Annotated in this window: 41 protein-coding genes, 1 tRNA gene and 2 pseudogenes; 13 read left to right on the top strand and 31 right to left on the bottom strand. The window is 73.8% G+C overall.

Annotation, left to right across the window (positions count from 1 at the left end; genetic code table 11):
• The first annotated feature begins 169 nt into the window (after positions 1 to 169).
• Together AB0H28_RS27605 and AB0H28_RS27600 are read left to right on the top strand one after the other, a co-directional pair.
• Positions 170 to 991, top strand: a pseudogene (locus tag AB0H28_RS27605) (helix-turn-helix domain-containing protein).
• Positions 992 to 1,225: 234 nt separating this feature from the next.
• Positions 1,226 to 3,673 (top strand): glycoside hydrolase family 3 N-terminal domain-containing protein, encoded by a 2,448-nt coding sequence (locus AB0H28_RS27600; RefSeq protein WP_358046189.1) that lies wholly within the window; start codon positions 1,226 to 1,228, stop codon positions 3,671 to 3,673.
• Positions 3,674 to 3,847: 174 nt separating this feature from the next.
• Here AB0H28_RS27600 and AB0H28_RS27595 read toward each other — a convergent pair whose 3' ends face one another.
• The gene (locus AB0H28_RS27595) at positions 3,848 to 4,147 is read right to left on the bottom strand and encodes an urease subunit gamma (RefSeq protein WP_358046186.1); all 300 of its coding nucleotides are present in this window, start codon (positions 4,145 to 4,147) and stop codon (positions 3,848 to 3,850) included.
• Positions 4,148 to 4,433: 286 nt separating this feature from the next.
• Entirely contained in the window at positions 4,434 to 4,940 is a 507-nt protein-coding gene (locus tag AB0H28_RS27590; RefSeq protein WP_358046183.1) for an acyl-CoA dehydrogenase family protein, read from the bottom strand.
• Between the two features lie 13 nt (positions 4,941 to 4,953).
• On the opposite strand from AB0H28_RS27590, the gene AB0H28_RS27585 reads away from it, so the two are divergent.
• Entirely contained in the window at positions 4,954 to 5,211 is a 258-nt protein-coding gene (locus AB0H28_RS27585; RefSeq protein ID WP_358046180.1) for a hypothetical protein, read from the top strand.
• 95 nt (positions 5,212 to 5,306) lie between these two features.
• Here AB0H28_RS27585 and AB0H28_RS27580 read toward each other — a convergent pair whose 3' ends face one another.
• Together AB0H28_RS27580 and AB0H28_RS27575 are read right to left on the bottom strand one after the other, a co-directional pair.
• Positions 5,307 to 6,170, bottom strand: coding sequence for a hypothetical protein (locus tag AB0H28_RS27580; protein WP_358046178.1), 864 nt, complete (start codon positions 6,168 to 6,170; stop codon positions 5,307 to 5,309).
• Positions 6,171 to 6,294: 124 nt separating this feature from the next.
• Positions 6,295 to 7,083: a GerMN domain-containing protein gene (locus AB0H28_RS27575; RefSeq protein WP_358046175.1), complete on the bottom strand. Its 789-nt coding sequence runs from the start codon at positions 7,081 to 7,083 to the stop codon at positions 6,295 to 6,297.
• A 176-nt stretch (positions 7,084 to 7,259) separates the two neighbouring features.
• Between AB0H28_RS27575 and AB0H28_RS27570 the strand changes: the two genes are divergently transcribed.
• On the top strand, positions 7,260 to 7,778 hold the full coding sequence (locus AB0H28_RS27570; protein WP_358046172.1) for a sigma-70 family RNA polymerase sigma factor: 519 nt from the start codon (positions 7,260 to 7,262) through the stop codon (positions 7,776 to 7,778).
• A gap of 109 nt (positions 7,779 to 7,887) precedes the next feature.
• Here the strand turns inward: AB0H28_RS27570 and AB0H28_RS27565 are convergent, their stop codons facing one another.
• Positions 7,888 to 9,108 carry a carbohydrate-binding protein gene (locus tag AB0H28_RS27565; RefSeq protein ID WP_358046169.1) on the bottom strand — a complete coding sequence of 407 codons (1,221 nt, stop codon included), beginning with the start codon at positions 9,106 to 9,108 and terminating at the stop codon, positions 7,888 to 7,890.
• 140 nt (positions 9,109 to 9,248) lie between these two features.
• Positions 9,249 to 9,620: a hypothetical protein gene (locus AB0H28_RS27560; protein ID WP_358046210.1), complete on the bottom strand. Its 372-nt coding sequence runs from the start codon at positions 9,618 to 9,620 to the stop codon at positions 9,249 to 9,251.
• A 209-nt stretch (positions 9,621 to 9,829) separates the two neighbouring features.
• On the opposite strand from AB0H28_RS27560, the gene AB0H28_RS27555 reads away from it, so the two are divergent.
• The 8 genes from AB0H28_RS27555 to AB0H28_RS27520 all read left to right on the top strand — a co-directional run bounded on the left by AB0H28_RS27555 (position 9,830) and on the right by AB0H28_RS27520 (position 17,884).
• The gene (locus AB0H28_RS27555) at positions 9,830 to 11,182 is read left to right on the top strand and encodes an HlyD family efflux transporter periplasmic adaptor subunit (protein ID WP_358046166.1); all 1,353 of its coding nucleotides are present in this window, start codon (positions 9,830 to 9,832) and stop codon (positions 11,180 to 11,182) included.
• Positions 11,183 to 11,240: 58 nt separating this feature from the next.
• Positions 11,241 to 11,969, top strand: a complete 729-nt coding sequence (locus tag AB0H28_RS27550; RefSeq protein ID WP_358046207.1) for a response regulator transcription factor — start codon at positions 11,241 to 11,243, stop codon at positions 11,967 to 11,969.
• Positions 11,962 to 13,530: a HAMP domain-containing sensor histidine kinase gene (locus AB0H28_RS27545; protein ID WP_358046163.1), complete on the top strand. Its 1,569-nt coding sequence runs from the start codon at positions 11,962 to 11,964 to the stop codon at positions 13,528 to 13,530. Before AB0H28_RS27550 ends, AB0H28_RS27545 begins: the two co-directional genes overlap by 8 nt.
• A 96-nt stretch (positions 13,531 to 13,626) precedes the next feature.
• Positions 13,627 to 14,130 carry a hypothetical protein gene (locus AB0H28_RS27540; RefSeq protein ID WP_358046160.1) on the top strand — a complete coding sequence of 168 codons (504 nt, stop codon included), beginning with the start codon at positions 13,627 to 13,629 and terminating at the stop codon, positions 14,128 to 14,130.
• Between the two features lie 139 nt (positions 14,131 to 14,269).
• Positions 14,270 to 15,436 carry an efflux RND transporter periplasmic adaptor subunit gene (locus AB0H28_RS27535; RefSeq protein WP_358046157.1) on the top strand — a complete coding sequence of 389 codons (1,167 nt, stop codon included), beginning with the start codon at positions 14,270 to 14,272 and terminating at the stop codon, positions 15,434 to 15,436.
• Positions 15,433 to 16,176, top strand: a complete 744-nt coding sequence (locus AB0H28_RS27530; RefSeq protein ID WP_358046154.1) for an ABC transporter ATP-binding protein — start codon at positions 15,433 to 15,435, stop codon at positions 16,174 to 16,176. Before AB0H28_RS27535 ends, AB0H28_RS27530 begins: the two co-directional genes overlap by 4 nt.
• Positions 16,173 to 17,408, top strand: coding sequence for an ABC transporter permease (locus AB0H28_RS27525; RefSeq protein WP_358046152.1), 1,236 nt, complete (start codon positions 16,173 to 16,175; stop codon positions 17,406 to 17,408). Before AB0H28_RS27530 ends, AB0H28_RS27525 begins: the two co-directional genes overlap by 4 nt.
• A gap of 11 nt (positions 17,409 to 17,419) precedes the next feature.
• Positions 17,420 to 17,884 carry a DUF5666 domain-containing protein gene (locus AB0H28_RS27520; RefSeq protein ID WP_358046149.1) on the top strand — a complete coding sequence of 155 codons (465 nt, stop codon included), beginning with the start codon at positions 17,420 to 17,422 and terminating at the stop codon, positions 17,882 to 17,884.
• A 450-nt stretch (positions 17,885 to 18,334) separates the two neighbouring features.
• Here AB0H28_RS27520 and AB0H28_RS27515 read toward each other — a convergent pair.
• From AB0H28_RS27515 to AB0H28_RS27410, 22 genes and pseudogenes are all read right to left on the bottom strand, one after another.
• Positions 18,335 to 18,408 (bottom strand) — tRNA-Pro (locus tag AB0H28_RS27515).
• Between the two features lie 169 nt (positions 18,409 to 18,577).
• Positions 18,578 to 19,960, bottom strand: coding sequence for a ribosome biogenesis GTPase Der (der, locus tag AB0H28_RS27510; protein WP_358046204.1), 1,383 nt, complete (start codon positions 19,958 to 19,960; stop codon positions 18,578 to 18,580).
• Between the two features lie 147 nt (positions 19,961 to 20,107).
• Positions 20,108 to 20,788, bottom strand: coding sequence for a (d)CMP kinase (gene cmk, locus AB0H28_RS27505; RefSeq protein WP_358046146.1), 681 nt, complete (start codon positions 20,786 to 20,788; stop codon positions 20,108 to 20,110).
• Between the two features lie 156 nt (positions 20,789 to 20,944).
• On the bottom strand, positions 20,945 to 21,715 hold the full coding sequence (locus AB0H28_RS27500; protein ID WP_358046143.1) for a pseudouridine synthase: 771 nt from the start codon (positions 21,713 to 21,715) through the stop codon (positions 20,945 to 20,947).
• A pseudogene (scpB, locus tag AB0H28_RS27495) lies at positions 21,702 to 22,316 on the bottom strand (SMC-Scp complex subunit ScpB); the annotation flags it as partial. The pseudogene scpB and the gene AB0H28_RS27500, both read right to left, overlap by 14 nt.
• Before the next feature lie 544 nt (positions 22,317 to 22,860).
• Positions 22,861 to 23,886, bottom strand: a complete 1,026-nt coding sequence (locus AB0H28_RS27490) for a ScpA family protein (protein WP_358046201.1) — start codon at positions 23,884 to 23,886, stop codon at positions 22,861 to 22,863.
• A gap of 92 nt (positions 23,887 to 23,978) precedes the next feature.
• Positions 23,979 to 24,902 (bottom strand): AAA family ATPase, encoded by a 924-nt coding sequence (locus AB0H28_RS27485; RefSeq protein ID WP_091657002.1) that lies wholly within the window; start codon positions 24,900 to 24,902, stop codon positions 23,979 to 23,981.
• 228 nt (positions 24,903 to 25,130) lie between these two features.
• Complete coding sequence (locus tag AB0H28_RS27480; protein ID WP_358046198.1) at positions 25,131 to 26,117, bottom strand: site-specific tyrosine recombinase XerD; 987 nt, start codon at positions 26,115 to 26,117, stop codon at positions 25,131 to 25,133.
• Positions 26,114 to 27,229: an alanine dehydrogenase gene (gene ald / locus AB0H28_RS27475; RefSeq protein ID WP_358046140.1), complete on the bottom strand. Its 1,116-nt coding sequence runs from the start codon at positions 27,227 to 27,229 to the stop codon at positions 26,114 to 26,116. The genes AB0H28_RS27480 and ald overlap by 4 nt, the downstream gene beginning before the upstream one ends.
• Before the next feature lie 230 nt (positions 27,230 to 27,459).
• The gene (locus AB0H28_RS27470; RefSeq protein WP_358046137.1) at positions 27,460 to 28,065 is read right to left on the bottom strand and encodes an NUDIX hydrolase; all 606 of its coding nucleotides are present in this window, start codon (positions 28,063 to 28,065) and stop codon (positions 27,460 to 27,462) included.
• On the bottom strand, positions 28,062 to 29,798 hold the full coding sequence (locus tag AB0H28_RS27465; protein WP_358046134.1) for a CTP synthase: 1,737 nt from the start codon (positions 29,796 to 29,798) through the stop codon (positions 28,062 to 28,064). Before AB0H28_RS27465 ends, AB0H28_RS27470 begins: the two co-directional genes overlap by 4 nt.
• The gene (locus AB0H28_RS27460; protein ID WP_358046131.1) at positions 29,731 to 32,157 is read right to left on the bottom strand and encodes a hypothetical protein; all 2,427 of its coding nucleotides are present in this window, start codon (positions 32,155 to 32,157) and stop codon (positions 29,731 to 29,733) included. The genes AB0H28_RS27465 and AB0H28_RS27460 overlap by 68 nt, the downstream gene beginning before the upstream one ends.
• The gene (locus tag AB0H28_RS27455; protein ID WP_358046128.1) at positions 32,157 to 33,290 is read right to left on the bottom strand and encodes a glycosyltransferase family 4 protein; all 1,134 of its coding nucleotides are present in this window, start codon (positions 33,288 to 33,290) and stop codon (positions 32,157 to 32,159) included. Before AB0H28_RS27455 ends, AB0H28_RS27460 begins: the two co-directional genes overlap by 1 nt.
• Positions 33,287 to 34,984 (bottom strand): lipid II flippase MurJ, encoded by a 1,698-nt coding sequence (locus AB0H28_RS27450; protein ID WP_358046125.1) that lies wholly within the window; start codon positions 34,982 to 34,984, stop codon positions 33,287 to 33,289. The genes AB0H28_RS27455 and AB0H28_RS27450 overlap by 4 nt, the downstream gene beginning before the upstream one ends.
• A gap of 1 nt (position 34,985) precedes the next feature.
• The gene (locus AB0H28_RS27445) at positions 34,986 to 35,849 is read right to left on the bottom strand and encodes a hypothetical protein (RefSeq protein ID WP_358046122.1); all 864 of its coding nucleotides are present in this window, start codon (positions 35,847 to 35,849) and stop codon (positions 34,986 to 34,988) included.
• A gap of 62 nt (positions 35,850 to 35,911) precedes the next feature.
• Positions 35,912 to 36,853, bottom strand: a complete 942-nt coding sequence (locus AB0H28_RS27440; protein ID WP_358046119.1) for a copper transporter — start codon at positions 36,851 to 36,853, stop codon at positions 35,912 to 35,914.
• Between the two features lie 28 nt (positions 36,854 to 36,881).
• Positions 36,882 to 38,060: a putative cytokinetic ring protein SteA gene (gene steA, locus AB0H28_RS27435; protein WP_358046116.1), complete on the bottom strand. Its 1,179-nt coding sequence runs from the start codon at positions 38,058 to 38,060 to the stop codon at positions 36,882 to 36,884.
• Positions 38,061 to 38,178: 118 nt separating this feature from the next.
• Complete coding sequence (gene recN / locus AB0H28_RS27430; RefSeq protein ID WP_358046113.1) at positions 38,179 to 39,936, bottom strand: DNA repair protein RecN; 1,758 nt, start codon at positions 39,934 to 39,936, stop codon at positions 38,179 to 38,181.
• A 493-nt stretch (positions 39,937 to 40,429) separates the two neighbouring features.
• Positions 40,430 to 41,314, bottom strand: a complete 885-nt coding sequence (locus tag AB0H28_RS27425; RefSeq protein ID WP_358046110.1) for an NAD kinase — start codon at positions 41,312 to 41,314, stop codon at positions 40,430 to 40,432.
• Positions 41,311 to 42,159: a TlyA family RNA methyltransferase gene (locus AB0H28_RS27420; protein WP_358046107.1), complete on the bottom strand. Its 849-nt coding sequence runs from the start codon at positions 42,157 to 42,159 to the stop codon at positions 41,311 to 41,313. Before AB0H28_RS27420 ends, AB0H28_RS27425 begins: the two co-directional genes overlap by 4 nt.
• A gap of 23 nt (positions 42,160 to 42,182) precedes the next feature.
• Positions 42,183 to 42,431 carry a hypothetical protein gene (locus AB0H28_RS27415; RefSeq protein WP_358046104.1) on the bottom strand — a complete coding sequence of 83 codons (249 nt, stop codon included), beginning with the start codon at positions 42,429 to 42,431 and terminating at the stop codon, positions 42,183 to 42,185.
• Positions 42,428 to 43,045: a hypothetical protein gene (locus AB0H28_RS27410; RefSeq protein ID WP_358046101.1), complete on the bottom strand. Its 618-nt coding sequence runs from the start codon at positions 43,043 to 43,045 to the stop codon at positions 42,428 to 42,430. Before AB0H28_RS27410 ends, AB0H28_RS27415 begins: the two co-directional genes overlap by 4 nt.
• A 111-nt stretch (positions 43,046 to 43,156) precedes the next feature.
• On the opposite strand from AB0H28_RS27410, the gene AB0H28_RS27405 reads away from it, so the two are divergent.
• On the top strand, positions 43,157 to 43,492 hold the full coding sequence (locus tag AB0H28_RS27405) for an SCP2 sterol-binding domain-containing protein (protein ID WP_358046099.1): 336 nt from the start codon (positions 43,157 to 43,159) through the stop codon (positions 43,490 to 43,492).
• A gap of 10 nt (positions 43,493 to 43,502) precedes the next feature.
• Here the strand turns inward: AB0H28_RS27405 and AB0H28_RS27400 are convergent, their stop codons facing one another.
• The 3 genes from AB0H28_RS27400 to AB0H28_RS27390 all read right to left on the bottom strand — a co-directional run bounded on the left by AB0H28_RS27400 (position 43,503) and on the right by AB0H28_RS27390 (position 46,740).
• Entirely contained in the window at positions 43,503 to 44,498 is a 996-nt protein-coding gene (locus AB0H28_RS27400) for an HAD-IIA family hydrolase (protein ID WP_358046195.1), read from the bottom strand.
• 62 nt (positions 44,499 to 44,560) lie between these two features.
• The gene (locus tag AB0H28_RS27395; protein ID WP_358046192.1) at positions 44,561 to 45,484 is read right to left on the bottom strand and encodes a Replicase polyprotein 1ab; all 924 of its coding nucleotides are present in this window, start codon (positions 45,482 to 45,484) and stop codon (positions 44,561 to 44,563) included.
• Positions 45,439 to 46,740 (bottom strand): hypothetical protein, encoded by a 1,302-nt coding sequence (locus tag AB0H28_RS27390; protein ID WP_358046096.1) that lies wholly within the window; start codon positions 46,738 to 46,740, stop codon positions 45,439 to 45,441. Before AB0H28_RS27390 ends, AB0H28_RS27395 begins: the two co-directional genes overlap by 46 nt.
• Between the last annotated feature and the right edge of the window lie 285 nt (positions 46,741 to 47,025).

Raw genomic sequence — 47,025 nt, 5'->3', positions numbered from 1 at the left:
TGGTCGACAGCTGTCCTACCTGGAGCCTCGCATCCATCGATCACCGGGCCTGCCGCACCCGTCCTGAGCTGCAAGATCAGCTTGGAAAAGGCTCAGTGATCAGGAAGGTCAGCAGCTGCTCAGAATCACCCGCCGGGGAACCGGCTCAGCGATCCGACTACGGCGGGCGATGGTCGCGCTCGCGTCTGCCGGCGGGAACACGGTGCCGGCGATCGCCCGCCTCGTTGCGACTGGGGACGGCCAGCCTGGACCCTCAGTGGGCGGGTGGCCGTCCCCGCCAGATCAGTAGCGACGAAGAGCAGTTCATCGTCGAAACGGCCAACACCCGCCCCGAGAGGCTGGGGCGGCCGTTCACCCGGTGGAGCATCCGTAAGCTCGCCGATCACCTGCGCGTTCACTCGACTCGACGGGTTCGGGTCGGGCGGGAGCGGCTGCGGCAGATCCTGCACCGGCATCGGATCACCTTCCAGCGGACCAAGACGTGGAAGGAGTCCACCGACCCTGACCGGGACGTCAAGCTCGCCCGGATCGAGCACGTGAGCAGCCGCTTCCCGCAGCGGGTGTTCGCGTTCGACGAGTTCGGGCCCCTGGTGATCCGCCCGCAGGCAGGGGCCGGGTGGGCGCCGGTGGGACGCCCGCACCGGCTGCCCGGACGGCGCGCCCATCTACGTCATCCTGGACAACCTGTCCGCAAAGGCGTCAAGATCTGCAAATGGGCGGCCCGGAACAAGGTCGAACTCTGCTTCACCCCGACCTACGCCTCCTGGGCCAACCCGATCGAGGCCCAATTCGGGCAGCTCCGCACCTTCGTCATCGCCGGCTCCAACCACCCCAACCACCCCGCGCTGACCCGGCGGCTGCAGGCCTACCTACGGTGGCGCAACGCCAACGCCCGCCACCCCGAGTCCTGGCCGCCCAACGCCGAGAACGCGCCCGCATCCGCAGCGAACGCCAACGACGATGGGGCCAACCCGCCACCCGAGCAGCCTGACCCCCACACCGTCTACGTTCGTGGTCACGGCACTACTAACCGGCCGGTGAGGCGTCGGCCGGTTGGTGCGGCCGTCCTCCGAGGAGGGCGCGGGGCGTGGCATCATGAAGCGGAGCCGAGGTCCGGGCAAGGGCAACCTCAGGAGCACCACCACGATTCCCGAAGGGAATGCTCATGCCCATCCGGCTCCGCAGGCCCACGCGCCCATCTCGTACCCGGACAGCCGTCGTCGGCGTGGCCACGGCGGTCGCGCTCGCCGCGACCGGCCTGACCCTGACCCCGGTCGCGGCGGCTCAGACGCTGCCCTATCAGGATCCGTCCCTGCCGGTGGCGCAGCGGGTGGCGGATCTGCTGTCGCGAATGTCGCTGGACGAGAAGATCGGCCAGATGACCCAGGCCGAGCGGGCCAAGGTCAGTCCGGCCGACGTGACCACCTACCGGCTCGGCTCCATCCTCTCCGGCGGCGGCTCGGCGCCGTCACCGAACACCCCGGCCGGCTGGGCCGACATGTACGACGCCTTCCAGCGGGGCGGGCTGGCCACGCCGCTCGGCATCCCGATGATCTACGGCTCGGACGCCGTGCACGGGCACAACAACGTGGTCGGCGCGACGATCTTCCCGCACAACATCGGTCTGGGCGCCACCCGCGACCCCGACCTGGCCGAGCGGATCGGCCGGGCGACCGCCGAGGAGGTCACCGGCACCGGCGTGGACTGGACGTTCTCGCCCTGCCTCTGCGTGGCCCGCAACGACCGCTGGGGCCGCACCTACGAGTCGTTCGGCGAGAAGCCCGAGTTGGCGACGCAGATGAGCGGCATCGTCACCGGCTACCAGGGCGCCACGCTCGGCGGGCCGGCCAGCGTGCTGGCCACCGCCAAGCACTACGTCGGTGACGGGGGGACCACGAACGGCACCGACCAGGGCGACGCCCAGCTCTCCGAGGCGGAGCTGCGCGCCGTGCACCTGCCGCCGTTCGTGGCGGCCATCGGCAGGGGCGTGGGCTCGATCATGATCTCGTACAGCAGTTGGAACGGGCAGAAGCTGCACGGCAACCGCTACCTGATCACCGACCTGCTGAAGAACGAGCTGGGCTTCACCGGCTTCGTGGTCTCCGACTGGAACGGCATCGACCAGATCGACGGCGCTCCCGGCTTCACCGGCGCCGAGGTGGCGCAGGCGGTCAACGCCGGCATCGACATGGTGATGGCGCCCGACGGCTGGCGGTCCTTCATCACGCTCCTGCGCGCCGAGGTGCAGGCCGGCCGGGTGCCCATGTCACGCATCGACGACGCCAACCGGCGGATCCTGACCAAGAAGTTCGAGCTGGGCCTCTTCGAGCGCCCCCTCGCGGACCGCTCGTACGCGGGCACCCTGGGCAGCGCGGCACACCGTGAGTTGGCCCGCGAGGCGGTGGCCGAGTCGCAGGTGCTGCTGAAGAACGGCGGCGCGCTGCCGCTGCGCACGAACAGCCGGATCTTCGTCGCCGGCAGGAGCGCCGACGACATCGGCAACCAGAGCGGCGGGTGGACCGTCAGCTGGCAGGGCGGCAGCGGCAACACCACCCCCGGCACGACGATCCTGCAGGGCATCCGGAACACCGTGGGTTCGGCCGGCACCGTGACCTACAGCCCCAACGGCAGCGGCGTCGACTCCTCCTACGACGTCGCGGTCGCGGTGGTCGGCGAGACGCCGTACGCCGAGGGCAAGGGGGACCGGCCCGCCGGCATGGGTCTGGACGCCACCGACCTGACCACCATCGACACGCTGCGCGCGGCCGGCGTGCCGGTGGTGGTCGTGCTGGTCTCCGGCCGCCCGCTGGACATCGCGGCCCAGGTGCCGAACTGGAACGCCCTGGTGGCCGCCTGGCTGCCCGGCACCGAGGGCCAAGGCGTGGCGGACGTGCTGTTCGCCGTGCGCCAGCCCACCGGCAAGCTGCCGGTGACCTGGATGCGGTCGGTCGGCCAGCAGCCGATCAACGACGGCGACGGCAAGACCCCGCTGTTCCCGTACGGCTACGGGCTGAGCTACGGCGACCCGGTGCCGGACACCACCGCGCCGACCGCGCCGACCGACCTGCGCGCCACGGTCAGCGGCACGTCCGCCACGCTGACCTGGTCACCGTCCACCGACGACGTGGGGGTCCGGGAGTACGTCGTGCACGAGACGGCCGGCACGTCCGACACGGTGTACGGCCGGACGGCCATCCCGTCCGTCACGGTCACCGGGCTGGTTCCCGGCGTTTCGCGGCAGTTCTTCGTGGTCGCCACCGACGCGGCCGGTAACACCTCGCCGGCCTCGCCACCGGTCGTGGTGCAGGCGGCGGTGGACCCCACGCCCTCGCCGACGCCGACGTCCGGCGGGGCCGCCTGCCAGGTCAGCTACGCGACGAACGACTGGGGCGGCGGTTTCAGCGCCACCGTCACCGTGCGCAACACCGGCACCGCCGCCCTGTCCGGGTGGACGCTGCGCTTCGCCTTCCCCGACGCCGGCCAGCGGGTCACCCAGGGCTGGTCGGCCACCTGGTCGCAGAGCGGCACCGCAGTGACGGCGAGCAACGCCGCGTGGAACGGCTCGCTGCCGGCCGGCGCGTCCACCGGGCTCGGCTTCAACGGCACCTACAGCGGCGCCAACCCCCGCCCGGCCGCGTTCACGCTCAACGGGGCGCCGTGCACCGCCGGATGACCGGATAGCCGAGGCAGATCCTTGCGCGCCCCCTGCGGTGTGCCGGTGTCGTCACCTGTCGACGCCCCGGCACACCGCCGGCGGTGGACCGTCGGCCCCCGGGAAGCGGCATGGTCACCGGCCGGCCCATGTGGATCTCGACCAGGCCGGCCGCCGGCAGGATCTTCCCGGGGATCACGGAATCAGGTGGTGCACCGTCACGAGCTTGGTGCCGTCCGGGAACGTCGCCTCCACCTGCACCTCCCTCAGCAGCTCGGGGATGCCGTCCTGGACGTCCTCGCGGCCGAGCACCGTCGGAGCGTCGGACATGAGGTCGACCACCGACCGCCCGTCGCGGACCCCTTCGATCAGGAAGACGGTGATGATCGCGACGGCTTCAGGATGGTCGAGTCGCAGGCCGCGCTCGCGGCGGCGAGCGACGTCGGCCGCGACGTGAACGAGCAGGCGGTCCTGCTCGTGCGGGCTGAGGAACACGGGATTCTCCGGTGGGGATCGGCGTGGCCCGCTCGCCGGCGGCTCCGCGCGGAGCCGCGCCGGGCGCAGCACCACCCGGAGGACGAGCTGGGATCACACGACCGCCGCGACGACCGTCGGCGGGGTGGCCCGGGACTCCACCATCCCGGCCCACGCGACGGACACCCGGCGGTGTCGGTCGGATGCGGACCGCACCGCCCACCGCTACCGCAGACCGTAGAGGATCGCCACCGGCGGGACCAACAGCATGCTCGGGATGAGGGATCGAGCCATGCCGGCGACCGACTCAGTACGCCAGCTCCACCGGGCGTCCCAGCAGCCGCGCCCCGTTGTTGCCCAGCCAACCCTCGGCCGCCGCCGCGTGCTGACCGAAGGTGTGGATGTCGCGGAACCGGCGCTGGATCGGCGACAAGTCTCGGGCCGCCCCGGCGCCCGCCAACCGGTAGCAGGTGTCCACCGCGGCGGTGGCCAGCTCGGTCACCCAGGGCAGGCTGGCCGAGATCGTCGGGTGCAGCGCGGCGACCGCCGCCGGGTTCTCGGCGCACGCCGTCCAGAGCTCGTCGGCGAGGCTGTGCACCAGCGCCCGCGCCGCGCGTACCTGCAGCTCGGCCCGGCCGAGCTGGATCCGGAAGGCGGGGGCGTCGGCCAGCGGCTGCCGCGCGTAGAGGCGCTGCCGGCCGTCTCCGACCAGCGCCGTCAGGTCGTCCAGGGCACCCTGCGCGACACCGACCGCCACCGCGCCGAGGTGCAGCACGAAATGCACCAGCGGCGCCACGAATCCCGGGCCGGGCACGCACGGCGTACCGGTGATCAACACCGCCCGCGGCGCGTGCGACGCCAACGTGACCATCCCGAAGAAGGGCCTGGGCGTCCACCTGAACGCCAAGTACGCCGGCATCACGCCCGACTTCTCCGACTCGATCACCTTCCTGGTGTTCCTGCGCGGCGGGATCGCCGACTACGACACCGACGGCAAGGGCGACGCCAACTTCGATAAGGCGTACGACCCGGTCTGTGCCCAGGCACCCGCGATCTTCGACGGCCTCCGCGCCGCTGCGGAGTAGACCTTCGCGGGCCGGGCCGGCCGGACGCACCGGCCCGGTCCGTCGACGAGCTGCATCCAGCCGCGGACAGACCGTCGGCCGGGCAGGGCCCGTCTCTACGTCAGCGTGTCGATGACGTCCTGAAGGCGGCCGGGACTGCGTGAGAAGGCCTTGTCGTTGCGCAGGCGCTGCGGCTGGTACTCCTTGCCGAGCCCGCCGAAGGTCTCGATGGCGCCGTTGTGTCCACGTTCGATTTCCTGACCGTTGGCGACCCGGTCGAGCATCATCGTGACGATGTCGGCCGAGATGCCACCGGCTGCGACGACCAACTTCCGGAGGTTCTCGCTCCAGTTGCGGCCGTACTCGTCGTCGATGTGCGCCTCGGCGGCGAAGAACGGGCGGTACAGCGTCGAGCCGAGGGCCATCGCCGTGTACATCTCGAAGTAGCTGATCGTGCCGTCGCCGGGCAGCAGGTCCCTGCCGCCGTCGTCGGTGGAGACCGTGGCCACGATGGAGCCGAGCTGGGCGCGGAGGGCGTCCTGCTGCTTGGCGCTGAGACCGGGATGGCCGTTGACGCCCGGCTCGGTGCCGGTGACGATCGCGAGGTACCGGTACGCGTGGTCGGCCTCGAACTGGGACAGCCCGGAGACCATGTACAGCCGCCCCTGGGCGGTGTTCTTACTGGTGACCGGCACCAGTGGGGTCGCGGGCGCCTTGGTCGTCGCGGCGGCAGAGGATTTGCTCGGCGCGTTGGAGGCCGAGGCGCTGCCGGTGCGCCGCGTTGCGCTCGGGACCGGGACGACCGGGGCCGGGGCCGACGTCGTCGGGATCGAGACGGTGACCGGCGGCGCCGTCGTCGGGGTCGCCGTCCCCCGGGTGCCGCCCGGCTCGCACCCGGCGCTCGCCCCGGCGAGGGCAGCGATCACCATCAGCGCGGCGATCTGCAGCCGTCGCCGGAAGGCCCGGGCAAGGCCGGTCATGCCGAGGGCGACGAGCGGCCGGTTCTGATTCTGGTGTGGAGGATTCATACCTGATGGCACTCCGCGTGCCGGTGCCAGGTTTCACCGCTCGACCTTCCGGTCCAACGCGGGAGGTCGCCGAGCGTCAGTTCGGAACGCGGTCGTGGAGCACGTCGACGTAGAAGGCGCGCTGGTCGCCACGGATGGAGAAACGCGCCTGCTTGATCCAGTCGAACTGTTCCAGGGTGCGGCGCATCGGCTCCAGCAGCTTGGTCTTCTCGCAGCTGTCGTCGGGGGCCAGGATGCCGTCGAGGTCGGTGAAGTCCGCCCGCGCGTTCGTCCCCTCCAGCTTGAGATAGCGGAAGCGGTGGGCGTCGCCGTCGAAGGTGCTGGTCAGGCCGGCCGCGCGGTCGGCCGTCGTGGGGCCGTCGAGCAGCGCCCGCAGAGCCTCCTTGGCGACACCGCGGGCCGGGACCTCCCGGGTCACCGTGACGACCTGTGGGCAGCGCTGGCCGGCCTGCTCACGCAGCAGGAACAGCTTCACGCGGCGGGTACCGGTGGTCGGCTCGGTCGCCGGTTGGACCGGGCCGCCGGTCTCCGTCGCCTGGGCGCTCGCCGTGGCGTTGGACGGGCTCTCGGACGGCCGGGGCGGCGGGGCCGACGACGCGGCGGGCGACCCGGTGGTGGAAGCCGTCGGCGCGGGTGCGGCGACCTGCGGCTCACCGGCTGGGGTCGCCACCACGGCCGTGACGACGGGAACGGCCACCATCGCCACGGCGACCAGGCCGGCTGCGCCTGCGGCGCGGACACGGCGACGGCGTGCCCGGTGGCGCAGGTCGCCGAGATCCGGCGGACGCGCGGTCTCGGCGGCGGTCCCGGCCATACGGCGCAGCGCGTCGCGCGTCGCCTCCGCGCCCGAAATTCCGTCAGTCACCGTCATCTCCCCTGGCGTAGCCGTCGCCACTCTACCGTTTGACGCTGCCGCATTAATCACATACGGTGCGATCGTTATTTAAGCGTATGAGTGCGACAGCGTCCAGGTCGGATGGTCGCCGCACGGTAAGCGCCGGAATCGGGATGCGCGCGTCGCGGCAGGTGTCGAGAGGTCCGATGTCGACAGATCGGGATTTCACCGAGTTCTACCTGGCGACGTACCGTCGGCTGGTGGGCCAGCTGTTCGTGCTGACCGGCAACCGTCACGACGCCGAGGAGCTTGCCCAGGAGGCGTTCTCCCGTGCGTTGCCCCGGTGGACGAAGATCAGCGGGTACGAGGCGCCGGAGGCGTGGGTCCGGCGGATCGCGTTCAACCTCGCCTTCTCCCGGCGGCGCAAGGCGCTGCGCGGCGCGGCCGCCCTGCTGCGCCTCGGCGGCGGTCAGGCACACGAGGCGGAGGACGGCAACGCTCTGCTGGTCACCGAGGCGCTGCGGGCGGTGCCGGTACGGCACCGCCAGGCACTGGTCCTGCATTACGTCGTCGACCTTCCGGTACGTGACGTGGCGGCCGAGTTGGGCGTACCCGAGAACACCGTCAAGACGTGGCTGCGGCGAGGCCGTCAGCAGCTGCACGCGGCGTTGTGCGCGGACGAGACGACGACAGCCGACGAACTCCTCTCCAACCTGCGGCCCTGAATGCCGTAATCGGGGGCACGCCCGGTAGGCGTACCCCCGACGACGGTCACCGCAGTGGCTGCCCGTGACACCCACCACCGGCGCGACCCGGTGGACCGTCCCTGGGCGGTCAGCTCACCGTGACGCTGTCCACGTCGAGGAGGAAGCCCGATCCGCCGGTGAAGACCAGGTGCAGCGGACCGGTTCCGGCGCCCGACAGTGATGCCGAGACAGTCCGGTAGGTCGTCCAGCCGCCGGTGGCGGGCACGTCGACCGAGCCGAGCAGCGCACCCGTGGGCGAGCCGGAACGCACCTCGATGGTGCCGCCCGACGTGCCGGAGGCGACCCGGGCGGAGAACTGCGTCCGGCCGGCCGTCGACACCTGGGCGTAGCCGGCCCAGTCACCGTCGTTCAGGTAACCCGCCGTGGCGCCGCCCTGCGCCGCGGCGTGGCCGGCCACCTGCACCCCCGAGCCCGACGTGAACGACTCGCCCTGCACGGTCTGCGGGGAAGCGCTGCCGCCGGGCGCGGTCAGGAAGGTACGAAGCTTGCCGGCGTTTCCGGAGTCGTCACCGGTGATCAGGTAGTATATCATCCCGGCGTCGGAGATGTCGCCCTTCTTGTTCATGATGTCGTTGACCACGTCGTGCACGTATCGCAGCCGCTGGTCGGAGTTGCCGGCCATCCAGGCCCACTTCTCCTCACCGCCACCGGTGCCCAGACCGGCGTTCTGGTCCGGAATCCTCTTGTACCTCACCTGCGGGAAGTCGCGGCGGATGTCGGCCAGGTTCCACTTGTTGTCGTCGTCGTCGTGGTTGTTGTTCCAGTCCGAGTGCGAGATCAGCGTGACGTGCTGACGCGCGGCGGTGTTCGAGCCCTGCAACGCCCGGTACACCACGCCCATCGGGCCGGCACCGACCAGGCACAGCCGGTTGGTGGCGGTGGAGGCGTCGACGGCCGACCGCAGGTGGGTCACGGCGGCGTTGAGATTCGTCTGGCTGTTGCGGAAGATGCTGGCCACGTCGTAGCCGAATTGCCCCGCGACGCCCTCGGTGGCGGTGACCATGTCCCGCTCCCAGCTCGTGGTCGAGCTGCCGAGGTGCGAGTTGTAGTCCCAGTGCACCAGCCGGGCCTGCTGGCCCCGCTCGGCGAGCAGCGCCAGGGCCATCGCCGACGCGCCGATGTCGTCGCGGTCGTGGTAGTTGCCGTCCGAACTCCAGGCGACTCGCTCGCACCCGAAGTCGAGAGCGGGCGGGGCGGCCTGCGCGGGCTGCCCGGTCAGTGCGACGGTGACGCCGAGCCCGAGGGCGCAGGCCCCGGCGGTGAGGCCGGGACGGGTGATCCTTGGCATGGAGATCCTTCCGGTACGAGGGGTGGTCGCCGCCCGGCCGGGTTCTGTCGGCCCGGTCGGGCGGCTCGAAGACAGACACTCCGCCCCGTCGTGGGAGGTTTCGCCGCCACGGCCCTCATCTGCCCGGCCCTGCGCTCGGGTCAGCCGTCGCCGCGCCGGCCGCCCTGCGGACGTGAGCCCTCGCACGCCTGCTGGGCACTCGCCCAGGTGGCGTCGTCGACATCGGCCGGACGGAGCGCATCCGCCCCGCCGCCCTGGCGGTTCCCGTCACCCGGCTGGCCAGAGGGCCGGGCGGTGGGCCTGGTCGTCGGCCGGGCGCTCTGGTCCGCCTGTCCGCTGCGGCCGGGCCGGGCCGAGGGCAGTTCCTCGGGTACGTCGATGCCCTGCTCACGTAGGCACGCCGCGTACGCGGCCAGCCCGCCGGACGGCGGCTGGGTCGGCTGCGACTGCTCGGCCGCCGGCTTGCCGCCGCAGCCGGCCGCGAGCGTGAGCAGGGTGGCGCCGACCGCCACGGTCAGGGCCGGTCGTCGATGGATGCGGGGCATCTGGCTCTCCTCGGGTCTCGGGTGCGGACCCATGCCCGCACGACGGGTCAGCAGAGACGACCAACCTCCGGCGCGGCTCCGGCGGGCCTGGGAGTCACCTCGGAACACCGGGCTGTGAGGTAACTCCGAGGTACGGCCGAGCCCACTGTCAGGAAGTGGGTCGACGATCGCCAGCCATGGGCATCCACCTGCACGTGTGGCGGGCGATCCGGCGCCGGCCGGTACCCGCCGCCGCCACCACCGCCGTACTGGTCGCGGTGACCGCCGCGGCGGGCGCGGCCGCGTTGTCCGGCGGGGCCGACCGGACCGCGGCCCCGGCGGGGACCGTACGGGTGGACCGGGGCGAGGTGACCTCAGCGGTCGCCGCGACCGGCTCGGTACGGCCCGCGGCCGGCCGTGGACTCGCGTTCACCGCGGCCGGCACCGTGACCGAGGTCCGGGTCCGTCCGGGGGCCGACGTCACCGTCGGTCAGGTGCTGGCGGTCCTCGACGACGGCGCGGCGCGCGCCGAGGTGGCGCGCACGGAGCAGGCCCTGGCCGACGCGCGGGCCGCGCTCGACGACCTCGAGGCCGAGGAGGAGCCGAACACCCCCGCCTGCGCCACGTCGCCCGTCGCGGCCGCGCGGGGCGGCGGCGCGGGAGGTGCGGCTGCCGCCGCCGCGGCGGGCGACACCGTCCGGACGGCGCCCCCGGGCGACACGGGATCACCCACCCCGGGAACCGGCTCCGAACAGCCCTCGCACTCCCCCGCACCGTCGGCCGACCCGGCTCCCACGGGATCGCCGGGCTCCCCCGCCGAGCCGTCGCCGGGCGGCACCAGGAACGGGCCGGTGGCTACCGCGACGGCCATGGCTCCGGCGGGCCCGCGAGGCTGCCCGACACAGCCCGGTGGTTCGAAGCCGGGCGGTACCGCCGCGGGTGCCGACCCGCTGCTGCGGGCACACCAGCAGGTGACCGCCGCGCAGCTGGCCCTCGCCGAGGCGAAGGACCGGCTGGCCGGTACGACGATCACGGCGCCGGTCGCCGGACGGGTGCTGTCGGTGGCCGGGCCGGTGGGAGCCCGGGTGTCGGCGGGTGCGCGCTTCGTCGAGCTGGCGGTCGTCGACGGGATGCAGGTCACGGCGACCTTTCCGGAGGCCGACGCCGGGCTGATCGCGGTGGGGCAGGCCGCCACGGTGACCCCGGCCGGACGGCCGGACACCGAACTGGACGCCGAGGTGGTCGAGGTGGACCCGGTGGGCACCAGCGACGGTCAGGTGGTCCGGTTTGGAATCCGGCTCGCGCTGGACGGTGCTCCGGACGATCTGCTGATCGGCCAGAGCGCCGCCGTGCGGATCCGGATCGCCACCGTGACCGACGTGCTGCGCGTACCGGCCGGCGCGGTCCGGGTACGGCCGGATGGATCGGCCGCCGTCCTGCTCACCGGGGCGGCCGAACCACGCGCCGTCGTGATCGGTGTCCGGGGGAATCAGTTCGTGGAGATCAGGTCCGGTCTCGCCGAGGGCGACCTGGTTCTCGCCGCCGGATGATCCCGCTCAGCTCGGGGACAGGTCGTTCCCAGCTCGCTCCGAGGTTTCCCCGATAGACCTGGCAATCGTGTCTGATCGCCGTACCCGTGTGCTCGTCGTCGACGACGAGGAGAACATCCGTGCCCTGTTGTCGGCGACGCTGCGACTGGTCGAGTTCGACGTCCGGGTGGCCGGCGGCGGCCATGAGGCGTTGACCATGGCCGAGGAGTTCGACCCGGACCTGGTGGTGCTCGACGTGATGCTGCCCGACCTCGACGGCTTCCAGGTCGCCCGGCGGCTGCGCGGTGCGGGCGCCGGGGTGCCGGTGCTGTTCCTCACCGCGCGGGGCACTGTGGAGGACCGCATCTCCGGGCTGACCGTCGGAGCGGACGACTACGTGACCAAGCCGTTCAGCCTGGAGGAGGTGGTGCTGCGGATCCGGGCGATCCTGCGCCGCAGCCGCGCCGACGACGCGCCGGCGCCGGACGGCGTGTTGCGCTACGCCGACCTGGAGCTGGACGAGGACGCCCACGAGGTGCGCCGGGCCGGCCGGGTGGTCGAGCTGTCGCCGACGGAGTTCAACCTGCTGCGGTACCTGATGGTCAACGCCGGCCGGGTGGTGAGCAAGGCGCAGATCCTCGACCGGGTGTGGAACTACGACTTCGGCGGCGACGGACGCATCGTCGAGTCGTACATCTACTACCTGCGCAGGAAGATCGACGTACAGGCGCCACCGCTGGTGCACACCGTGCGCGGCGTCGGCTACACGCTGCGGTTGCCGCGTCCGGGGCCGGGCGACAGTGGGTAGCCGCCGCGCCGCCCGGCGGCGGCGGTTGCGCCGGTGGGGACGCTGGACCCTGCGGTCCCGGCTGGTCGTGGTCGTGGCGGCGCTGACCGCGCTCGCGCTGGTCATGGCGAACGCGGCCGGGCTGGTGCTACTGCGCCGGACCCTCACCGACCGGATCGACGAGCAGCTCACCACGGTCAGCCGGCCGTTCACCCGGGACGCCGCCCCGTCCTACGACCCGCGCGCGCGCACCAGGGTGCTGCCGCGCGCCCGGCTCGGGCCGGAGCAGGTGGTGCTGCTGTACGGCCCGGACGGCAACCTGGAGGACGTCCGGCGCTCCGACGAGTCGGCCACCGTGCCGAAGGTGGAGCCGTACGACAGGCTGGTCGCCCGGGCCGCCGGCACCCGCCCGTACACCGTCGAGGCCGCCGACGGCGCGGCCGCCTGGCGGGTCCTGGTGGTCGAGCGCGGCGACGACCGGGGCATCGCGGTGCTGGCGGTGTCGCTACGCGAGGTCGAGGAGACCACCGACCTGCTGCTGCTGATCGACGCGGTCGTGATCGTGGTCGTCCTGCTGCTGCTGGCGTCGCTCGCCGCGGTGGTGGTCCGGCTCGGCCTCCGGCCGCTGACCCGGATGGAGCAGACCACGGCGCAGATCACCGGGGGAAACCTGTCCCGCCGGGTGCCCGACGCCGATCCGCACACCGAGCCCGGCCGGCTCGGCGGGGCGCTCAACCTGATGCTGGACCGGATCTCCACCGAGGTCGCCGCGCGCCGCGAGTCGGAGCGGCGGTTGCGGCAGTTCATTGCCGACGCCTCGCACGAACTGCGTACTCCGCTGACCTCCATCCGCGGTTTCGCCGAGCTCTACCGCCGGGGCGGAACACCACCGGGCCCGGAGTTGGACGGAACGATGGCCCGGATCGAGGCCGAGGCCGCCCGGATGGGTCTGCTCGTCGAGGACCTCCTGCTGCTCGCTCAGCTCGACCACGAACGGCCCCTGCGGGAACAGCCGGTCGATCTGCTGGGCGTCGCCGCCGACAGCGTTCGCGACGCGCAGGCCCGTGCGCCAGGGCGCCGGATCCGCCTGGCCGCACTCGACGAAGACGGGTTCGAACCGGTGATGGTCACCGGCGACGAGCACCGGCTGCGCCAGGTGGTCGCCAACCTGCTCAACAACGCCCTGCAGCACACACCGCCGCAGGCCCGCGTGACGGTCCGCACCGGGCTACTGCGCCGTGCACCGGCCGGACCGCCGCCCGTCGCGGCCGTGGGAGATCCGCTGCCCGCCGCCACGCCGGCCGCGGTGCTGGAGGTGACCGACGACGGGCCGGGCCTCGCAGCCGACCAGGCCGTACGGGTCTTCGAGCGGCTCTACCGTGCCGACCCGAGCCGGACCCGCGGCAGCGGCGGGTCCGGCCTCGGCCTGTCCATCGTGGCGGCCCTCGCACGGGGACACCAGGGCCGGGTCGAACTGCTCACCGCCCCCGGCCGGGGGGCCACCTTCCGGGTCCTGCTGCCCTCGGTGCCCGACGCCGATCGTGACGACCTGGTAGACCTGCTGCGCACCATGCACAGCTGACCCCATCGACGGCTGTTCGGGAACGTCCAGCGGGCGCGGAGCCCGCTCCGAGCCTGACCTCGTTCACTCCCGTACAGGAACCGAACGGGAGGCAGCATGCGCACGAGAGCACGGACCATCGCGGCGACGGCGGCAGCCCTGGCAGTTCTGACCGGGGCGCTCCTGGTGCCCCGATGGACCGGCGACACCCGCGACGACGAGCTGACGGTGACGGCGAGTGGCTACTTCTTCGTCGGTGGGCAGCAGGCCACCGACGACAGCGGTGACCGGACGTCGACCATCTGGACCGGGCAGGCGATGGTCCACCAACTCGTTCCCGCCGACGCAGACAAGCCGCCGGTGATCATGATGCCAGGGCTCGGGCTCAGCTCGTCGATCTTCCTGACCACGCCGGACGGGCGCGTGGGTTGGGCACAGCAGGCGGCCCGCGCCGGCCACCCCGCGCCGACGATCGCGGTCTACGGCGACCGGATCGCCGAACGGCGGCAGACCGGGCGACTCGACGCCTGCCGGCGCACCGTCGGTCTCGTCGACACCGCCGGCCACCCGGCCCGGCTGGTGTACCTGCCCGACGAGGGCGTCCGGGCAACACGCACCTGATGATGCAGGACGACAACAGCGACGACATCTGGCACCGGATCGAGGACTTCCTCGCCGACAGCTGACCGCCGCCCGACTCCCAGCCGGCTCCGAGGTTGCGCCGGGTGCGCTCCGAGCCGCCACCCCCAGGCTGTCGGACATGCGTGTGCGACGACTCATCCCTGCCCGGGGCCCGTCCCTGCTCGTCAACACCGGCCTCGTCGTGGCGGTGCTGCTCGCTGGCGGCTGGGCGTACACCACGTTCACCGCGCCGGGGACGGCGAGCGCCGGCGAGGCCCGGACGGTGCCGGTCAGCCGGGCGACCGTGACGTCCGCGGTGTCCGTACCCGGATCGGTGCGCAGCGCGGCGACCGCGACCGCGACCTTCGCCACCGCCGGGCCAATCACGGAGATCGCCGTGGCCGTCGGCGACTCGGTGAAGAAGGGCCAGGTATTGGCCCGGGTCGACGCCTCGGCCGCGAAGCGGGAACTCGCGGCGGCCGAGGCCGACCTGGACGCGGCACAGGATGCGGCGGACCGGGCGGCGGAGACCGACAGTCCGACCAGCCAGGCGGATGCGGCGGTGACCCAGGCGGAGCTGAAGGTCGCCGCCGCGCGGGAGAAGGTCGACGGCGCCACCCTAACCGCGCCGATCGCCGGCACCGTGGTGGCCGTCAACGGCAGCGTCGGGGACTCCGGCACCTCGGCGGGCGGCGCGACCGGAGGCGGCGCGACCACGGGCGGCGCGACCGGAGGCGGGAGCACCGCGTCGGGCTCGGGAGGCGACGGGCTCGTGCAGATCGCCGACCTGACCAGGCTGGAGGTCACCGCCGCGGTACCCGAGGCCGACGCTACCCGGCTCAAGGCAGGCATGCCCGCCACGGTCAGCTGGAACGCGCTGCCCGGCACCACCGCCGACGCGACGCTCGCCGCGATCGACCCGAACGCCACCACCGCCAACGACGTGGTGACCTACGGCGTCACCCTGAGCCTCAAGGACCGTCCGGATGCCGCCCGGCCCGGCCAGAGCGTGCAGGTCACCGTCACCCTCGACACGGCCGAGAACGTCGTCGCCGTATCCGCTCTCGCGGTGACCAGCGCCGGCAACCGGAACACCGTGACCGTCCTGGAGAACGGCAGCCAGGTCGTCCGTCCGGTCGAGGTGGGCCTGCGGGGTGACCAGCTCGTCGAGATCACCTCCGGCCTGACCGAGGGCGACCGGGTCGTGCTGCCCAGCACCGGCGGCGCCGACCCGAGCACCGGCGGCGGGCGCGGCGGGCCCGCGGGCGGCGGCCTGACCGGTGGCGGCGGGCGGGGCAACCGGTGACCCTGTATCTGGTAGACGGAGCTCACCGCACCGCCGAGGGCCCGAACCGTCCGGTGCTCGACGTCCGTGACCTGACCAAGGTCTACGGACAGGGCGAGGCAACCGTGCACGCGCTGCGTGGGGTGTCGCTGACCGTCGCGGCCAGCGACTACGTGGCCATCATGGGATCCTCGGGATCCGGCAAGTCGACGCTGATGAACATTCTCGGCTGCCTCGACGTCCCCAGCGCCGGCACCTACCGCCTGGACGGGGTCGACGTCAGCCGACTCGACGACGCCCGGCTGGCCCTCGTCCGCAATCGGCGCATCGGGTTCGTCTTCCAGTCGTTCAACCTCATCCCCCGCACCTCGGCGGTGGCCAACGTCGAGCTGCCCCTGGCGTACGCCGGCGTCAAGCCGGCCGAGCGACGCCGGCGGGCCCTCGCGGCCCTGGACATGGTGGGTCTCGCCGGCCGGGCCGACCACGAGCCGAACCAGCTCTCCGGCGGGCAGCAGCAACGCGTCGCCGTCGCCCGCGCCCTGGTCACCGAGCCAGCGCTGATCCTCGCCGACGAACCCACCGGAAACCTCGACAGCCGCTCCACCGAGGAGGCGCTGGCCATCCTCGACCAGCTGCACACCGCCGGCCGCACCATCGTCATGATCACCCACGAGACGGAGGTGGCCGCCCGCGCCCGCCGGCTGGTCACCCTCTTCGACGGACGGATCACCACCGACGTACGACAGGACGGTGCCCGGTGAGCCTGCTGGAGATCCTCCGCTTCGCCGGCCGCGGCGTCGCCGCCAACAAGCTGCGCTCGGCGCTGACCATGCTGGGCATCCTCATCGGCGTCGCCGCGGTCATCCTGCTGGTCGCCGTCGGCAACGGCTCCGCCCAGGCCGTCAACCGCAGCATCGAGGCGCTGGGCACCAACACCATCACCGTGTCCAGCACCGCCCGCGGCGGGACGACGCCGTCGCCACTCACGGTCGACATCGCGCAGTCCCTGCACGACCCGGCACTCGCCCCCGACGTCCGGGCGGTCTCACCGGTGGTCAGCACCGCCCCGACGATGACCCACGGCGGGACGGATCATCCGGTGGCGCAGTTCCTCGGTACCCACCCGAGCTACTTCGGCTCGTCGAACAGCCCACTCGCCACCGGCGGGGCCTTCACCGACCAGGACGTGGCCCAGGGTCGGCGGGTGGTCGTGCTCGGGCGGACCGTCGCCACCGAACTGTTCGCCGACACCGACCCGGTCGGCCAGCAGGTCACCGTCGGCGGTGCCCTGTTCACCGTCGTCGGGGTCCTCGCCGAGAAGAGTTCGGCATCAGGCTTCTCCGACCCGAACGACCTCGCCGTCGCCCCGCTCACCGCCGTGCAGCAGACCATCACCGGGTACGGCCCGGTCAACTCCATCCTCGTCGAGGCCACCGGCCCGGACCGCGTCAACGCCGCCCAACAGCAGGTCACCCAGATCCTCAACCAGCGCCTCAAGCTACCGGCGGGCACCGCCGCCACCGGCCGTGGTGGGGGTGGTGGTGCGGGTGCCGCTCCGTACCGGATCCAGAACGCCGCCCAACTCCTCGCCACCCGCACCGAGACCGCACAGACCTTCACCGTCCTGCTCGGCACCGTCGCCGGCATCAGCCTGCTCGTCGGCGGCATCGGCATCACCAACATCATGCTGGTGACCGTCACCGAGCGAACCCGGGAAATCGGCATCCGCAAGGCCCTCGGCGCACCCCGACGCACGATCCTCACCCAGTTCCTCGCCGAAGCGACCATGCTCAGCGTCCTCGGCGGTGGCCTCGGCGTGGCCGCCGCACTGATCGGCAGCCGGTTCACCATCGTCGGCGTGCAACCGGTGATCGTGCCCAGCTCCGTCGCGCTGGCCCTGGGCGTCTCCGTCGCGATCGGCCTCTTCTTCGGCAGTGTCCCCGCCAGCCGCGCCGCCGGCCTGCGTCCCATCGACGCGCTTCGCTACGAATGACAGGTGAAGACATGACGACCGACCTGGACACCGCTCTCGCCGCCGGACCCCGCCCCTGGCGGAACCGGGCCACCCCGTGGCTCGCGGCAGCACTGCTGCTCGTCGGCGGCTTCGCCGGCGGCGCCCAAGCGCAGCAGGCGTACGGCCCGGATCCCGCACCCGCACCGGCGGGACGCGGGGCAGCGGTCGACGGACCCACCGGTGGGGCCCGCGGCGGCGGCGCCCGTGGCGGTGGCGCCGCTCCCCGGGCCGCCACCGCCACCCCGGCCACCACCGGCACCGTCACCGCGATCGACGGAGACACGATGACGATCCGGCGCGAGTCCGGCGAGGTGGTCACCGTGCAGACGGACGACCGTACGCAGGTGCGGCTGATCGGCGCCCTCAAGGATCTCCGAGCCGGCGACACCGTAGTGGTGACCGGAATCAAGCAGGGTGGCGACATCACCGCCGCCACGATCATCCGACAGGAGTAGCGGCCCTGCGAACCGACGGTCATCGGGCGGAGCTGGGGGCGCAGGCGCGGCCGCGGCGTCGTCGCCGAGTCGGCCGGGCGGATCGGCTGCACTGCCAGCGTCGACTTGATGATCAGCCCGTGCTACCGACAATCGGGCAGCACCACCGCGACCTCAGACCGGCAGAAGAGTGGTCCGGTCGGATGCAAGCCGAGTTTGCCTAGCATGGACTGGACCGTTCACAAGGCAGAGGGACCACCGCAGCGGCGCCTGGGCACTTCGCACTAGACACGGAATCAAGCACCCAAAATTCCGCTCCATCCAGAACACAGACGAAGCGGCAGGTCACAGCGTTCCCAGTTCAGCAGGCCGGCGGCCAACGATCATCGCCGTTACCGCCAACAAAGATCATCCGTTACCGAATGTTACCGCCGTTACCGGAGAAGATCTTCATCTTCCCAGGTCAACCGGTCGGGACGGCCGGATTCGAACCGACGACCCCTTGACCCCCAGTCAAGTGCGCTACCAAGCTGCGCCACGTCCCGATGCCCCCGCGCGGTCTCCCCCGCAGCAGCCGGTACAGCTTAGCGCAAGATCCTCGCACGGTACGCACAGGCCCCCGCCGCGCTGAGCGACGCCGACGTCACTCCCCCTAGAGCGTCCTAGGAAAGGGGTCGCCGGGTGGGCACCCGGCGACCCCTTTCGGAGGAACGGTCAGCCGTGGGCCTTGCCGCGCCCGCCCGGGCCCAGCTTCTTGCGCGGGCGCACCGAGATGTCGATCGGGGTGCCCTCGAAGCCGAACTCCTCGCGCAGCTTGCGCTCCACGAACCGCTGGTAGCCGGCGTCCAGCGGGCCGGTGGTGAACAACACGAACCGCGGCGGCGCCACCCCGGCCTGGGTGGCGAACAGGATGCGCGGGGCGCGCCCGCCGCGTACCGGGTGCGGGGTGGCCTGGACCAGCGCGGTCAGCCACTGGTTGAGTTGCGCGGTGGGGACGCGGGTCTCCCAACTCGCAAGCGCCTTGCGCAGCGCCGGGGCGAGCTTGTCGACGGCGCGGCCGGTCTGCGCGGACAGGTTCAGCCGGATCGCCCACGGGATCCGCCGCAGCTCCCGGTCGATCTCCTTGTCCAGGTAGTAGCGGCGGTCGGCGTCCACCAGGTCCCACTTGTTGAACGCGATGACCAGGGCCCGGCCGGCCTCCACCACCATCGTGAGGATCCGCTGGTCCTGCTCGCTGATCACCTCGCTGGAGTCCAGCAGCACCACCGCCACCTCGGCGGCCTCGATCGCCGAGGCGGTACGCAGGCTGGCGTAGTATTCCGTGCCGCTGGCCCGACCGACCCGCTTGCGCAGGCCCGCGGTGTCCACCAGTTGCCAGGTTTCGCCGCCGATCTCGACCAGGCTGTCGACCGGGTCGACCGTGGTGCCGGCCACCGAGTCGACCACCGCCCGTTCCTCCCCGGAGAACCGGTTGAGCAGGCTGGACTTGCCGACGTTGGGACGGCCTACCAGGGCCACCCGCCGTGGGCCGCGCGGGCGGTTCTCCACGATCGCGGGCGCCTCGGGCAGCGCGGCCAGGATGGCGTCGAGCAGGTCGCCGGAACCGCGACCGTGCAGCGCCGACACCGGGAACGGCTCACCGAGACCGAGCGACCACAGCGAGGTCGCCTCCATCTCGATGGTGGTGTTGTCGGCCTTGTTGGCCACCAGGATCACCGGCTTGGCGCTGCGGCGCAGCATCTTCACGGCGGCCTCGTCCACGTCGGTCGAGCCGACCACGGCGTCCACCACGAACAGCACCACGTCCGCGGTGACCACTGCCGTCTCGGCCTGCGCGGCGATGGCCGCGGCCCGGTCCCTGGCGTCGGGCTCCCAGCCGCCGGTGTCGACCACGGTGAACGCCCGGCCGTTCCACTGCGCGTCGTAGGGAACCCGGTCCCGGGTCACGCCCGGGATGTCCTCGACGACCGCCTGACGGCGGCCGATGAGGCGGTTGACCAGTGTGGACTTGCCCACGTTGGGACGGCCCACCACGGCCACGACGGGCTGCGGGCCGGTCGGCTCGTCAGCCTCGACCTCCGGCTCACGCAGCTCCACCCAGCCACCGAACTCATCGTCGCTCACGCGACGCCACCTTTCGTTCGCGACTGCGGGGCTCGCAAACCCGGCTCACTCCTCGCGCTCACGCCACGCCACCCTTCGTTCGCGACTGCGGGGCTCGCAAACCCGGCTCACTCCTCGCGCTCACGCCACGCCCCGTTCGGTGAGCAGCTCACCCAGGCGGGCGACGACCTCGTCGATGCCCAGCTCGGTGGTGTCCAGCACCACCGCGTCCGGGGCCTGCTGCAACGGGTTGACCTTGCGGGTGGAGTCGAGCCGGTCGCGGCGGGCCAGGTCGGCGGCGGTCGCCGTGACGTCGGCCGCGTCCTCGGCGCTGCGCCGCTGGGCGCGGGCCGACTCGGAGGCGGTCAGGTAGACCTTCAGGTCGGCGTCGGGCGCCACCACGGTGCCGATGTCGCGGCCCTCCACCACGATCCGGCCCGCCTCGGCGGCCAGCCGCCGCTGCCGGTCGACCAGCAGCTCACGCACCGCGCCGACGGCGGCCACCGCGGAGACCGCCGAGGTCACCTCGGCGCCACGGATGTCGGTCGACACGTCGGTGCCGTCGACGGTCACCGCGTACCCCTGGGGGTCGGTGCCGATGCGCAGGTCGGCCTCGCCGGCGACCTTGGCCACCGACTCGGTGTCGGTCAGCTCGACGCCGGAGCGCAGGACCGCCCAGGTCAGCGCCCGGTACATGGCGCCGGTGTCGAGGTAGCGGGCGCCGAGGCTCGCCGCCAGTCGCCGCGACACGGTGGACTTCCCCGAACCGGACGGCCCGTCCACGGCGACCACGCATCGCCCGGCCGGTACGTTTTGCTCCACCGTTGTCCTCCTCAGCCCGTACCTCGCGGGTAGCCGGGTTCCCGGCGCCGTTGAGCGGATGTGTCTCGTCGTCAATCATGCCCGCGGCGGGCGGGCGTGCCGCCGGCCCGCGGACCGCGTCGAAGCCTACCGGGAGCCGTACCCCGATCGACCGGGTCAGTCACCCACGGCCTTGAACAGGGCGGCGACCTCCGCGTTGGTCAGCCGCCGGGTGCGTCCGGCGCGCAGGTCACCCAACCGGATCGGACCGATGGAGGTACGCACCAGCCGGCTCACTGGGTGCCCCACCTCGTCGAACATGCGCCGCACGATGTGCTTGCGCCCCTCGTGCAGGGTGACCTCCACCTGGGCGGTCTTGCCCAGCGTGTCCACCACCTTGAACGCCTCGGCCCGGACCGGCCCGTCCTCCAGCTCGACGCCGGCGGCCAGGCGCTTGCCGAGGTTGCGCGGGATCGGCCCGGCCACCTCGCACAGGTAGGTCTTCGGCACCCCGAAGGACGGGTGCATGAGCCGGTGCGCCAGCGTCCCGTCGTTGGTGAGCAGCAGCAGGCCCTCACTGTCCGCGTCGAGCCGCCCGACGTGGTAGACCCGCTGCTCGACCCGGTTGCCGAGGAAGTCCGACAGCGCGGCGCGTCCCTTTTCGTCCGCCATGGTGGAAACCACCCCGCGCGGCTTGTTCATGGCCAGGTAGACCAGGCGGGTGTCGGCCTGCAACCGCTCCCCGTCGACGTGGATGACGTCGTGGGTCGGGTCGGCCTTGTCGCCGAGCTGCGCGACCCGCCCGTTGACCGTGACCCGCCGCCGGAAGATCAGGTCCTCGCAGGCCCGCCGCGATCCCACCCCCGCGGCGGCGAGCACCTTCTGCAGGCGCTCGGCGCCCTCGTAGACGGGGGCGTCGGGCTTCGGGGCACGGTCATCGCGTCGCATCGGCAAGCTCTTCTACGTCGTCGGGCAGGAACGGGGCCAGGGGCGGCAGGTCGTCCACCGAGTTGAGCCCCAGCTTCTCCAGGAACAGGGTGGTGGTCCGGTAGAGGAACGCACCGCTGTCCGCTTCGGTGCCGCACTCCTCGACCAGGCCGCGGCCCACCAGGGTACGGAGCACCCCGTCGCAGTTGACACCCCGGATGGCCGAGATGCGGGACCGGGTCACCGGCTGGCGGTAGGCGACCACGGCGAGCGTCTCCAGCGCGGCCTGGGTCAGCCGGACCGACTGCCCGTCCAGCACGAACCGCTCGACGTAGGTGGCGTATTCCGGCCGGGTGTAGAGACGCCAGCCACCCGCGGCCCGGCGCAGTTCGAAACCGTGCCCGGCTGCGGTGTAGCCGGCGGCGATCTCGTCGAGCATCGCACCGACGCGGTCCGGGGCCTGTTCCAGCACCTCGGCCAGGACCAGTTCGCTGACCGGCTGGTCCACCACGAGCAGGATCGCCTCCAGGGCGCCGCGCAGCTCGGCGTCGTCCAGCGCCGGTGCGGGCGTCGGTTCCGGCGCCGCCCGCCGCCGCCCCCGCTTCTGGGGTACGCCGGCAGCGCCCGCTCCCCCGCTCCCTGTGCCCACCACGTCCCGCTCGGACGTGCCGACGTCCGGCCCGGCGTCGTCGCCACTGAGAGGTGCCGGGTGGCCGCTGACGTCCGTGTCGGGACCGGCAGCGCCGGTCGCCGGGGTGTCGGGCGTACGGCGATCCCCGGTGCCTCCCTCGAATCCGGTCGCCGGCTCGGTGCCGGCGTCGGCCGTCCCGTTCTCTCCAGAGATCTTGGTACGGTCTCGCCCCTGCGGGGGCGCCCCCGTGCCAAGATCCGACCCGGTTGTGGCGATCGTGGAAGGATCCGGCCCCTCCGAGTGCCCTTCGCTTCCAAGATCTCTGGACGGCTCTGAGGCGGAGTCGGGATCATGGGCGGTCTCGGTTCGCGGCGAGCCGGAAGTGTCCGAGATTTCGGGCTCCGCCTGCTCGGCGGCCGAGCCGACGTCGTCCGGCTCGGGCTCGGCCCGGGGCGGGGACGGACGCTCCCAGGGAGGAATCCAGGCAGCAGCCTGATCGGCCAGCGAGTCGTGGCGTTCCTCGTCGCTCATCCCTTTACTCCTGCGTCGGTGCGGGTTCGTCCGCGGCGTCGGTGGACACGACGGCGTCGGATGCGGCGACGAACGAGTCGCCCGGCGCGGCGTCACCAGCGGATTCGGCGGCATCGCCGACCACGGCGGCATCGCCGCCGGCCGGCGCGGCGGGGGCATCGGCCGGCGCGGCCAGGGTGGATGTGGTCGTGGGTTCGGGGGTGCCGGCGTACTCGTCGACGGTCAGCTCGGCCCCGCCGTCGGCGGGCCCGGTCCAGCGGACCGTCAGCTCCTCCAACGCCTGTTCCTGCACGAACGCGACCAGGCCCTGCCGGTACAGCTCCAGCAGTGCCAGGAACCGGGCGACCACCTCCAGCGTCATCTCGCAGTCGGCGCAGAGCAGCGAGAAGGTGGCGACACCGGCGCGGCGCAGCCGGTCGGCGATGACGCCGGCGTGTTCGCGGACGCTGACCCGGACCATGTGCACGTGGGCGATGGACACCTCGGGCACCGGCTTCGGGCTCATCGCCCGCACCGCGAGCTTCAGCAGCCGCTGCGGGCCGATGCCGAGCACCAGGTCGGGCAGCGCCTCGGCGTAGCGGGGTTCCAGGGTGACCGCCCGCGGATAGCGCCGGCCGCCGACCGCCTCCAGCTCGGCGATGTGCGCCGCCGCCTCCTTGTACGCCTTGTACTGCAGCAGCCGGGCGAAGAGCAGGTCCCGGGCCTCCAGCAGCGCCAGGTCCTCCTCGTCCTCCACCTCGGCCGAGGGCAGCAGCCGGGCCGCCTTGAGGTCGAGCAGGGTGGCGGCCACCAGCAGGAACTCGCTGGTCTCGTCCAGGTCCCACTGGTCGCCCATGGCCCGCAGGTAGGCGATGAACTCGTCGGTGACCTTGTGCAGGGCGACCTCGGTGACGTCCAGCTTGTGCTTGCTGATCAGCTGGAGCAGCAGGTCGAACGGGCCGGTGAAGTTGTCCAGCCGGACGGTGAAGCCGCTGGTCTCCTCGACCGCCGTGGCATCGGCGGGTACGACGCCGTCGACCGCGGCGGCCAGCCCGGCGGCGTCCGCCGGATCGGCGTGCGGGTCGAGGGGTGGTGCGGTCACCGGGAAACCGTAGTCGACGCGGCCGGCGGGCGGCGTGCGCCCTACCGGTCCGTCTCGGCGGCGATCACCTCGCGGGCGAGCTGCCGGTAGTTGCGCGCGCCGGAGGAGGCCGGGTCGAGGGTGGTGATGGGCGCGCCAGCCACCGTCGACTCGGGGAACTTCACCGTCTTGGTGATGACGGTCTGGTAGACCTTGTCGCCGAACGCCTCCACCACCCGCTGCAACACCTGCCGGCAGTGGGTGGTGCGGCTGTCGTACATGGTGGCGAGGATGCCTTCGAGTTCCAGGTCGAAGTTGAGCCGCTCGCGCACCTTGTCGATGGTGTCCAGCAGCAGCGCCACGCCGCGCAGGCTGAAGAACTCGCACTCCAGCGGGATGAGCACGCCGTGCGCGACGGTCAGCGCGTTGATCGCCAGCAGGCCCAGCGAGGGCTGGCAGTCGATCAGGATGAAGTCGTATTCCTTGCGGATGGTGCGCAGCACCCGGGCCAGGGCCATCTCCCGGGCGACCTCGTTGACGAGCTGGATCTCGGCGGCGGAGAGGTCGATGTTGGCCGGCAGCAGGTGCAGCCCGGCCACGTCGGTCTTGATCAGGACGTCCTCGGCGGTGACGTCGTCCTGCATGAGCAGGTTGTAGACCGACAGGTCGAGGTTGTGCGGGTTGACGCCCAGACCGACGGAGAGGGCGCCCTGCGGGTCGAAGTCGACGAGCAGCACCTTGCGGCCGTACTCGGCCAGCGCGGCGCCCAGGTTGATGGTGGTCGTGGTCTTGCCGACGCCGCCCTTCTGGTTGGCCATCGCGATGATCCGCGCCGGGCCGTGCCGGTCGGTCGGCATCGGCTCGGGGATCGGCTTGCGCATCGTGTACGCGGCCGGGTCGGCGGGGCCGAGGTCGGCGCCGAGCGTCGCCTGCTGCTCACGGAGCTCCGACGTCCAGGTCTCGGCACGGTCACCGTTTCCTGCCATGTCCTCGTTGCCCCCTCCCGACGACCACCCCGGCGTCGGAGCCGTCCGACGTCCCTCGCGGCGCCGCTGCGCACCCCCGGTCCGTCGCACCTGGAGGCCCGCGCCGATGCCGACTGTACGCCACGGGCCAGCAGCAGCTTCGGTACCGGGTCGGCGTGTCGGCCGCTGCCCGGGCGGTGCCGCCAGGTCCGCCACCGCGGCGCCGGCGCCCGGCGCACCGTCAAGCGCTCACCGCAGGGCGCGGGGGTGCGCGGTGGCGTACACCTCGCGCAACCGCTCCACCGTGACCAACGTGTAGACCTGGGTGGTGGTCACCGAGGCGTGGCCGAGCAGTTCCTGCACCACGCGCACGTCCGCGCCGCCGTCGAGCAGGTGGGTGGCATACGAGTGGCGCAGCGTGTGCGGGGAGACCGACTCGGGCCCGTCGACCGGCAGGCCGGCGCGCCCGGCGGCGGCGCGCAGCACCCCCCAGGCGCCCTGCCGGGTGAGCGGTCCGCCGCGCGCGTTGACGAACAGCGCGGGGGTGCCCCGGCCGGCGGCGAGCAGCGCCGGCCGGCCGCGGACCAGCCAGGCGCGCACCGCGTCGGCGGCGAATCCGCCGACCGGGACGAGCCGGGTCCGGCCGCCCTTGCCGCGCAGCAGCACCGTGCCGGCGTCCAGGTCGAGGTCGTCGACCGCCGTGCCGACCGCCTCGGAGATGCGCGCGCCGGTGCCGTACAGGAATTCCAGCAGCGCCCGGTCGCGCAGCGCGCGCGGCGCGGTGTCGCCGGTCGCCCCGGTCGGGCCGGTGGCCTCCAGCAGCCGCAGGACGGCGTCGACCGGCAGCGCCCGGGGCAACCGGCGCGGCGGCGCGGGCGGGCGCACGTCGCGACCCGGGTCGGCCCCGGTCAGGCCCTCGCGCAGGGCGAAGCGGTGCAGGCCGCGGACCGCGCTGGCGGCCCGGGCGGTGGACGAGACGGCGAGCGGCGGGTGGTCGTCGTCGCCGGCGCGCAGCCGGGCCAGGTGGGCCTCGACCTCGCCCGGTCCGGCGGCGGCCAGGTCGGTCACCCCGGCGGCGGCCAGGGTGGTGAGGTAGCGGTCCAGGTCCCGGCGGTACGAGGCGAGCGTGTTGCCGGACAGGCCGCGCTCGACGGTGAGGTGGTCCAGGTAGCCGCGGACCGCCCGACGCAGGGCCGGCGCGGGTCGCGCGCCGGCCCGTGGCGTCGTCTCGGTCAGTTCAGCACCTCGGCCAGCGGCAGCACGTCCATGCCGTGCGCCTCGGCGACCGGGCCGTAGACCACCTTGCCGTCGTGGGTGTTCAGGCCCAGCGCCAGCGCCGGGTCGGCCCGCAGCGCCGCCCGCCAGCCCTGGTCGGCGAGTTCGAGGGCGTACGGCAGGGTGACGTTGGTCAGCGCGTAGGTGCTGGTGTTCGGCACCGCGCCGGGCATGTTCGCCACGCAGTAGAAGATCGAGTCGTGCACCTTGTAGACCGGTTCGGCATGCGTGGTGGGGCGCGAGTCCTCGAAGCAGCCGCCCTGGTCGATGGCGATGTCGACGAGCACGCTGCCCGGCTTCATCCGGGAGACCAGCTCGTTGGAGATCAGCTTGGGGGCCTTCGCGCCGGGCACCAGCACCGCGCCGATGACCAGGTCCGCGTCGAGCACGGCCCGCTCGATCTCGTACGCGTTGGAGGCGACGGTCTGCAGGTGGCCGCGGTAGATGGCGTCGGCCGAGCGGAGCCGGGCCACGTTCTTGTCCAGCAGCAGCACTTCGGACTGCAGGCCGAGCGCGATGGCGGCGGCGTTCAGGCCGGACACGCCGGCGCCGATGACCACGGTCTTCGCCGCGTACACGCCGGAGACGCCGCCGGGCAGCACGCCCCGGCCGCCGCCGGTGCGCATCATGTAGAACGCGCCGACCTGGGGGGCGAGCCGGCCGGCCACCTCGGACATCGGGGCGAGCAGCGGCAGCGACCGGTCCGGCAGCTCGACCGTCTCGTAGGCGATGCCGGTGACCTTCTTCTCGACCAGCGCGTCGGTGCACTCGCGCGAGGCGGCCAGGTGCAGGTAGGTGAAGAGCACCTGCCCGGCGCGCATCCGGTGGTACTCCTCGGCGATCGGCTCCTTGACCTTGAGCACCAGCTCGGCGGTGTCCCAGACCTCGTCGGCGGTGGCCAGGATCTTCGCGCCGGCGGCGGCGAACTCCTCGTCGGTGATGCTGGAGCCGACCCCGGCGCCGGCCTCCACGAAGACCTCGTGGCCGTGGCGGGTGAACTCGTTGACGCCCGCCGGCGTGATCGCCACCCGGTACTCGTGGTTCTTGACCTCGCGGGGGATTCCGACCTTCACGATGCAGACACCTTCCTCCGGGGCGGCTCACCCCCGACAGCGCGGCGCCACGCCGGCTCCGTTGCCGACGCGGTCCACCGGTCCCGCCGGCGGCAGTCTAGGCGGGCGGCACGGCCCCGGACGCCAACACAGTGACATCCGGTGGCCGGTGGTGCTGACGGAGTGTCAGGCATGGGATCGGGCGGGGCCGCGCGGCGGACGCCACGGCCCCGCCCGTCGTCGGTGCCCGGTCAGCGGGGCAGCGGCGCCTGCGAGCGGCGCAGCTCGGTGAAGCCGGCCGCCCGGGCCCGGGCGGCGGCGAGCAGCCCGGCCACGCAGGGCGCGTTGGTGATCTCCCCGGCCAGGACCATCCGGACCGCCTCGTCGAGGTCGACGCGGACCACCTGGAGGTCGGCCTCCTCGTCCCGCCGGTCGTGCCGCTGCGCCGCCGGCACCTCGGCGAGGTCGCGGGCCAGGAAGACCCGGACCACCTCGTCGGAGAAGCCCGGCGAGCTGTGCAGGTCGACAAGCACGTCGAGGCGCCCCGCGGTCAGGTCGGCCTCCTCGGCCAACTCCCGCGTCGCCGCGACGGCCAGGTCCTCGCCGCTGACGTCCATCAGGCCGGCGGGCAGCTCCCACAGGTGCCGCCCGACCGGGTGCCGGTACTGCCGGATCAGCACCACCTGGCCGGCGTCGTCGAGCGCCACCACGGCCACCGCGCCCACGTGCCGGACGTAGTCGCGGGCCGCGGTGTCGCCGCCGGGCATGGTCACGTCGTCGCTGACCACGGAGAAGATGCGACCGGACCAGACGTCGCGGCGGGCGGTCACCTCGTACCGGTGCTCGACGCCGCTCACGTCGCGGGCGCCTTCGCGGCCCGGGCGGGCTTCTTCCCGGCGGCGTCGGCCGGGCCGTCCAGGTCCACCGGGAGCTGGTCGGCCTCGGAGTACGCGACAGCGGCGCCGACGAACGCGGCGAACAGCGGATGCGGGCGGGTCGGGCGGCTCTTCAGCTCCGGGTGCGCCTGGGTGGCCACGAAGAACGGGTGCAGGTTGCGGTCCAGCTCGACGAACTCGACGAGCCGGCCGTCCGGGGAGGTGCCGGAGATGGTCAGGCCGGCCTTGGCGAGCTGGTCGCGGTAGGCGTTGTTCACCTCGTACCGGTGCCGGTGCCGCTCGCTGACCTCGGTGCTGCCGTACGCCTCGGCGACGATCGAGCCCTCGGTCAGCGTCGCCGGGTAGGCGCCGAGCCGCATGGTGCCGCCCAGGTCGCCGCGACCGGCCACGATGTCCTCCTGGTCGGCCATCGTCGCGATGACCGGGTGCACGGCCTCCTCGTCGAACTCCAGCGAGTTCGCCCCGTCCAGGTTGGCCAGGTGGCGGGCCACCTCGATGGTCATGCACTGCAAACCGAGGCAGAGGCCGAGCAGGGGGACGCCGTTCTCCCGGGCGTACCGGGCGGTGCCGACCTTGCCCTCGATGCCGCGCACCCCGAAACCGCCGGGAATCACGACGCCGTCGACGCCGGCCAGGGCGGCGGCGGCGCCGGCCGGGGTGACGCACTCGTCGCTGGGCACCCACCGCAGCTGCACCCGGGCGCGGTGGCCGAAACCGGCCGCCCGGATCGCCTCGCTCACCGACAGGTAGGCGTCGGGCAGGTCGACGTACTTGCCGACCAGGGCCACGGTGATCGTGTGGCGCGGCTGGTGCACCCGCTCCAGCAGGTCGTCCCAGCTCGTCCAGTCGACGTCGCGGAACGACAGGCCGAGCCGGCGCACCACGTAGGCGTCCAGGCCCTCGCGGTGCAGCACCTTCGGGATGTCGTAGATGCTCGGCGCGTCCGGGGCGGCGGTGACCGCCTCCCGGTCGACGTCGCAGTAGAGCGACAGCTTCTCCTTGACCTTGTCCGGGATCTCCCGGTCGCAGCGCAGCACCAGCGCGTCGGGCTGGATGCCGATGCTGCGCAGCTGCGCCACCGAGTGCTGGGTCGGCTTGGTCTTCAGCTCGCCCGACGGCGCCAGGTAGGGCACCAGCGACACGTGCAGGTAGAAGCAGTTGTCCCGGCCCAGGTCGTGCCGGATCTGGCGGATCGACTCCAGGAACGGCAGCGACTCGATGTCGCCGACCGTGCCACCCACCTCGGTGATCACCACGTCCGGGACCTGACCCTCGGTGTCCGGGTCGGCCATGCCGAGGATCCGCGCCTTGATCTCGTTGGTGATGTGCGGGATGACCTGGACGGTGTCGCCCAGGTATTCGCCGCGTCGCTCCTTGGCGATCACCGCCGAGTAGATCTGCCCGGTGGTGACGTTCGCCTTGCCGGAGAGGTCACGGTCGAGGAACCGCTCGTAGTGCCCGACGTCGAGGTCGGTCTCGGCCCCGTCCTCGGTGATGAACACCTCGCCGTGCTGGAACGGGTTCATGGTGCCGGGATCCACGTTCAGGTACGGGTCGAGCTTCTGCATCACCACGCGCAGACCACGCGCGGTCAGCAGGTTGCCGAGGCTGGAGGCGGTGAGGCCCTTACCCAGCGAGGAGGCGACTCCCCCGGTGACGAAAATGTGCCTGGTCGTCCGTGCTGAAGGGGCCAAGGCCTGCTCCCGTGTCGTCCGTAGCGGTCGTGCGAACCGCCGTGTCGATCAGCCAAGTGATCACGCGATCCACGGGATTCCACGGTAACACCTTGCGGACCGTGAGCCGGCGTCGCACCCGCTGTCGGCGCACGTGAGACCCGTTTACGCGCTCGTGGCCGCCGCCGGGGACCCCCGACCGGGCACCCGGCGTCCGGGTGGCCGTGGCATCGTCCGCCGACGCCGCCGACGCGCCGTCCGCTCCCCCGCCGCGCCCACCGTCGGGCACGGTGCGGTCGGTGGAGTGGTCGAGCACCCGCAACGCGGCCAGCGCCGCCATCGGCACCACCAGGGCGGCCGCCGCGCCGGCCACGTCCAGCGCGGATCCGCCCAGCACGCCGCCGAGCCCGGCGGCCACCCCGGTGCCGGCCATCGCCGCCCGGATCGCCGGATAGATGCCGAACAACCGCAACAGCCCGCCCCACGGCTGCAGCAGCGCCAGCCAGACCAGCGCCGCCCCGGCCAGGGCCAGCACGGTCAGCGGGCTGTTCACCAACGTCTGGACGTTCGACGTGCTGGAGCGGTGCACCGTGAGCCCGCCGGTGCCGTCGCCGAGCGCGGCCAGGAACCGGCCCAGGGCACCCCGCTCGGCCACGGGGCGGCCCAGGTCCACCAGGGCGAAGCCGATGGTCACCGCCAGCCCCGCCATGGTGGCCCAGGCCAGCCGGCTGACCGTCAGCCAGCCGCCGGTGCAGATCGCCGCCGCCACGCTCAGCCCGGCGGTCAGCGCGATCGCCCCGATCGAGTCGGCGCCCAGGTACGGGCTGCCCACCACCACCACGGCCGCGCCGCCCACCGCCACCAGGACGGCCGGCCGCCAGCCCCGGCGTACCCGCTGGGCCAGCCACCCGCCGCACAGCAGCGACCCGGCGATGAACACCCCCAACCCCACGGTGCCCACCCCGGCGTACCGGCCGCCCTCCAACGCGGAGTAACCGACCACCCCGTTGAGCTGCAGCCGGGAACCGGTCAGCACGTCCACGCCGACCACCAGGGTGGCCAGCCCGGCGACCGCGCCGAGCGGCCCGAGCGTGCGGTCGTGCCCGGGGGTGAACCGCACCGCGGCGGTGCCGCCGACGATCAGCAGCGCGGTCACCGAGGCGAACCACCAGCCGGCGTGGTGCCCGCGCCACCAGGGCACCGCGTCGGCCAGCAGCGCCGCCGGCACGGCCAGCGCGGCGGCGATCAGCAGCAGCTCCACCACCGCCACCACCCGCCGGGACACCGGCGCCGGCGAGTGCGGGCCGGCCAGCCGGCGGGCCCGGCGCAGCAGCGGCAGCACCGCCACCGCGAGCGCCACCTGGGCGGCGGCCAGCAGGGCGAAGAACCAGCCGGCGACCCGGCGCTGGGCGGCGGCCTCCCGGTCGGCGCCGGCCGGCGCCGCGATCGCGGCGCGCAGGTCGTCCGGCCGGTCGTCGACGGTCACCGCGGGCCGGCCGAGGAACAGCCGCTCCGGCATCGGCCGGCCCAGCGCGGCGAGCGCGGTCGGCGCCAGGTCGACCAGTTGCAGGTAGCCGGCACGGGCGGTGCTCGGCGAGCTCAACCAGCCCCCCTCCCAGCCGGGACCGTCCGCCACCGCGACGTGCAGCCGCGCCGGGGCGTCGGTGTCCGACACGCCGGCCACCAGCACCAGCGAGCGCGGTGGGCGGGCGGCGAGCACCCGGGCGAGCCGGTCGTCGGCCCGCCGTGCCTGCGCGGCGCGCGCCGCCGGGTCGTCGCCGTCGACGGTGCCCACGTCGACGATGCTCAGCACGCAGGAGCCGAGCAGTTCTCTCGGGTCGTCGGGCAGCGCCGACTCGTACCGGTCGACCCGGCCGAACGGGCGGGCCGCGGCCACCGCCGCGCCCGGACCGACGGCCACCGAGCAGCGCACCGACTCGGCCAGCGCGCCCGGCGTGGCCCCCCAGGCCAGCTTCTCCTGGTTGTACGCGACCACGGCAGGCTGGTCGGGCAGGTTGGCGCCGATGCCGTCGGGCTCCTCGACGGTCACCGCGCTGGCCGGGCAGCCACCACTCGGGCGGCTGCCGTTCCAGGCGGCGAAGTTGCCGGCGCCGAGGGTCAACCACCCGTCCACCGGGCAGGTGGGGCGGTGTGCCGAGCGCACCGACAGGGACCCGATCGCCCCCTGTTCGGCCATCTTCCACAGCGTCGGGGTGTGCTGCGGGTCCACGTCGTCCCACCGCAGACCCGCCGCGCCGACGAGCACCACGAAGTCGGCGTCGCGCCGGGGCGCGCCGTCGTCCGGGCGGGCGGCCAGCGCCGCGATGCCCAGCGCCACCACCATCAGGGTCAGCAGCGCCGGGGTCAGTCTGCGCAGCATCAGCGGTTTCCCGGTGCGTGCTGCGGCGTCAGCTCGGCGTACAGGTCGGCGAGCGCGGCCACGGTGTCCGCCTCGGTCGGCCAGCCCGCGGCCCGGGCCGCGCCCCGGCGACCCAGCTCGGCGCGTCGCGGCGCGTCGTCGAGCAGCTCACGCACCGCCGCGTCCACGGCGTCCACGTCCCCGGGCGGGACCAGCACCGCGCCGTCACCGACCAGCTCCGGCAGGCCACCGACCGCGGTGGCGACGAGCGGCACGCCGGCCCGCAGCGCCTCCTGCGCGAACAACTGGCGGGCCTCCCAGTCGCTGGTGACCACCGCCAGGTCGGCGCCGGCCAGCAGGTCCGCCACGTCGGTGCGGTGCCCGAGCAGCGTCACCGGGGCGCGGGCGGTCGAGATCCGCGCGGCCAGCGGCAGGTAGGCGGGACCGCTGCCGGCGATCACCACCGCCGGGGCGGGCGCCCGGGTGCGCCACCGGGCGGCGGCGTCGATCAACACGTCGTACCGTTTCTGCGGGTGCAGCCGGCCCACCGAGAGGATCAACGGACGGTCGCCGGCCACGCCGACCTCGGCGCGCACCGCGGCGCGGCGGCGGCGCGGCGCGGGCAGCGCCGGCGCGGCCACCGGGGCCAGCCGGGCGTCGCCGGCGCCCAGCGCGGCGGCCCGCTCGACCAGGTCGGCGGAGGCGCCCAGCGCCACCCGGACGGACCGGGCGACGACCCGCTCGACCAGCCGGGACAGCGCGCCCCGCAGACCGCCGGCGAGGACGGCGTTGTGCCAGGTCACCACCAGCGGGGCGGCGGGTCGGGCGAGCGCCGCGACCAGGCCGGCGCGCAGCCCGTGCGCGTGGACCACGTCGACGGGTGTCTCCGCCAGCGCCCGGCGCAGCGCGGTGACCGCCCGCGCGTCGCCCGGGGTGGGGTTGGCCGGGATCTCCACCGGGGCGAACCGGGCGCCGGCCGCGGTGAAGTCGAACTGGTCCTCGGTGGCGGCCGGCCCGCAGACCAGCACCGACGCGCCCGCCTCGGTCAGTCCCCGGGCGACGGAGCGGACGTGCTGCCCCACGCCGCCGGTGCTGGAGGCGAGCACCAGGGCGACCGACCCGGGCCAGCGCGGTGCGGGCGAGGCGTCCGTCATGAGGAAACGATCTCCTTTCCGTCGCCCCGGTCGCCGGGGTGCTGGTCGGACGGCGGGCCATCGGCCCCGCCGACCGGTCGCCGGCGCCGCAGCCGGCGGGTCACGGCCGCGAGCAGCGGTCGCAGGTCGCGGGCGTCGGTCAGCCACGCGACGGCGAGGAACAGGACACCGACCACGACCCCGGACAGCATGCCCTGCCCGAGGGCCCCGAACGTCGTCGGGGTCCCGCCCATCGCCAGCGCGAGCCCCCGGGCGGTGGCCGCGCCGCCGGCCGCGGCGACCACGGCGGCCAGCAGCCCGGCCGCGCCGGCCCGGCCGAGACCGGCCAGTGCCGCCGGCCCGGCGGCGCGTCGCACGGCGGCGATCAGCAGCGCGCCGAGCAGCACCATGCCGGCGGAGGTGGCAAGCGCCACCGCGAGCACCCGGTCGGCCAGCGGCAGCGCCTGGGCGAGCAGGACCGCGAACGCGGGCACGCTCAACCAGCCGAGCGCGGTGGCGACGCCGGCCGCACGGGTCTCGCCGCGGGCGTAGAGCGCCCGGGTGAGGACCGCGAACAGCCCGTAGCCGAGCAGGCCGGGCGCGAACCCGGCGATGCCGGCGGCGGCGGTGCGCGCGTCGACCGGGTCGGCGAAGAAGAAGTGCCCGACCGGGATCGCGGCGCCGGCCAGCGCGGCGGCGCCGAGCAGGCTGAACAGCACCACGCCGCGCACCGCCGGGGCGAGGGTGTCCCGGTAGGCGCGCTCGTCGCCGCTCGCGGTGGCCGCCACCAACGTCGGGTAGGCGGCCACCGCGAGCGGCACCGCCAGCACCGACCAGGGCAGGAAGTAGACGGTCTGGGCCAGGTTGAACACGCCCACGTCGGCGATCCGGCCGTAGCTGACCTGGTTGAGCGTGACGGCCAGGGCGATCTGCTGCGCGGTCACGGTGACCGCCCCGGCGGCCACCAGCCCGCCGACCCGCGCCCGGGCGTCGGCCGGGAACCGGTAGCCCGGCCGGGGCCGCAGTCGCAGCCGGCGCAGCGGGATCAGCAGCGACAGCGAGAGCACCAGCACGCCGAGCGTGGTGCCGGCGGCCAACAACAGCTCGCCGCCGCGGCCGGCCTCGTCGATGGTGGCCAGCCGCCCCTCGACCGCGGCGAAGCCGAGGTAGACCGCGATGACGGTGACGCTGGACAGCAACGGCGCGATCACCGGCCAGGCGAAGCGCCGGTGCGCCTGGAGCACGCCGGTGAGCACGATCCCCACGCCGTAGAGCGGGAGCTGGGGTGCGAAGACCCGCAGCATCCGCGCGCCGGACGCCTGCTGGGCGTCGCTGAGCCCGTGGCCGAGCAGACCCGGCAGCGGGTCGGCGAACACCGCGACCAGCACCGCCAGCGGCACCAGCAGGCTCAGCGTCCAGGTCAGCAGCGCGCCCGTGGTGGCGGCCACCGCCCGGCGGTCACCCGCCTCGACGGCACGGGCCAGCAGCGGTACGACGAGACTGGCCAGCGCCCCACCGGCGACGATCTCGAAGATGAAGTTCGGGACGTAGTTGGCCACCAGGTAGGCGCCGCCGAGGTCGCTGGTGGACAGCGTCCAGGTGAACACGGCGGTGCGGCCGAAGCCGGCGAGGCGGCTGACCACGGTGAGGACGGCGATGAGGGCAGCCGCCCCGGCGACGCGGCCGGCGGCGGCGAGGGGTGCCGGCTTCGTCACGTCAGTCGGCGAGCCGACCCAGCTCGTCGAGCTGCCGCAAACCCGGGGTCCGCGCGATGACCTGGGTGAAGCTGACCTTCTCGCTGGCCGCGGTGAGCGCGGCGAGCACGGCCAGCGCACCGGCCCGCCCCAGCGGCCCGGTACGCGCGGCCAGGCTCACCCCGAGCAGCGCGCCGAGCGCGTTGGCGCCGCTGTCGCCGAGCATCACCCGCTCGTTCAGGTCGTCCGCGACCAGCCCGGCCGCCGCGCCGACCGCGCCCGCCGCGATCCCGCCGTGGGGGCCGGCGGACAGCGGCACGCCGAGCAGCATGCCGGACTTCAATGCCCGGCCGGGCCGCAGGTCGAGCAGGTTGACCAGGTTGGCGGTGCCGGCCACCACGCCGGCGCCGAGCAGCACGTCGAGCCCCCGGCCGAACGCGCCGGCACGCTGCCGGCGCGGGTGTGCGGCGACCCGGGCGTCGGCCGCGAGCAGCGCCGCGGCCCCCAGCCCGGCCGCGCCCACCCCGGCGACCTTGACCAGGCCGGCGGTGACCCGTCCCTTGCGCAGCGCCGCGAGGTGCCCGGCGAAGCCCTTGGCGGCCTTCTGCTCCGGGCGCGCGCCGACCACGTCGTCGTAGAGCCCGACGGCCCCGGCGCCGACGCCGGCCAGGAGCGCGGCGGCGCCGGCCGGGGCGCTGCCGGCGGCCAACGCGCCCGCGGTGGCGGCGCCCGCGGCGAGTGCCGGGCCGGCGGCCAGGGTCACGGTGCGGCCCCGGTAGTTGGTGCGCTCCAACGCCGGCGCGCCGGGCGACGTGCGCACCTCCCGCAGCGCGTAGCGGGCGGTCAGCACCCCCGCGCCCACGGCCAGCAGCCGACCCAGTCTCACGCGACCCCTCCTGATCCGGACTCTCGACGCGACGCGGCACGGACCTGCACGGCCCGGGGCGGTCACTGGGGCAGTTTAGGCAACCGCGACCCGGCGTTGTCGCCCACGCCGTACTGGCCGGCCTTCTTGCCGCTCAACTGCTCGGCGAGGGCGAGGCTGGTGACCAGTTGCCCCTGCACGGTGTTGGCGTTGTCGACGGTGGAGATGGTCTGCGACAGCACCGGGTCGCCGCGGACCACGGCGACCAGGTTGCCGCCGGTCGAGCCCATGCCGGCGACCACGAGCGCCCCCGCCCGGTCGAACTGCTCGGCGATCTTCACCACCGTCTCGTCCTTCTTGGCCGAGTCCTTGTCCACGTACGGCTGGCCGGTGACCAGCACCACCGCCTCGGCCGCGCCGGAGATCTTGTCCTCCGGGGTGAGGTAGCCGGCGGTGGCGTACTGCTGCAGGACGCTGCTCCGGTCGGCGTCGCTGACCGGCGGGCTGCCCGCCGGCCGGTCCACCAGGACGTTGGCCAACAGCGCGCTGGAGGTCTCCACGCCGTGCCCGTTGCCGGGCAGGTTGGTGGCGGGGGCGCTGTTCGGGCGAGCGGCGGTGACCGCCAGCTCCAGCAGGTTGTTGTTGCTGTCCGGGTTGATGAACTTGTCCTGGATGTCGATGCGGCCGGTGACGTCGGCGCCGGCGGTGCGGAGCATCTTGATGACACCCTCGGCCTGATCCCGGCCGCTGGGCAGGGTGAGCACCAGCACCCGGCGGTCGGCGAGCTTGCCGGGCAGGACGACCTGCGCCATCTCGGCGGCGAAGTCCTCCTCGGTCTCCAACTGCTTCTGCATGTCGTTGACCGCCTGGCGCATCAGCGAGTTGTCCTTGCGCAGGCCGTTGACGTTCTCCCGGAGCGCGTCGGCGACCGGCCCGTTCAGGGCGGCCGTGCCGACCACCAGGCCGATCGCCAGGGCCAGGAATACCGCGGTCAGGGACACCACGTGGTAGCGGAAGTTGATCACGCTTGCAGCCTCTTGATCGTCGGGGGAGCTAGAAGAGCTGGCCGAGCTGGAACACGAAATTGTCCCACCATTCGGAGACCACGCCCAGATAAGCCTTGCCGACGGTGGAGACCGCCACCGCGGAGGCCATCGCGGCGACCGCCGAGAGGACCAGCAGCAGCAGCGAGGAACCGGAGATGCTCTGCCGGTAGAGGCGGCTGACGCCCTTGGCGTCGACCAGCTTGCCGCCCACCTTCAACCGGGTGAGGAACGTCGACGCCATGCCGCCGCGGCCCTTGTCGAGGAACTCCACCAGGGTGGCGTGGGTGCCGACGGCCACCAGCAGCGAGGCGCCCTTCTCGTCGGCCAGCAACATGGCCAGGTCCTCGCTGGTGGCCGCCGCCGGGAACGTGATCGCGGGCACACCCAGGCCGTTGACCCGGGCCAGGCCCGGGGCCCGCCCGTCGGGGTAGGCGTGCACGATCACCTCGGCGCCGCAGCGCAGCACGTCGTCGGTGACCGAATCCATGTCACCGATGATCATGTCAGGCGTGTAGCCGGCCTCGACCAGCGCGTCGGCCCCACCGTCGACGCCGATCAGCACCGGCTTGAACTCGCGGATGTAGGGACGCAGCACGTCCAGGTCGGCCTTGTAGTCGTAGCCCCGGACCACGATCAGGCAGTGCCGGCCCTGCACCTGGGTCTGGATCTCCGGCACGCCGACGCCGTCGAGCAGCAGGTCGCGTTCCTGCCGGAGGTAGTCCATCGTGTTGGCGGCGAACGCCTCCAACTGCACCGACAGACCCTCCCGGGCGTCCGCCATCGACTTGGCCACCGTCTCGGCGTCCTGCAACGCGCCGTGCGCGACCGGCTCGGCGCCGACGAAGACCGTGTTGCCCTCGATGCGCACCACGTCGCCCTCGCGAACCTGCTCGAAGACGCTCTCGCCCAGGTCGTCCAGGAGCGGGATGCCGGCCGCGACCAGCACCTCGGGGCCGAGGTTGGGGTAGCGCCCGGACACCGACGGCTTGGCGTTCAGCACCGCGGCGACCCCCACCGCGACCAGCGAGTCGGCGGCCACCCGGTCCAGGTCGACGTGGTCGATGACCGCGATGTCACCGGGGCGCAGGCGACCGACCAGCCGTTTCGTCCGGCGGTCGAGGCGTGCGGTGCCGAGGATCGAGCCCGGTTCCGCGGTCCGGGTCCGGCGCAGTGTGGGTAGACGCATCGTGACCATCCTGGCATGTGGGGCAGGGTCTGCTGTCGCGACATGCCTGAGCAGGGCCGCCTACCCAGGGAAGCACACCGGAACGCGCCCCGGTGTGCTTGCGCTCACAATCGGGGCATCACGGGCGTCTTTCCTTGGCCGCCACGGCCAGGAGTTCCTCGGCATGGGCGATACCCAGATCCGAGTCCGGCAAACCGGCGAGCATGCGGGCCAACTCCCGGGCCCGCTCCGTGTCCTCCACCACCCGCACGCCGCTGGTCGTCACCGCGCCCCCGGTGTCCTTCGCCACCACCAGGTGCCGGTCCGCGAACGCGGCGACCTGTGGCAGGTGGGTGACCACCAACACCTGGTGACTGCGGGCCAGCCGGGCCAGCCGCCGGCCGATCTCCACCGCGGCCTGACCCCCGACACCGGCGTCGACCTCGTCGAAGACCAGCGTGGGCGGCCCGCCGGACCCGGCGAAGACCACCTCGATGGCGAGCATCACCCGGGACAGCTCACCGCCGGAGGCGCCCCGCTGCAACGGCAGCGCCGGCGCACCCGGGTGCGCCAACAGCCGCAGCTCGACCTCGTCGGCGCCGTCCGCGCCCACGCCCGCCTCGACGCCGTTGACCGGCAGGCTCGGCTCGGCCCGTCCGGCCGGGCGCGGCAGCACCGCCACCTCGATCCGGGCGTGCGGCATGGCCAACCCGGCCAGCTCGACGGTGACCTGCTCGGCGAAGCGCACGGCCGCCTCCTGCCGCGAGGCGGAGACCCGGCCGGCGAGGTCGGCCACCTCACCGGCGAGCCGCGACGCCTCCCGGTCCAGCTCGTCCAACAGCTCGTCGGAGGTGTCCAGATCGGACAGCCGGATCCGCGCCCGCTCCGCCCACGCCACCACGCCGTCGACGTCGTCGGCGTACTTGCGGGTGAGCGCGCGCAGGGCGGCGCGACGCTCGTAGACCGTCTGGAGCCGGGCCGGGTCGGCGTCCAGCGCGGTCAGATAGGTCGACAGCTCGGCGGCCACGTCGGTGACCAGCGTGGCGGCCTCCTCCAACCGGGTCGCCAACTCGCCGAGCGCCGGGTCGGTGCCGGCCTGCGCCTCCAGCGTGCGGCGGGCGGTGCCGAGCAGCACCGCCGCGTCCGGGGTGTCGTCGGTCGCCTCCACCCCGCCGGCCACGCACTGCTGCGCCACCTGGGCCGCGGTGCGCAGCCCCTCGGCGTGCTCCAACCGCTGCGCCTCGGCCTTCAGCTCGTCGTCCTCCCCCGGCTGCGGGTCGACCCGGGTGATCTCGTCGAGGCCCAACCGCAGCAGGTCCGCCTCCTGGCTGCGCTCGCGGGCGTTGCGGCGACGGTCGGCCAGGTCGTCGACCACCGCCCGCCACCGCCCGTACGTCTCGCGCAGCCCGTCGAGCAGCTTCTCGTGCTCACCGCCGGCGAACCGGTCGAGCGCGCCCCGCTGCTCCGCCGGGCGCAGCAGGCGCAACTGGTCGGACTGGCCGTGCACGGCCAGCACCTGCTCGCCGACCTCGCCGAGCGTCGACACCGGCATGCTGCGCCCGCCCAGGTGCGCCCGGGACCGACCCTCGATCGTGACGCTGCGGCTGAGCAGCAGCGAACCGTCCTCATCGGGCTCGCCGCCGGCGTCGACGATGCGGGCGTGCACCGTCTCGGCCACCCGGCCGCGCAGCCGCAGCCGCCCCTCCACCAGCGCACGGCCCGGCTGGGCCCGCACCCGGCCGGCGTCGGCCCGGCCGCCGAAGAGCAGGCCGAGGCCGGTCACCACCATGGTCTTGCCGGCACCGGTCTCGCCGGTGATGACGTTCATCCCCCCGGCCAGGGGCAGCGTGGTGTCCTCGATGACGCCCAGTCCGGTGATGCGCAGCTCTTCCAGCACAGCACCCGACAGTAGCCCCGCCGGGTGACAGTTGACCAGCCGGCACAGCACCCCACCCCACCCCCACCCCCGTCCCCACCCCCACCCCCACCCCCGTCCGCGCTGATTCACGGAAAGTGCGCCTATCAGCAGCCGGATAGCCACTCGTTCCGTGCATCAGGGCGCTCGGAACCTGGGGGAGGTGGTGGGGCGTCGGGTGCTCGACCAGGTCGCGCTCCGCCGCTTCCTCCGGCGGCGGCTCATCGACCTGTCGGCCCGACCGGGGTCGACACCCGACCGGGCACGGCGCGCCGGTCCGCCCGCCGCGGCCGGCCGCGACGCCCCGACGCCCCGACCCGTCACGGCCCCGGCCACCCCTGGCCGGACCCGCGACCCGCGGGCCGCGCATCGTCCGGGAACGGCGGGCCTCACCGCCACGCCCGGACGCACCTCGACGCGGCCCGTACGCCCACCGTAACGCGCGCCCGACGAGCCGGTCCCTCTGACGCGCCGCTCAGCGACGGCTGCCGCGCCAGCCCTGCACGGGCAGGCCGAACTTGGCCACCAGCCGGTCGGTGAACGGGCGCGCCCGCAATCGCACGATGCGCACCGGCAACGCTCCCCGGCGCACCGTGACCCGGGCGCCGGGCGGCAGGTCGTAGACCCGCCGGCCGTCGCAGCAGAGCACCGCGAGGGTGGTGAACGGGTCGACGGTGATCGCGAACGTGGAGGTCGGCGCGGTCACCAGCGGACGGCTGAACAGCGCGTGCGCGCTGATCGGTACCAGCAGCAACGCCTCCACCTCGGGCCAGACCACCGGCCCGCCGCCGGAGAACGCGTACGCGGTGGAGCCGGTCGGGGTCGCGCAGACCACCCCGTCGCAGCCGTAGCGCGACAACGGCCGGCCGTCCACGTCGACGAGCAGCTCCAGCATCTGGGCACGCTCGCCCTTCTCCACGCTGATCTCGTTGAGCGCCCACGACTCGATGGTCGGCCCGTCGTCGAACTCGGCGGTCACGTCGAGGGTGAGGCGTTCGTCCACGGTGTAGTGGCGAGCCACCACGTCGCGTACCGCGGTGTCCAGGTCGTTGATCTCGGCCTCGGCGAGAAAGCCGACCTTGCCCAGGTTGATGCCGAGCAACGGCGCCTTGGCCGGGCGGGCCAGCTCCGCGGCGCGCAGGAACGTGCCGTCCCCGCCCAACGCGAAGACGATCTCCGCGCCCTCGGCCGCCTCCGGGCCGGTCACCGGCACCACGCCGGGCAGGTCGAGGTCGTCGGCCTCCTCGGCGACCACCCGCACCTCGAACCCGTTCGAGATCAGGTCGGCGGCCACCGCACGGGCGTGCTCGGTGCTGCGTCGACGACCGGTGTGCGTCACCAGCAGCGCGGTCCGACTCACCCGGACACCTCCTCGGTCGTGGCCGCCGTCGCGGCGGCGCCCTGCGGGCCGGCGGCGACCGCCGCGCGGACCCGGTCGGGTTCGGCGGCCGGCGCGTCCCGGCGCAACCATACGAAGAACTCGACGTTGCCGCTCGGCCCGGGCAGCGGGCTGGCCGCCACGTCGGCCAGGCCGAGGCCGAGGCGCGCGGCGGCGGCGGCCACGTCGAGCACCGCCTCGGCGCGCAGCGCCGGGTCGCGCACCACACCGCCGGCGCCGACCCGCTCCCGGCCCACCTCGAACTGCGGCTTGACCATCAAGGCCAGGTCGCCGGCGGGGCCGGTGCAGGCGGCCAGCGCGGGCAGCACCAGACGCAGGGAGATGAACGACAGGTCGGCGACCGTCAGGTCGACCGGGCCGCCGATCGTCTCCGGCGTGAGGGTACGCACGTTCGTGCGCTCGAACACCCGGACCCGCTCGTCGTTGCGCAGCGGCCAGGCGAGCTGCCCGTAACCGACGTCGACGGCCACCACCTCGACTGCGCCGGCGCGCAGCAGCACGTCGGTGAAGCCACCGGTGGACGCGCCCGCGTCCAGGCACCGCCGGCCGGTCACGGCCAGCCCGCCCGGTGCGAACGCGGCGAGCGCGCCGGCCAGCTTGTGCCCGCCGCGGGAGACGTAGTCCTCCGCCGGGTCCTCGCCGGTGACCAGCAACGGGTCGGCCGGGTCGACCATGGCCGCGGCCTTGCGGGCGGGCACTCCGCGCAGGTGGACGCGGCCGGCTTCGACCAGCGCGGCGGCCTGCTCGCGGGAGCGGGCCAGGCCACGCCGGACGAGTTCGGCGTCCAGCCGGGTACGACGAGCCATCGGTGTCCGTTCTCCGCGTCTGCTCAGGCCTGGTCGATGCTGGCGAGCGTCTCGCGCAACGTCTCGTAGGCCGCCTCGTACTGGGCGATCTGGTCCGCCGGGGCGAGCGCCTCGGCGTTGGCCATGCCCCGCACCGCGGCGTCCACGGCCGGGTGCCGAGCCTCGCCCACCTCCTCGGTCGGTGCCGGGCGGACGCCGGGCGGCGGCCCGGTTCGCGCACCCGGTGGTGGTCCGGGACGCGGCGGCGGTCCGGGCCGGTGCGGCGCGGTCACGAGGTGGCCGCCCGGCCGGCGCTCTTCTTCGCCGGCCGGGCCGGCGCGGCGGGCGGCTCGTCGGCAGGCGTGCGCGCCACCGTCGCCGCGGGCTTCCTCGCGATCGCCTTCTTGGCCACCGCCCTCTTCGCCACCGCCTTCTTCGCCACTGCCTTCTTCGCCACCGCCTTCCTCGCGGGCGCGGCGTCGGGTTCCCCGGCCGGTGCGGGCTCAGCGCGGCGCCCCGACCCGGCCGCTGCCGGCTCGGCACCGGCCGGTGCGGGCGTCGGGCGCGCCGGCGCGGCTGAACCGGCGGCGGCCGGCGCGGGGAGGGTGCGTGCCTCGCGCAACCGCCGCTCCAGATCGTGCACCCGGCGGGTCAACTCGGCCACCTCGTCGGCGGTGGCCAGGCCGACGGCGCCCAGGGCCCGGTCGACCTCGAAACGGACCAGCTTGGTCAGCGCCTCCCGGTTCGCCAGGCCGGTGGCGAGCAGCTCCTCGGCGAGCGACTGGAGCTGCCCGGCCGTCGCGCCACCCTGGCCGACGACCCGCCTCACCGTGTCCTGCGCCTTCTTCCGGGGCGCCTCCGTCAGGCCCATGGCCAGCTCGAGGTAGGCGCGCCACGCGTCCTGCATGCCTGATTCCTTCCGCGGGGCGGGGTGTGCACGTGCCACGCTACCGGGCACCTGCGACGCGTCGTTGCGGTACGGTGCCGGGAGCGGTGTGGCTCGTGGTGAGGAGACGATGTGGCCAGCGTGGACGATTGCCGGCAGGCGTTGCAGGACCTGGCCGACCGGCTCGACCGGCACGTCGAGGCACAGGGGCGCATCGATCTCGACCGCACCCTGGCCTGCCGGATCACCGACCTGGACACGGCCTTCCACGGGCGGCTCGAAGGTGGCCGGCTGGTCGGTCTGACCGACGGTGACGACCCCAAAGCCAAGATCGCGCTGAGCACCGGCAGCGACGACCTGGTCGCCCTGGTGCACGGCAAGCTCGACATCATGTCGGCGGTGGCCGCCCGGCGGGTGTCCGTCAAGGCGAACCCGTTCGACCTGATGAAGCTCCGCAAGCTGCTCTGAGGGCCGCCGCTCAGTCGTCGAGGCCGAACGCGGCGAGCGCCTGCGCCGCCGTCGGGGACCCGGCCCGCACCCGTGGCCCGGCCGCCGTCGACCAGGCCGCCGCGCAGAGCGCCGCGAGCGCGTCCAACGGCCGTCCCGCGCCGTCGAGCGCCAGCTCCCCGCCGGCCCCGGTCACCGACCAGCCGCTGGTGCCCGGCCGGCCGGGCACCGCCACCACGGCCTCCGGGTCGAACAACCCGGCCAGGTCGAAGGAGACGTACGTCGGCCGGCGCGACTCGGGCGCGGCCAGCAGCTCGGCCGCGTCGCTGACCCCGGTCAGCACCAGCAGGCTGTCCAGGCCGGCCCGGCGGGCGCCCTCGATGTCGGTGTCCAACCGGTCGCCCACCACCAGGGTGCGACCGGTTCCGGCCCGACGGGCCGCGGTCGCGAACAACGCCGGCTCCGGCTTGCCCACCACCACGTCCGGGTCCCGGTCGAGCGCGGTGCGCAGCACCGCCACCAGCGAACCGTTGCCGGGCAGCGGCCCCCGCGGGCTGGGCAGCGTGCGGTCGGTGTTGGTGGCGTACCAGGGCGCTCCCGCCCGCACCGCCAGGGACGCCTCGGCCAGGTCGGACCAGTCCACCTCCGGCCCGTATCCCTGAGCCACGGCGGCGGGCTGCTCCTCGGCCGTCGACACCGGCCGCAGGCCCACCGCGCGCAGCTCGGCCCGCAACGCCTCCGCACCGACCACCAGCACCGGCGCACCGGCCGGCAACCGGTCGGCGAGCAGCTCGGCCGTGGCGGCGGCGGAGGTGAGCACCTCCGCTGGCTCGGCCGGCACGCCCATGCCGGTGAGCAGGTCGGCCACCTCGCTGGAACGGCGGGAGGCGTTGTTCGTCGCGTACGCGACCGCCCGTCCCTCCGCACGTAGCCGGCTGACCGCCTCCACCGCGCCGGGGATCGGCCGGTCGATCAGGTAGATGACCCCGTCAAGGTCGAACGCGACAAGCGCGTACTCGTCGATCAACCGCCCACCGGCACCGGCACGGTCGCGATCCGCGCCGGAACCGGTGCTCCCGGAGTGCCCGGTCACCGGCGCTCCGCCGCCTCGTCCCCGCCGACCCGGACGTCGCCGTCCCGGCCGCCGGTCCGGGCATCCGCGGTCCGGCCGCCGCCGGCCGGGACGTCATCGCCCGACGGGCGGTCCGGCTCGGTGGACGCGTCGGCGGCAGAGGCGAGCGAGCCGGCCTCGGCGTCGGTCAGCTCGTCGTCGGCCAGGCCACCGGCGTCGCGGTCCCGGTATCCGCCCCCAGCCGCGTCATCCGAACGTGCTGTGGCGACCCGCTCGTCGTCGCCCCGCACACTGTCCCGGTCGTCCTCGTCGTCCTCGTCGACGCCGCTGTCCTCGTCGTCCTCGTCGTCTCCCTCGATCAGCACGCCGTCGAGTTCCAGCATCCGCTCGGCGGCGTCCGTCTCACCCTCGGAGTCGACGTCGGCGGCCCGGGAGAACCACTCCCGCGCCTCCTCGCGCCGGCCCACCGCGAGCAGGGCGTCCGCGTACGCGTAACGCAGCCGCGCCGCCCACGGCTCGGTCGAGTCGGCGGTCAGCTCGCGGACCTGCAGCATCGCCACGGCCGCGTCCTTCTGCCCCAGGTCGCCCCGCGCACCGGCGGCCACGATCAACAGCTCGATCGCCACGGCCTGGTCGAGCTTCTTCCGATCCGCGCCACGGAACAGGTCGATCGCCCGCTCCGGCCGGCCCAGCGCGCGCTCGCAGTCGGCCAGGACCGCCAGGTGGATCTGCAGACCCGTCATCCGGTGGTACGTCCGGAGTTCGGCGATGGCTGTCTGCCACTCCCCCGCGTGGTACGCGGCCAGCCCGACCGCCTCCCGGACGGCAGCGATGCGCGAGGCGAGCCGGCGGGCCGCCATCGCGTGCGCCAACGCCAGCGTCGGGTCCTCGTCGATCACCAGGCCGGTCGCGACGAGGTGCCGGGCGACGGTCTCCGCCACCGGCTTGGCGAGGGAGAGCAGTTCGGCCCGGACGGTCGAGTCGAGGTCGCTGGCGACCACCTCGTCCGGCAGGTCCGGCGCCTCGCCGGTACGACCCTCGCCACGCTCGTCCTGTCGCTCACGCTGCGAGCCGTAGGTGCCCGGCCGGCGGTCGTCCCGCTCCGGCCGGTCGCCGAAACCGCGGCGCTCCCCGCCCCGCTCGCTGCGCCCGCCTCGGTGCCCAGCGTCACGGCGGTCGCCGCCGGCGTAGCCCTCACGGCGGTCGCCGCCGCGGTAGCCGCCTTCACGGTCGTCACGACGGAACCCGCTCTCGCGACGCTCGCCACCACGGAAGCCCCCGTCACGACGCTCGCCGCCGGCGTAGCCCTCGCGGCGGTCACCGCCCCGGAAGCCGCCGTCACGCCGGCCCCCGCCATCGCGACGCTCGCCGCCCCGGAAACCACCCTCACGGCGATCACCGCCCCGGAAACCACCCTCACGGCGATCGGTATCCGGCGCACCCCCTGAGCGGTTGTCCCGGCTGTAGCCACCCTCACGCCGGCCGCCGCCGGCACTGCTGCGGTTGTCCCGGTCGAAGCCACCCTCACGACGCTCCCCACCACGGAAGCCACCCTCGCGACGCTCGCTACCCCGGAAACCACCCTCACGACGATCGGTGCCCGACGCACCCGCCGAGCGGTTGTCCCGGCCGTAGCCGCCGTCACGACGGTCACCACCTCGGAAGCCACCTTCGCGACGCTCGCCGCCCCGGAAACCGCCGTCGCGGTCGCCACCGCGGAAACCACCCTCACGACGGTCACCACCGCGGTAGCCACCGTCGCGGTCACCACCACGGAAACCACCCTCACGACGGTCACCGCCCCGGTAGCCACCGTCGCGGTCGCCACCACGGAAACCACCCTCACGACGGTCACCACCACGGAAACCACCCTCACGACGGTCACCACCGCGGAAGCCACCGTCACGACGCTCGCCGCCGGCGTACCCCTCGCGGCGGTCACCGCCCCGGAAACCACCGTCGCGGTCGCCACCGCGGAAACCACCCTCACGACGGTCACCACCCCGGAAGCCACCGTCACGACGCTCGCCGCCGGCGTAGCCCTCGCGACGGTCACCGCCCCGGAAACCACCGTCGCGGTCGCCACCACGGAAACCACCCTCACGACGGTCACCACCCCGGAAGCCACCGTCACGACGGTCACCACCGGCACCGCCACGGCTGTCCCGGCCGTAGCTGCCGCCGGCGCGGTCGTCACGGCTACCCCGGTACGAGGGGCGGTCATCGCGGCGGGCGTCGCCGCGCCCCTGGCCACGGTCGGCGCGATCCTCGTAGCGGCGGGGGCCGTCCCCGCCCTGCGGTCCAGAGCTCACAGGTGCATCCTTCCTGATGGCGTTTCCGCCAGAACGCTAACGCAGTCGAGGGCCGACCCTGCTGGGGCGGCCCTCGACTGGAAGATTGTCCGGCGGTGTCCTACTCTCCCACACCCTCCCGAGTGCAGTACCATCGGCGCTGGAGGGCTTAGCTTCCGGGTTCGGAATGT

Source organism: Micromonospora sp. NPDC050980 (genome assembly GCF_040653835.1).
GTDB lineage: Bacteria > Actinomycetota > Actinomycetes > Mycobacteriales > Micromonosporaceae > Micromonospora.
Note: the sequence above shows the minus strand (reverse complement) of the source record. Positions and strands in the feature narration are given on the sequence as shown.

Bases quoted from the DNA above. Each gene is read 5' to 3' on its own strand.
- AB0H28_RS27580 (WP_358046178.1), bottom strand. From the start codon at position 6,170: ATGACCGGCCTTGCCCGGGCCTTCCGGCGACGGCTGCAGATCGCCGCG.
- AB0H28_RS27570 (WP_358046172.1), top strand. From the start codon at position 7,260: ATGTCGACAGATCGGGATTTCACCGAGTTCTACCTGGCGACGTACCGT.
- AB0H28_RS27565 (WP_358046169.1), bottom strand. From the start codon at position 9,108: ATGCCAAGGATCACCCGTCCCGGCCTCACCGCCGGGGCCTGCGCCCTC.
- AB0H28_RS27555 (WP_358046166.1), top strand. From the start codon at position 9,830: ATGGGCATCCACCTGCACGTGTGGCGGGCGATCCGGCGCCGGCCGGTA.
- AB0H28_RS27540 (WP_358046160.1), top strand. From the start codon at position 13,627: ATGCGCACGAGAGCACGGACCATCGCGGCGACGGCGGCAGCCCTGGCA.
- AB0H28_RS27535 (WP_358046157.1), top strand. From the start codon at position 14,270: ATGCGTGTGCGACGACTCATCCCTGCCCGGGGCCCGTCCCTGCTCGTC.
- AB0H28_RS27520 (WP_358046149.1), top strand. From the start codon at position 17,420: ATGACGACCGACCTGGACACCGCTCTCGCCGCCGGACCCCGCCCCTGG.
- AB0H28_RS27500 (WP_358046143.1), bottom strand. From the start codon at position 21,715: ATGCGACGCGATGACCGTGCCCCGAAGCCCGACGCCCCCGTCTACGAG.
- AB0H28_RS27485 (WP_091657002.1), bottom strand. From the start codon at position 24,902: ATGGCAGGAAACGGTGACCGTGCCGAGACCTGGACGTCGGAGCTCCGT.
- AB0H28_RS27460 (WP_358046131.1), bottom strand. From the start codon at position 32,157: ATGCTGCGCAGACTGACCCCGGCGCTGCTGACCCTGATGGTGGTGGCG.
- AB0H28_RS27455 (WP_358046128.1), bottom strand. From the start codon at position 33,290: ATGACGGACGCCTCGCCCGCACCGCGCTGGCCCGGGTCGGTCGCCCTG.
- steA (WP_358046116.1), bottom strand. From the start codon at position 38,060: ATGCGTCTACCCACACTGCGCCGGACCCGGACCGCGGAACCGGGCTCG.
- AB0H28_RS27420 (WP_358046107.1), bottom strand. From the start codon at position 42,159: ATGGCTCGTCGTACCCGGCTGGACGCCGAACTCGTCCGGCGTGGCCTG.
- AB0H28_RS27410 (WP_358046101.1), bottom strand. From the start codon at position 43,045: ATGCAGGACGCGTGGCGCGCCTACCTCGAGCTGGCCATGGGCCTGACG.